The sequence below is a fragment of the Holdemania massiliensis AP2 genome, assembly GCF_000327285.1.
Taxonomy (GTDB): domain Bacteria; phylum Bacillota_I; class Bacilli_A; order Erysipelotrichales; family Erysipelotrichaceae; genus Holdemania; species Holdemania massiliensis.
Map to the genome: position 1 here is coordinate 289,821 of NZ_HE998567.1, position 45,635 is coordinate 335,455.

General features: G+C 48.4%; 43 protein-coding genes (1 of these 43 only partly in view). 27 read left to right on the plus strand and 16 right to left on the minus strand.

Going from position 1 to position 45,635, the window contains the following annotated elements:
* The 4 genes from BN162_RS01385 to nagA (BN162_RS01400) all read left to right on the plus strand — a co-directional run.
* A protein-coding gene (locus BN162_RS01385; protein WP_020223261.1) for a PTS mannose/fructose/sorbose/N-acetylgalactosamine transporter subunit IIC crosses the window boundary here: on the plus strand, positions 1-104 show its end. The gene continues 694 nt to the left of window position 1, outside the view; only the last 104 of its 798 coding nucleotides appear in the window; the start codon falls outside the window, past its left edge; it ends in the stop codon at positions 102-104.
* Positions 97-909, plus strand: coding sequence for a PTS system mannose/fructose/sorbose family transporter subunit IID (locus tag BN162_RS01390; RefSeq protein WP_020223262.1), 813 nt, complete (start codon positions 97-99; stop codon positions 907-909). Before BN162_RS01385 ends, BN162_RS01390 begins: the two co-directional genes overlap by 8 nt.
* A gap of 241 nt (positions 910-1,150) precedes the next feature.
* Complete coding sequence (nagA, locus tag BN162_RS01395; protein WP_020223263.1) at positions 1,151-2,371, plus strand: N-acetylglucosamine-6-phosphate deacetylase; 1,221 nt, start codon at positions 1,151-1,153, stop codon at positions 2,369-2,371.
* Positions 2,372-2,386: 15 nt separating this feature from the next.
* Positions 2,387-3,589, plus strand: coding sequence for an N-acetylglucosamine-6-phosphate deacetylase (gene nagA / locus BN162_RS01400; protein ID WP_020223264.1), 1,203 nt, complete (start codon positions 2,387-2,389; stop codon positions 3,587-3,589).
* Positions 3,590-3,632: 43 nt separating this feature from the next.
* On the opposite strand, the gene BN162_RS01405 is transcribed toward nagA (BN162_RS01400), so the two are convergent.
* Together BN162_RS01405 and BN162_RS01410 are read right to left on the minus strand one after the other, a co-directional pair.
* Complete coding sequence (locus tag BN162_RS01405; protein WP_020223265.1) at positions 3,633-4,109, minus strand: DUF3021 domain-containing protein; 477 nt, start codon at positions 4,107-4,109, stop codon at positions 3,633-3,635.
* A 9-nt stretch (positions 4,110-4,118) separates the two neighbouring features.
* On the minus strand, positions 4,119-4,559 hold the full coding sequence (locus BN162_RS01410; protein ID WP_020223266.1) for a LytTR family DNA-binding domain-containing protein: 441 nt from the start codon (positions 4,557-4,559) through the stop codon (positions 4,119-4,121).
* A 274-nt stretch (positions 4,560-4,833) separates the two neighbouring features.
* Here BN162_RS01410 and BN162_RS01415 point away from each other — a divergent pair, with 274 nt between their 5' ends.
* Positions 4,834-6,219, plus strand: a complete 1,386-nt coding sequence (locus BN162_RS01415) for a sodium-dependent transporter (protein ID WP_020223267.1) — start codon at positions 4,834-4,836, stop codon at positions 6,217-6,219.
* Between the two features lie 48 nt (positions 6,220-6,267).
* Here BN162_RS01415 and BN162_RS01420 read toward each other — a convergent pair whose 3' ends face one another.
* From BN162_RS01420 to BN162_RS01435, 4 genes are all read right to left on the minus strand, one after another.
* Positions 6,268-6,954, minus strand: coding sequence for a hypothetical protein (locus BN162_RS01420; protein WP_020223268.1), 687 nt, complete (start codon positions 6,952-6,954; stop codon positions 6,268-6,270).
* Between the two features lie 23 nt (positions 6,955-6,977).
* Positions 6,978-7,670 (minus strand): hypothetical protein, encoded by a 693-nt coding sequence (locus BN162_RS01425; protein ID WP_147612127.1) that lies wholly within the window; start codon positions 7,668-7,670, stop codon positions 6,978-6,980.
* A gap of 252 nt (positions 7,671-7,922) precedes the next feature.
* Entirely contained in the window at positions 7,923-9,269 is a 1,347-nt protein-coding gene (locus tag BN162_RS01430) for a S1C family serine protease (RefSeq protein ID WP_020223270.1), read from the minus strand.
* A gap of 217 nt (positions 9,270-9,486) precedes the next feature.
* Complete coding sequence (locus BN162_RS01435) at positions 9,487-9,702, minus strand: sporulation stage IV protein A (RefSeq protein ID WP_020223271.1); 216 nt, start codon at positions 9,700-9,702, stop codon at positions 9,487-9,489.
* A gap of 170 nt (positions 9,703-9,872) precedes the next feature.
* Between BN162_RS01435 and BN162_RS01440 the strand changes: the two genes are divergently transcribed.
* Complete coding sequence (locus BN162_RS01440) at positions 9,873-10,781, plus strand: Abi family protein (protein ID WP_020223272.1); 909 nt, start codon at positions 9,873-9,875, stop codon at positions 10,779-10,781.
* Positions 10,782-11,042: 261 nt separating this feature from the next.
* On the opposite strand, the gene spoIVA is transcribed toward BN162_RS01440, so the two are convergent.
* The 5 genes from spoIVA to BN162_RS01465 form a co-directional block, all read right to left on the minus strand.
* On the minus strand, positions 11,043-12,521 hold the full coding sequence (spoIVA, locus tag BN162_RS01445) for a stage IV sporulation protein A (RefSeq protein WP_020223273.1): 1,479 nt from the start codon (positions 12,519-12,521) through the stop codon (positions 11,043-11,045).
* A 262-nt stretch (positions 12,522-12,783) separates the two neighbouring features.
* Positions 12,784-13,077 carry a hypothetical protein gene (locus tag BN162_RS01450; RefSeq protein ID WP_020223274.1) on the minus strand — a complete coding sequence of 98 codons (294 nt, stop codon included), beginning with the start codon at positions 13,075-13,077 and terminating at the stop codon, positions 12,784-12,786.
* Between the two features lie 8 nt (positions 13,078-13,085).
* Entirely contained in the window at positions 13,086-13,493 is a 408-nt protein-coding gene (locus BN162_RS01455; protein WP_020223275.1) for a hypothetical protein, read from the minus strand.
* Positions 13,486-13,941 (minus strand): MarR family winged helix-turn-helix transcriptional regulator, encoded by a 456-nt coding sequence (locus BN162_RS01460; RefSeq protein WP_020223276.1) that lies wholly within the window; start codon positions 13,939-13,941, stop codon positions 13,486-13,488. The genes BN162_RS01455 and BN162_RS01460 overlap by 8 nt, the downstream gene beginning before the upstream one ends.
* Positions 13,942-14,078: 137 nt before the next feature.
* Entirely contained in the window at positions 14,079-14,930 is an 852-nt protein-coding gene (locus BN162_RS01465; RefSeq protein ID WP_020223277.1) for a DegV family protein, read from the minus strand.
* Between the two features lie 471 nt (positions 14,931-15,401).
* Here BN162_RS01465 and dnaE point away from each other — a divergent pair, with 471 nt between their 5' ends.
* The 6 genes from dnaE to BN162_RS18240 all read left to right on the plus strand — a co-directional run bounded on the left by dnaE (position 15,402) and on the right by BN162_RS18240 (position 24,603).
* Entirely contained in the window at positions 15,402-18,485 is a 3,084-nt protein-coding gene (dnaE, locus tag BN162_RS01470) for a DNA polymerase III subunit alpha (RefSeq protein ID WP_020223278.1), read from the plus strand.
* A 37-nt stretch (positions 18,486-18,522) separates the two neighbouring features.
* Positions 18,523-19,185: a response regulator transcription factor gene (locus BN162_RS01475; protein WP_020223279.1), complete on the plus strand. Its 663-nt coding sequence runs from the start codon at positions 18,523-18,525 to the stop codon at positions 19,183-19,185.
* Positions 19,175-20,644, plus strand: a complete 1,470-nt coding sequence (locus BN162_RS01480; RefSeq protein WP_020223280.1) for a sensor histidine kinase — start codon at positions 19,175-19,177, stop codon at positions 20,642-20,644. Before BN162_RS01475 ends, BN162_RS01480 begins: the two co-directional genes overlap by 11 nt.
* Before the next feature lie 26 nt (positions 20,645-20,670).
* Entirely contained in the window at positions 20,671-21,354 is a 684-nt protein-coding gene (locus BN162_RS01485) for a tRNA1(Val) (adenine(37)-N6)-methyltransferase (RefSeq protein ID WP_167539985.1), read from the plus strand.
* A 162-nt stretch (positions 21,355-21,516) separates the two neighbouring features.
* Positions 21,517-24,282 (plus strand): glucosaminidase domain-containing protein, encoded by a 2,766-nt coding sequence (locus BN162_RS17560; protein WP_020223282.1) that lies wholly within the window; start codon positions 21,517-21,519, stop codon positions 24,280-24,282.
* Between the two features lie 171 nt (positions 24,283-24,453).
* Entirely contained in the window at positions 24,454-24,603 is a 150-nt protein-coding gene (locus BN162_RS18240) for an alkyl sulfatase C-terminal domain-containing protein (protein WP_020223283.1), read from the plus strand.
* Between the two features lie 79 nt (positions 24,604-24,682).
* Here the strand turns inward: BN162_RS18240 and BN162_RS17565 are convergent, their stop codons facing one another.
* Positions 24,683-25,486: an amidohydrolase family protein gene (locus BN162_RS17565; RefSeq protein WP_020223284.1), complete on the minus strand. Its 804-nt coding sequence runs from the start codon at positions 25,484-25,486 to the stop codon at positions 24,683-24,685.
* A 154-nt stretch (positions 25,487-25,640) separates the two neighbouring features.
* Between BN162_RS17565 and BN162_RS01500 the strand changes: the two genes are divergently transcribed.
* Genes BN162_RS01500 through BN162_RS01510 form a run of 3 tightly spaced genes read left to right on the plus strand, consistent with a single transcriptional unit; the run spans position 25,641 to position 28,216 of the window.
* Positions 25,641-26,009, plus strand: coding sequence for a GntR family transcriptional regulator (locus BN162_RS01500; RefSeq protein ID WP_020223285.1), 369 nt, complete (start codon positions 25,641-25,643; stop codon positions 26,007-26,009).
* Positions 25,993-26,892: an ATP-binding cassette domain-containing protein gene (locus BN162_RS01505; RefSeq protein ID WP_020223286.1), complete on the plus strand. Its 900-nt coding sequence runs from the start codon at positions 25,993-25,995 to the stop codon at positions 26,890-26,892. Before BN162_RS01500 ends, BN162_RS01505 begins: the two co-directional genes overlap by 17 nt.
* Positions 26,873-28,216: a hypothetical protein gene (locus BN162_RS01510; RefSeq protein ID WP_020223287.1), complete on the plus strand. Its 1,344-nt coding sequence runs from the start codon at positions 26,873-26,875 to the stop codon at positions 28,214-28,216. Before BN162_RS01505 ends, BN162_RS01510 begins: the two co-directional genes overlap by 20 nt.
* Positions 28,217-28,431: 215 nt before the next feature.
* On the opposite strand, the gene BN162_RS01515 is transcribed toward BN162_RS01510, so the two are convergent.
* Positions 28,432-29,199: a sulfite exporter TauE/SafE family protein gene (locus BN162_RS01515; protein WP_020223288.1), complete on the minus strand. Its 768-nt coding sequence runs from the start codon at positions 29,197-29,199 to the stop codon at positions 28,432-28,434.
* A gap of 129 nt (positions 29,200-29,328) precedes the next feature.
* On the minus strand, positions 29,329-30,672 hold the full coding sequence (locus BN162_RS01520; protein ID WP_020223289.1) for a citrate synthase: 1,344 nt from the start codon (positions 30,670-30,672) through the stop codon (positions 29,329-29,331).
* A 137-nt stretch (positions 30,673-30,809) separates the two neighbouring features.
* Between BN162_RS01520 and BN162_RS01525 the strand changes: the two genes are divergently transcribed.
* The 12 genes from BN162_RS01525 (at position 30,810) to BN162_RS01580 (ending at position 43,255) form a co-directional block, all read left to right on the plus strand.
* A complete protein-coding gene (locus BN162_RS01525; RefSeq protein WP_020223290.1) occupies positions 30,810-32,732 on the plus strand; it encodes an aconitate hydratase in 1,923 nt (640 codons plus the stop codon).
* Between the two features lie 124 nt (positions 32,733-32,856).
* Entirely contained in the window at positions 32,857-34,188 is a 1,332-nt protein-coding gene (locus BN162_RS01530) for an MATE family efflux transporter (RefSeq protein WP_020223291.1), read from the plus strand.
* Positions 34,189-34,376: 188 nt separating this feature from the next.
* Positions 34,377-35,288: a DUF5131 family protein gene (locus BN162_RS01535; RefSeq protein ID WP_020223292.1), complete on the plus strand. Its 912-nt coding sequence runs from the start codon at positions 34,377-34,379 to the stop codon at positions 35,286-35,288.
* 16 nt (positions 35,289-35,304) lie between these two features.
* Positions 35,305-36,132 (plus strand): MerR family transcriptional regulator, encoded by an 828-nt coding sequence (locus tag BN162_RS01540; protein WP_020223293.1) that lies wholly within the window; start codon positions 35,305-35,307, stop codon positions 36,130-36,132.
* A gap of 87 nt (positions 36,133-36,219) precedes the next feature.
* The gene (locus tag BN162_RS01545) at positions 36,220-36,696 is read left to right on the plus strand and encodes an SAM-dependent methyltransferase (RefSeq protein ID WP_020223294.1); all 477 of its coding nucleotides are present in this window, start codon (positions 36,220-36,222) and stop codon (positions 36,694-36,696) included.
* 126 nt (positions 36,697-36,822) lie between these two features.
* A complete protein-coding gene (locus BN162_RS01550) occupies positions 36,823-37,830 on the plus strand; it encodes a D-alanyl-D-alanine carboxypeptidase family protein (RefSeq protein ID WP_020223295.1) in 1,008 nt (335 codons plus the stop codon).
* Positions 37,827-38,402, plus strand: a complete 576-nt coding sequence (locus BN162_RS01555; RefSeq protein WP_020223296.1) for a nucleoside recognition domain-containing protein — start codon at positions 37,827-37,829, stop codon at positions 38,400-38,402. The genes BN162_RS01550 and BN162_RS01555 overlap by 4 nt, the downstream gene beginning before the upstream one ends.
* Positions 38,392-38,904, plus strand: a complete 513-nt coding sequence (locus BN162_RS01560; RefSeq protein ID WP_020223297.1) for a spore maturation protein — start codon at positions 38,392-38,394, stop codon at positions 38,902-38,904. Before BN162_RS01555 ends, BN162_RS01560 begins: the two co-directional genes overlap by 11 nt.
* Positions 38,905-38,971: 67 nt before the next feature.
* Positions 38,972-39,706 carry a pseudouridine synthase gene (locus BN162_RS01565; RefSeq protein WP_020223298.1) on the plus strand — a complete coding sequence of 245 codons (735 nt, stop codon included), beginning with the start codon at positions 38,972-38,974 and terminating at the stop codon, positions 39,704-39,706.
* Positions 39,706-40,386: a YjjG family noncanonical pyrimidine nucleotidase gene (locus tag BN162_RS01570; RefSeq protein ID WP_020223299.1), complete on the plus strand. Its 681-nt coding sequence runs from the start codon at positions 39,706-39,708 to the stop codon at positions 40,384-40,386. The genes BN162_RS01565 and BN162_RS01570 overlap by 1 nt, the downstream gene beginning before the upstream one ends.
* Positions 40,387-40,598: 212 nt before the next feature.
* Positions 40,599-41,483 carry a LysR family transcriptional regulator gene (locus tag BN162_RS01575; RefSeq protein ID WP_020223300.1) on the plus strand — a complete coding sequence of 295 codons (885 nt, stop codon included), beginning with the start codon at positions 40,599-40,601 and terminating at the stop codon, positions 41,481-41,483.
* Between the two features lie 92 nt (positions 41,484-41,575).
* On the plus strand, positions 41,576-43,255 hold the full coding sequence (locus tag BN162_RS01580; protein ID WP_167539986.1) for an FAD-dependent oxidoreductase: 1,680 nt from the start codon (positions 41,576-41,578) through the stop codon (positions 43,253-43,255).
* Positions 43,256-43,792: 537 nt separating this feature from the next.
* On the opposite strand, the gene BN162_RS01590 is transcribed toward BN162_RS01580, so the two are convergent.
* A complete protein-coding gene (locus BN162_RS01590; protein ID WP_020223303.1) occupies positions 43,793-44,092 on the minus strand; it encodes a hypothetical protein in 300 nt (99 codons plus the stop codon).
* Positions 44,089-45,635 (minus strand): Rqc2 family fibronectin-binding protein (locus BN162_RS01595; protein WP_020223304.1); only part of this gene is annotated, 1,547 nt, incomplete at its 5' end. The genes BN162_RS01595 and BN162_RS01590, both read right to left, overlap by 4 nt.

The following is a 45,635-nucleotide window of genomic DNA, read 5'->3' on the forward strand; positions in this document are numbered from 1 at the left end:
TTGGAGTTATTATGATCGTCCAGGATATCAGCGCCAATCGCGGCCAGCGTACTGCCGTGCCAATGGATGCCAAGAGTGAAGAGGAGGCGTTCTTCAATGAGTAATGAAATGAAGCACGAAGAGAAAAAACTGATTCATCAGCTGTTCTGGCGTTCCTTTGCCCTGGAAGGCTCATTCAACTATGAAAAGATGCAGGCGCTTGGCTTTGCCTGGGCGATGTTCCCCGCGATCAAGCTGTACTGCAAGACGCCGCAGGAGCAGGTAGAGGCCTTAAAGCGGCACACCGCTTTCTTCAATATCACCCCGAATATCTGTACGTTCTCCCTAGGCATGGCGGCTTCCATGGAAAAGGAATATGCGCAGAAAAAGGACATGGATCCAGCCACGATCAATGCTGTCAAGGTTTCACTGATGGGACCGCTGTCAGGAATCGGCGATTCCTTCTTCTGGGGGACCTTCCGCGTGATCGCTGCCGGCGTTGGAATTTCGCTGGCTCAGCAGGGAAGCATTCTCGGTCCGATTTTATTCCTGCTTCTGTTCAATGTTCCGCATCTGATCATCCGGTATTACTGTACGGTATGGGGATATCAGCTGGGAAGCAAGTTTATCCAGACTTCGTATGAAAACGGTCTGGTTTCGCACATGAGCAAGCTGGCCACGGTCATCGGCCTGACGACAGTCGGCGCCATGATCGCAACGATGGTTACCTTCAATGTCGGCTTTAGTGCGCAAATTGGGGAAACGACGCTGGTGCTGCAGGACGTGTTCGACCAGATTATGCCGAAAATCCTGCCGCTGTTATTGACTCTGGGTGCCTTTGGCGCGATTCGCAAGGGCGTCAAAGTCAATACGGTAATTTTAGCGATCTTTGCGTTCGGTCTGATCGGAACCTTGATCGGTCTGCTATAATAATCTTAATCGACTGGCGGCTCGTTTTATCCGGGCCGCTTCTTCAATAAGAATCAGTGAGGATTCTTTCACCTCGATCGGTGGCAAGCGGAATTACGAAAAACAAAAGAACGGCAGCGGCGGGCAAAGAGAAATTGGCATCTCCCACTGCCATGAAGTCAATCCGCGCATCGATAGAGGGGTCGTCCTCGGTTCAAGGATCGAGCACGGATTGAAACAACTGAGAAAGGAGTTGGAAATCTTGCATCAAGAAACAAGTTCATTTTACAGCCGTCATATCGTCACGGAACAGGGTACAGTGGAAGGCGTACTGCAGATTAGCGGAGGGAAGATGACCGAGCTGATTCTCCATCCGACTTCACAACAGATCGCTCAAGCGAAAGATTTTGGGGATGAGCGGATCTTTGCGGGAATCATCGACCTGCACAGCCACGGTTATCACAGCTGGTCAGCCAAGACGATTGATTCTGAGGAGATTCAGGGATTATCTAAAATTCTGCCTTCTATCGGTGTTACCGCGACTCTGGCGACAACTACAGGCTGGAAGGAACATGAGATGGACATGTTAAGCGCGATTGCCGGGGCTTTGGAGCAGGGAGTATCCGGAACGAGGATTTTGGGAATTCATATGGAAGGCCCGTTTTTTAATCCGGATAAGCACAATGCGACGCCGCGCGGCGAGGTTATCCCGCCCAGTGTCCAAAAGTGCGAGGCTTATTGGCAGGCTGCGCGGGGAAAGATTCGCTATATGACGCTGGCGCCGGAAATTGAGGGTGTTGATGAAACGATCCGCTGGCTGCGTGATCATAACATTGTTGCGGGTGCAGGACATACCCTCGCCAGTGATCAGCAGATGCAGAAAGCCATTGCCGAGGGCATTCAGGTCTCAATTCACACCGGCAATGCGATGCGTCAGATTGACCGCCGGGATATCGGAGCGCTGGGAGCGGCCTTACTGGATCCGGATGTTATCTGCGAGATCATCTGTGATTTCTATCATATCGCACCGCGGATGCTTGAAATCATGTTCCGGGTTAAAAACAACTTTGACAAATTCATCATGATCTCCGATTCCGACACGCTTTCCGGTGTTGCGCCGGGCACGTATTTCGCCTATGGCAAGCGCGTGAATGTGCATGCGGACGGCCGGATCCTTTTGGATGACGGAACGATTTCCGGCAGTTCCAAATTTGTTTTGTACGGGATGGAAAATTTGATTGAAAAGCTGGGCATCCCAGCCCATATTGTCAGTCGGATGGCGTCGCTGAACCCAGCGAAGCTGTTGGGCATGGAGAATCAAAAAGGGTCGATCGCAGCCGGCAAAGACGCTGATTTCTTCATTGTCAACGATCGTTATGAGGTGCAGGAAACCTGGGTCGAGGGCCGCTTGGTCTATAAGAAAACCGATATTATCGAAACGAATAAGCATTTTTCCCAGTTCTGCCGGAAACTGGATTCATGAGAAGGAGGTCAGAGAATGAAAATACGCTGCAATGAAATCGTAACTCCTACCGGTGTAATCGACGGATTAGTCGTCATCGAAAATAAAAGGATCGTCCAAATCGTGCCTGCGGAACAAATCACGGATACGCAATGGGATCAAGATTGGCAGGGGTATAAGCTGCTTCCGGGACTGATTGATATCCATACCCATGGGTATTACGGCTATTCTGCACTCTCCGTCAAGCGTGAGGATTTCCATGCGCTTTCGCATTTGATGGCTGCGATCGGCGTGACGAGTTATCTGGTGACGGCTGGGGATCATAACGCTGCGGAAATGGAAAATCTGAAAGCCATTGCTCAGGCGATTGAGGATCAGCGTCACGGCTTGAACCAAGAAGCCCGAATGCTGGGCATTCATATGGAAGGGCCGTTTCTGAATCCCAACCGCCGCGGAGCCTTTCAGCCAGAGGAACTGTTAGCGCCCTCCATCGCTAAAATGCAGGCTTATATGGAAGCCAGCCATGGACAAATTCGTTATATGACCCTGGCGCCGGAGCTGGATCCTCAAGGGGAACTGATCCGTTTCTGCCGCACTCAGAATGTTTTGCTCAGCGGGGGCCACACCGTTGCAACCTATGATGAATACAATCAGGCGATAGCGCAGGGATTATCCTGTTCCACCCATACCGGCAATGCGATGCGGCAGATGGATCGGCGCGAGCCGGGAGCGTATGGCGCAGCTCTACTTTCTGATAAAATTTACAGCGAAGTGATCTGCGATCTGTTTCACATCAGTCTGCCGATGCTTGAAATCATGTTCCGGATTAAACCGATGTCGGGTTTTATCATGATTTCCGATTCCGGACCGATGAGCGGGATGCCGTCCGGCACATATACCATTCGTGGTCATCGCCGGACGATCAGCGAAGCGGGATTGGTGCTGCTAGAGGATAGAACGATTGCGGGCAGCTCTAAGAACATGCTTTACGGCGTAAAGAACCTGGCGGAAATCCTGAATAAGCCGATTACCGAGATTGTCAAAATGACCTCGGAAAACCCCGCCAGGCTATTCAAGCTTGAACACAAGGGTGCGATTGAAGTAGGCAAGGACGCCGATCTGATTGTCGTGGATCAGCAGTATCAGCTGATGAGCACATTTGTCGAAGGGGTTGAGGCCTATCGGCAGCATGATCCAATGACCGTGAATCCGGATTTTTTAAACCCGGATGCGGCGTAACGAAACAAAGGAAAAGGAGAAAAAGAACTGCGGTCATTGCTGATCACAGTTCTTTTTGATTGGTGTTTCCGCGAACATTTAGTTGTTGATTGAGCTGACTGATTTTGCGCTTCATCGTGGTGAACTGCCAAAACCAAATCAGGGCATAAATAAGAAAGAACAGGCTGAAATAAAAGCCGATGCCAGGCAGGCTGTGCGGCATCCACCATAGGCAGTAAGCAATCGGCAGCGTCCCGAATGAACAGACCGCCAGATGCACCAGCGTCTGTTTTAGCAAACTCCAATTTTCGATTGTCCAGATCAGACTGGCTAACGCCCAGATCGCGCCGTAAAGCAAGGAACAGATTGTCTGCACAAGCATCGCGCTGACTTCGGTTTTGCAAAGTAAGATTAATTCTGGAACGACTGGATAATACTGTCCGTTGTTGTGCATTAACGAGATGCCAAGGGTGATCAGCGTAGAAAGGGCAACACCCGCTAACGCTCCCATTAGCGCAGTCATCATGATTTTCTTTTTCATCATTTCACCTCATATTCCGCATGTCTGCTTAATTTTTGAAACGTAACGCCGTGAAACAAAAGTTCTCTCACCATTGACCATTGTCACGCCGATGGTGCCGGAATAGCTTAAATCAAAATGTTTTACTTTGTCCAGATTGATCATTTCGGAATGGGATATCCGGACGAAACTGCCGGAAATCAGCCGTGTTTGAACTTCCTGCAGAGTGAGCCGGATAATACATCGGCCTTTTTCAGTTTCGGCTATAGTTTTCTTCTCCTCAGCATAAATCCGCAGGATATCGCGCGGATGAAGCAGAATAAGCTCCTCGTTCTGAAATCCGGGAAGATAGACGGCCGGTCCTTCCGATAACGACTGAATCAACATCTGAATCTCGTCGGTGAGCTGCCGGGCAACGAGGATGATTTTGCATTCGGTACAGGTTTCGTCAATCTGAATTTCAACTTTCATGTTCATCACTCCCTTAGGTTTGAGGTCTGGCTGTTCTCAGTATATCGGATTTTACCCGTTTATTCATTGGATTTTGGATAAACGGTTGATTTCGCGGGACAGTCGGCTTGCTTACCGGATGAAGTAAACAAGTTCAGGTTAATCTGCGGAAAGTAAAACTGCAGGAAAAGCGCAGGGAAAGGAAAGCGGCCTAATCAAAAAAGCCAGTTTTTCATTCAAATTTAACGCTGCTTTTGATATAATGAAAAATAAGGTTTAAAAAGGGGAGCAGGAAATGAATTCTAAACGAGGACAATGGGCCAGTAATCTGGGCTTTATTCTGGCCGCGGCAGGCAGTGCTGTCGGCTTAGGCAATATCTGGAAGTTTCCAGGCAAAATCGCAGCTTACGGCGGCGGAGCGTTTTTGCTTTTGTATGTACTGATCGTCGCCTTGATCGGCTTGCCGGTCATGCTGGCGGAATTATCCATCGGGCGGGCAACGCAGAAAAATGTCGTCGGCGCATTTCACAGCTTGAACCGGCGCTGGACTTTCTGCGGCGCACTGGGTGTGATCACGTTGTTTGTTATTTTATCCTATTACTGTATTGTCGGCGGCTGGGTAATGAAATATGTTTTTGTATATTTAACCGGTGCGCACTTTCCGGCAACGGCAGCACCGTTCCAGGATTTCTTCGTACAGTTTATTTCAGCACCGGTACAGCCTCTGCTGTGGGGAGCTTTGTTTTTAGGCGTATGCATTTTTGTTGTTGTGCGCGGAGTTTCCAGCGGAATTGAAAAGTTCAGTAAGTTTTTGATGCCGTGTTTGTTTCTGCTGCTGATTGCAATCATGCTTCGTGCAGTCACTTTGCCGAACGCTTGGGAAGGCGTTAAGTATCTGTTTGAAATCCGGCCGGAGGCGATCAATGGTGATACACTGGTCGCGGCTTTGGGACAGGCCTTTTTCTCTTTGTCAGTCGGAATGGGGATCATGGTAACCTATGGTTCGTATGTTCCCAAAAAAGAAAATCTTTTGCGCAGTGCGGTGATGATCTGTTTTTTGGATACGCTGGTTGCGATTTTAGCCGGCTTGGCAATTGTCCCTGTGGTTTTTGCTACAATGGGGGCTGAAGGCCTGGGAATGGGCGGCGGCTTTGCTTTCATGGCGCTGCCGGAGGTTTTTGCGATGATGCCCGGCGGTGTGTTGTTTGGCTTAGCATTCTTTCTGTTATTGTTTCTGGCAGCCCTGACCAGCGCGATCAGCATTTTGGAAAGCTGTACAGCATTCTTAAATGAAGAGCTGCACTGGAGCCGGCTGAAATCGACCTTGCTTTTGGCTGTGCCGATGAGTTTGTTCAGTATCGGCTATTCACTTTCTCAAAACGCGGATCGCGGGCTGAATCTGCCGTGGCTGGATTGGAAGCATGGACTGCAGTGGCTGCCGATGAACGCGGTCATGGAGAAATTTACAGATAATCTGATGATTCCCTTAGGTGCACTGTTATTCTGTGTGTTTGTCGGCTGGATCTGGGGGGCCTCCAAGGCCGCGAAGGAAATCCGCGGCGAGGCGCAGAAACCATTCAAACTGGAAAAATTCTGGAGTTTTATCGTCCGATATGTGGCGCCGGTTGTGATTTTAATTATTTTGTATTTTACCTTAATTCAAGGACAAGGTCTTTCTTAACCGAAAAAATGGAAATGAAGCCTTTGTTATGGATGGGTCGGGATGAGATCAAGCTCTCATCGCGGCCTTTTCTTCTTCCTGGATGATTTCCTGCATGCGCAGATACCGCTTTTTAGCCAGTTCACGGATCAGCGGCTGATCACTGAGATAATCGAGAAAAATCTGCAGCTGAGCGAGCATCGGGTTTTGCCGCGTCAGCTGTCTGACAATCACGGACTGACTGTGCGGCCGGGCTTCTTTGATAAACCAGCGGTATTGTTCTTCGGCGGAAAGCGGCAGCTGAAAAGGATCATTGACAGTCGGCAAAGGGATTGTTTTCAACTGAATTTTATCAGCGAGAGCAGAGCTTAATCCAAGCTCATTGGGCTGAATTGAACATAGCCTTTGAAGACCGGTTCGGGAAAGCGGAGCCTGAACATAAGTAATGACCATCAACGTATCGACAGCATTGCGCTTATCCGCATTCTGAAGCCGGATCAGTTCAAGCACAGCATCTTTGATTCGTTGAGAAAGAGAACGATAGGCGGTAATAATTTGAAGACTAGCTCCAATAGAATTGTTGAGGATTATGGGCAGCATAATCGATTTGGCGGATTTAAGCGTTTGGGAACTGACAGAAATCTGACATACTTCACCGGTTAACGGATCCTGCTGGGCCGTATAGCCGCTTAAAATCATTTTCAGAAGAAGGTCGTTGGTCAGGGTGAAATACTCATTCAGGGAAGGCTGAGACATAAATTAATTCCTCACTTTCTATTTCAGGCTCTCATCGCGGCCTTTTCTTCAACCTGCACGATTTCCTGCATGCGCCGATACCGCCGTTCTGCTAAGTCACGGATTGCTTCCTGATCGCTGAGAAAATCCAGAGTCTGCTGAAGCACTTTGAAAATCGGATCCTGGCTGAATAAAGCTTTTATGATGGAAGAGAGGGTGTGCGGCCGGGCTTCTTTGATGAACCATCGCCATTGATCTTCTTGAGAAAGCGGAAGTTCAAAGTGTTCTTCTTCCGTGGGAAGCGGAATGATGACCATGGATATTTTATCTTCAAAGGGCGTGATGAAGCCGAAATCTGATAAATGCAGCGTGCGGGAAGTCATTTTTTTCGAATAGCTCGTTTTGCTTTGAACAAAGGAAACAGCGACAATCGGAGAGAGGTCTTCGATATTTTTAACGGCAGGAGACTGGGCAGCCATTAATTCACAGGCAAGATCTTTTGTCCGCAATGTGGCAGTCCGCCAGGCAGTGACGGGCTGAGCTCCAAGAAATAGGGAATCGTTAACCCGAAGACCGATTCCGATCGAATCTTTGGATTCGAGAGTTTCCGAATCGATAGAAAAAACCAGGGCTGGACTTTCCGCTTTGCCCAGGGCATGGGGCAGGCTGGTCATAACCAGCTTAAAAACTAGATCATTTGTGAATGTAAAGTACTCGTTGAGCAGCAGTTGTTGCATCATTGTTCCTCGCTTTCTACTTTAATATTGCAAATTTTTCCAAAAAGCCCCGCGAAAAAACAAAAAAAGTTGAATTTCTTCCCCGAAAAAAGTGTTTGCCTCTGAAATATTTTACATTTTAGTGAGAAATTCAATGGATAATGAATTATAAATATCGAACATAGATTGGTAAATCAGGGGTGAAAGAAGAGTTTCCATATAAAAAAACCTTCCGCTATTAACGGAAGGCTGATTCAGCTGCAGAAATTAATTTTAGTTTAACGGAACTTCCGGATTGGATTGTGTTGCGCCGTTTTGATTCTGCGGTACAGTCGTATTTTTCTTTTCCTGCAGTGTCAAAGAGACAGTAACGGTGGAGCCATTGCGGCTGACCATAATGTCTACGGTATCTCCGACTGAGTAATTGTCCAGGGCCACGCTGAGGTCCGCAAAAGTCTCTACGACCTGATTGTTGAGGGAGATGATTCGATCACCGGCCTGCAAACCAGCTTTTTCTGCAGAGCTACCGCTCTCGACATCCGTGATGTAAACCCCCAGGCTGTTGACTCCGTACTGCATTGCGGTCTGCGCATTTTCAATACTCAAGACCGTCACGCCCATCGCCGGCCGGCCTGTTACGTAACCGTTAGCAATCAGTTCCTGGGCGATCTTGCTGACAAGATTGGAAGGAATCGCAAAGCCTAAACCTTCGACGTCGCTGCCGCTGGATTTGGCTACAACCATGCCGATCAGTTCACCGCGGGAATTGAACAGTCCGCCTCCGGAGTTGCCCGGATTGATCGCAGCATTGGTCTGCAATAACGTCATCTGCTGGTTATCTAAGGTAATCGAGCGGTCTTTGGCACTGATGATGCCGTTGGTCACAGTGCCGCCCAATTCACCTAACGGATTGCCGATAGCGACAGCGGTTTCTCCGACATTCAGATTGTCGGAATCACCGAAGGTAACCGGCGTCAGGCCGCTGGCATTGATCTTCAGCACGGCAACATCGGTCTTGCTGTCCGTGCCGACTAAAACGGCATCATACGTTGTTCCATCACTGGTGCGAACCTGAATCGTTGAAGCACCGTCGATGACATGGTTGTTGGTGATCAGATAGCCGTCTTCGGAGATGATGACGCCGCTGCCGGCTCCGGTTTGAACATACTGCTGCAGAAAGCTGCTGTTGGTCACTTTTTCAGTTTTAATCTCAACAACGCTTTGCTGATTTAAAGCAGCTACCTGTTCCACGCTCATTTCACTGCCGGCGGCAACGGGCTGAACTTCAACTTTACTGCCGGTCGAACGGTACAACGTTGTGGAGGAATTGTTCATTTGATTGGCTAACAGTCCGCCGCCAAAACCAATGCTGCCTGCCAACAGGCCGCAGCAGAGAAATCCGGTGACCATCGTTCGCTTCATGGATTTACGCTGTTTAGCCAGCTCTTTGAGCACAGGATCCGGTTCCGGCTGAACATGGACATGGGCGTAGCTTTCGTGTTCTTTGGTTTCAGCATGGGCATTGGCGCTTCTATTTTCCTGTGAGGCAGCGGTCATGCCGGCTTCATGTTCACAGTGGTTTTCTTCTGGGATTGGATTTTCATGATTTTCATTCATCATTAACACACCTCTTTCTTTTTACGAGTCTTATTCTAAACTGGCGATGTGACTTCATATTGACTGAAACATGAAGGTTATGTGAAGGCTTGGGAAAACTGATGTTCACGCTGGCAGAAACTGGAGAATTCTGCTGCTCTGTGCATGGATTCGAATTTAAAATTAGGCGATAAAGAAAAAGAAGTCCGGACTTTGAGCTTCCTTTTTAACGAAGGGAAAATCAGAGAACAATGGCGATGACGTTGCCTTTGCCGCGGTTGATCAGCTTTGTCAGAATTCCCTGCAGCCGCACCCGTGCTGTTTCCGGAATCATGGACAGTTTAGAGTTTATGTCGTCCTTGATGATATTCGCCAGTTTGCGGCCGAAAATATCGGATTCCCAGATCTCCTGCGGAGCGCTTTCCTGAGCACGAAGCGGATAGTTTGAAGTAGTCAAAGATAGAATGCTTTTATTTCACACAGAGGGGCAGAACAGAAAAGAAAAAACTTTTCAGGAAGAATTCTTGATAACTGATTTTAAATCTGTATAATAAAAGTAACAGATCCCACTACGCCTCTGGTCTTCATGCGCAACCCGGTGGGACTTTTTCATTTATGGGAGGTTTTATGTATCAATATCCGAAACAAATATTAACGATAACGCAGCAGGTACAATCATATATTAATGCTGGGATGACGATTACTTCTTATAAAGATGTTGAAGAAGCATTAAAGTCTATTGGGTTTTATCGTTTACGAGGGTATTCGTTTCACTTGTATGATAATTCTACGAAAAAGTATGTTCCTGGAACTAAGTTTGATGACATTCTAAAGTTGTATCAGTATGATCAAGAAATATCGATTTTGATTTTTTCGATGATTTCGAAGATTGAAGTTGCTTTGAGGGTACGGTTGGTTGAAGCCTTACTTGTGCATGGAGACGCATTGATTTTGCAGGATTCGTCGATCTTTAAAGAAAAAAAGATGTATTGGCAAAACATGTCTGCAATAGCGTCAGAGATTGCCCGGTCTAATGATGTATTCATTAGACATAATTTTGATAAACATGAAGGTGAGGTGCCTGTATGGGCAAGGGTAGAAGTTCTTTCATTTGGAACTTTATCGAAGATAATTAAGAACTTAAAAACAGGCCCAGGAAGTGTATATTCAATATTAGCAGCTAATTACCAGTACATCTCAAAAAAAGGAAATGTGGTAACTCCCTCACAAAAAATGTTTGCTTCATGGGTACAGGGAGTCTCTGTATTACGTAATATGTGTGCTCATAATTCCAGAATATATAATAGAACAATACATACTACGCCTGAAATTTTAGATGCAGATAAGATTACGCCACCGCCTTTGCATAATGGATTGTATCAAATTTTATTGGCAATGAAATATCTGAGATCATCAAATAAAGAATGGACAGAATTTGCAGAAGAAGTTGATAAGCTGATTCAAAACAATAACAGCGTAATTAATCTTGCAGCTATGAATCTGCCGATAGATTGGAAAGCCCATATGAGTGTTTAGAATTCGTTATGATGCATAGACTATTTAAGTAGACCTAATCAAGCATATTTGCTCAAATCGATTAGGCTTTTGGCGAAGTGTTACGATATGCACTTCGTCATTTTTATTATATCAGATAGCAGAAAGAGAATTATTCTACGTTTGCTTTTCTTTCTCATTAGAAAAGATCCCTCCTTTCCATACAACGTTTTATTGATTCCCGTTGTCTATGAAAGAGGGATCATATTCTTAGATTAAACTTCCTTTTTAACGAAGGGAAGATCAGAGAACGATGGCGATGACGTTGCCTTTACCGCGATTGATCAGCTTTGTCAGAATTCCCTGCAGCCGCACCCGTGCTGTTTCCGGAATCATGGACAGTTTAGAGTTCATGCCGTCCTTAATGATATCCGCCAGTTTGCGGCCGAAAATATCGGATTCCCAGATTGCCTGCGGATCGCTTTCCTGATCACGAAGCAGGTAGCTGACCAATTCCTCACTCTGTTCCTTTGAGCCGATAATCGGTTCAAACGTGCTTTCCACATCGACTTTAATCATGTGAATGGAAGGGGCAACCGCTTTGATTCTTACGCCGTAGCGTCCGCCTTGCTTGACAATTTCCGGAGTGGAAAGCTGAATATCGTGAAGCGAAGCGGAGGCAAAACCATAGCCGGTCTGCTTGACCATCTTCAAGGCGCTGCTGATGGCGTCATATTCGCGCTTGGCCTCCGCAAATTCCTGCATCAGCTGCATCAGCTGAGCTTTATCTGTAATATCCTGTCCGATAATTTCCTTTAAGACCTGATTGTACAGACCGCTTTTGACTTCCAGATCAACGACAGCAACGCCTTTTCCGGTATCCACCGTCGCCAGATTGGCCTTTTCAACATATTCATTCTCATTGAGAATATCGACAATGCCTTCGACTTCACGCAGTTTGGTGATCGCCTTCATGCTTTCTTCGATCGAACTGTTGACGCTTTGTTTCAGCCAGTGTTCGTCGGTTAAGACGGAAACCCATTTCGGCATCTGAACGTTGATTTCAGAAACTGGGAATTCATATAGCGCTTCCCGCAGCAGGACGTGAATATCGTTTTCATCCAGCCGGTTGACCGCCATCGCTAAAACGGGAACTGCGGTTTTTTCCTTTAATTTGTCGACGACGCTTCGGCATTGAATGGATGCCGGATCTTTTGAGTTGACAATAATGATAAACGGTTTGCCGATCTGTGTTAATTCCTCGATGACTTCCGTTTCTGCTTCGATATACGATTCGCGCGGCAGATCAGCGATTGAACCGTCGGTCGTGATGACAATACCGATCGTGGAATGATCCTGGATGACTTTCTGTGTACCGGTTTTGGCTGCTTCATTAAAGGGGATCGCCTCATCATACCAAGGTGTCCGCACCATCCGCATGCCGTTTTCATCTTTATAGCCTTTGGCTTCCGGAATGACAAAACCAACGCAGTCGACAAGCCGGACCTTGACCGTAAAGCCGTCGTCAAAAGCGATTGTCGCGGCGTTGTTCGGAACAAATTTTGGCTCGGTTGTCATGATCGTCTTGCCTTCTCCAGACTGCGGGAGTTCATCAATCATCCGTCCTTTTTCGTATTCATCTTCGACATACGGAATGACGGCCTGTTCCATGAACTTTTTGATGAAAGTGGATTTGCCTACCCGTACTGGTCCGACAATGCCTAAATATATATCGCCGCCAGTTCTTTCACCGATGTTTTTCAAAATTTCTGTCGTTTCCATAACTTCCTCCCTTAGCTATTTGAAGTGTATGAATTTGCCTGAGCCTCTATGCCAGCCCAAGGTGAAAAATAAGCAGAAATGCGTCTGTTGAGGGGGACAGAGATAAAAACTGAATGCTTGGAATCTGCCGCAAAGACAAAAGAAGTCCAAAAATAAAGGAAAGGTCAGCAGGAAAAAGACAAAAAAAACAATCCGAAGAACTGCGGACTGTCTTTTTGTTTAAGCTTTGCTTTTTGTTTTATGCAGAAATGAAGCAGCGCTGTTATTTAATTTCGCGTTCCGTGTATTCCGCGTCGATCACATCTTTTTCATCAACATGCGGACGGCTTTGCGAGGTTTGCGAGTAGGCGGAATCCTGCTGCTGTTGCTGCTGATAGTAATCTTGTTGCTGCTGCTGGGCTTTGTAGAAAGCTTCACGCTGCTTTTTATTGCGGTAAATAAACCAAGCGATGATGCCGACCCATAACAGAAGTCCGACTAGGGGATAGGCATAAAGCAGCGGCGAAAGAAACTGCAGAATCATTAATAGAATGAAAAAGTATACAATTGATCCCATACTTTGCCCTACGACTTTCTCTCAAAGGTGCTCTTGCAGCGCGGACAGGTAATTTCAATCTTGCCGTGTCCCCGCGGCACGCGGACGGTCTGATGGCAATGCGGACAGCTGAAATATTTGTGCTCCTTATCACTGGCGTTTTTCTTGATCAGCGAGAAGCGGGAACGAACTGGCCGGGTCAGTTCCATGTATTTGATGTTTTCCTTCTGGCGTTTCCAGATGTTGCGGGAAAGGGTGCGGAACAGGGAGAGGAAAATCAAAGCATCGGCCAGCAAATTCACAAAGGGACTGCGCAGCGTCAGCATGTTGATCAGCATGACGGCGATCGCCGCGAACAACAGAAAATTGTTCAGCGAATCTGTTCCATAACGTCCGGCCATAAACCGGTAAAGCGAGTTTTTGATCTTATCAAGCATGGTTAGTATTCTCCTTATAATGAAGCTTGCGCATGATCTGCGTGATATCCTGAAAGCTGTGGTGCAGCGTAGCCAGCTCATCTTCGCTCAGCTGCGCGAAATACGGGGTCAAATGGCGAATCTGCTTCTCTTTATATTCCTGCAGAATCACGCTGCCTTGGGAACTGATTGAAATCAGAATGCTGCGGCGGTTGCTGGGATTGGGCTTGCGGGCTACGATCCCCCGTGTGACTAAACCGTCAATCAGCTTGGACAGCTGCTGTTTGGAAATCAGCGTCTGCCGGCAGCAGTCGGCGAGCGTCATTTCACCGCGGCACTGCAGGGTAAACAATACATATAATTGAACAGGGCTGAAATTCTCATTCTGCGCGATTCCCATGGAACGGTTGAGCATCAGCGGCTGCAGATCAAACAAATCTTCCAATACGATGCGAATAGCTTCTTCCATCTTTATCACCTCATGCAAACTATTATACAGAATTTCGCAATCTTGTAAACACGTGTTTACAGACTTCACATGATTTCACATGAAATCTTCACAGGATCTTCACGTTAAGCCAACAGAAAAGCCGTCAAAGCTGGCGGCTAATCGAGCTTTCTGAAATACTGAATCGCCTGGGTATTCAGCCCGGTGTGAACGGCGACGACATTGACAAGCTTAATGATCTGAACCTCTGACTTCGGGAAGGTTCGCCGCAGGATCGCAGCCAGCTGTTCGGCGGTCTGCGGAGCGTCGACATGCGCGACTGTAATGGAATAGTGCTCGTCGATGCTGTCTTCCTTCATGATCTGCACAGCCCGTTCAAGCGCGCGGGTATAGGTTCTGACTTTCTCTTTGACGTCAATCCGCCCCATCGTGCGCTGATTAATCTCCAGAATCGGCTTGATCTTTAATAATCCGGCCAAAGTTGCGGCCAGCGGCGTCAAGCGTCCGCCGCGTTTCAAATGCTGCATGTCGCTTGGCAGAATCAGCGTATTGGTCGTGTCGATCACTTGCTGGCAGGCTGCCTGAATGTCCTCCATCGAAGCTCCCGCCTCCGCCATCTGCTTCGCTGTGCGGATCAGATATTCCTGAACTACGGCGGTGACATGCGTATCAATCGTGATGATCGGCAGGTCTAACTGCGCTGCTGTAGTCTGCATTGCGCTGATTGTGCCGGACAGACCGCTACAGATCGGAACGGCAAAGATGAGCTCATAACCTTCCGCCTTTAGTTTTTCAAAACATTCCTGAATCCGCCCCAAAGCCGGCAGGGACGTTGCCATGGCTTTCTGCTGCTGAAGCAGGGTGATCAGCTGATCCTTGTCAATGTCTTCCATATCCTGAAGACTGCGGCCGTCCACACTGATCTGAAGCGGCAGGCTGATGATATCGTCAGCCGCCATTTCGGCTGCGGTTTTTCCGATGCCGCTGTCGGTAACAAAGGCTATTTTCATAGTTCTTCACTCCTTATATCCTTAATTTTAACGCGATCTGATTTAGAAGTAAACTAATATCCACAGACAGAAAAGGCGGTTTGTCGTACATTCAAAGAAGATCAAAGGTTAATAACAAAGAAGAAAAGGTAGAAATAGGGGAAGTCTGTCAGAAAAAGTAAATTTAAGAGAGCGTTTTTTTGATTACAAGCTTTGTTATGGTAAAAAATTTAATTTCAGAAATGAGGGAACTAGAAAAAAATTCAATTCGAAATTGACGTCAAACTCATTCTCTTTTATAATTATTTAAGCAGAAAACCCATAAGTCTTTAGCTTATGGGAGGTTCACAATTAACTCAAGAGAAAGAGCGACCAATAAAAAACGAAGTGGAATGATCCGGTGAAGATACAGGCGGTCTGTCAGGCAAAAAGGGTAAGAGTGGCTGAGGCGGCCGCTTTATGGTAAAATAAACACAGAAGGGAGTGCTGAATATGAGCGTTCATCTGCATGCACGAAGTTGTTATACGTTATTAAACAGCACTCTGACCATACCGCAGTTGGTTTCTCAGGCTAAACAGGCAGGTTATGGTGCGATTGCCTGTACGGATGAGAAAGTCATGCACGGCGCGATGGAGTTTTGGAAGTGCTGTCAGAAAGAACAGATTAAACCACTTTTTGGCTTGGAAATCCAGGTGAAAATTGAAGAAGAAATTGTGGCGATGACGGTGCTGGCACGGGACAACGAAGGCTATGTCGGGCTGATGGAAGTATCGAGCCGCCTGTGCGAGGATAATGCGCAGCTGACACTGGATCAGATTCAGCCGCATCTGGATCACTGGGTGCTGATTGTTTATGGCGAGGGCGGCTTTGCTGAAAGCGAGCTGATTCAGGAAGATCGCCGTGGATTGGGTGATAAGCTGGGATGGCTGAAAACGCAGCTTCCGCTGTTTTATATGGCGATTTCGTTCAATGATGCGTCATTCTGGAAATTAAAGAATATTTTATTGAAGCAGGTGTGCGGCGCTCAGGATATCCCGACAGTGGCGCTGTCAAAAATTTATTATGGCAAGGCTGAGGATGCGCAGCTGTTTAAGATTGTCAATGGCATTCGGCTGTCCAAGACGATCAATGACAAAACGCTGCCGTCAGTCAATGGCCGTTATCTGCGCACGCCGGCGGAAATGGAACAGCTGTATGACGCTGAGGATCTGCAGGCGAGCGATCACATCGCCTCGATCTGCAACGTGACGATGGAACTGGCGAAGACGACGCTGCCGGCTTTTCCTTGTCCGCAAGGTGTATCTTCAAAGCAGTATTTAACCCAACTGTGCTTGGCAGGATTAAAAAAACGGCGGCAGGGACTGCCGGAGGATCCGGCTTACCGGCGGCGGTTAAAATATGAGCTAGACGTTATTTTGACGATGCACTTTGAAGACTATTTTTTAATCGTCTGGGATTTTATCCGGTTTGCCCGCAAAGCTGGAATTTATGTTGGCCCTGGACGGGGCAGTGCGGCGGGATCCTTGGTTGCCTATGTATTGGGGATTACGCATGTGGATCCGCTGCAGTATGGCTTGCTTTTTGAACGCTTTTTGAATCCGGAGCGCATTTCGATGCCGGATATTGATACGGATTTTCCGGATAATCGGCGCGATGAAGTGATTCGGTATGTCGCTGAAAAGTATGGCGAGAAGCATGTCGCACATATCGCTACCTTTGGTACCTTGGGGGCAAAGCAGGTGCTGCGGGATGTCGGACGGGTGATGGAAATCCCGTTGAGGGAAGTGGATATGTTATGCAAAGCGGTGCCGTTTGGCATTAAGATGACGCTGCAGACCGCGATCCAGCAGAATCCGCGCTTTCATCAGATGGTCTATGCCGATCGGCGGTATCAGGAATTATTTGAAACCGCGCTGCGGATTGAGGGATTGCCCCGGCATGTATCGACTCACGCCGCTGGAATCGTGTTCTCACGCGCTGAACTGGATCAGATCTGCCCGACGATCCGAATTGAAAATGATTTGCTTTCCACGCAGTACACGATGGAGCATCTGGAAGAACTGGGCTTAATTAAAATGGATTTTTTAGGACTAAGAAATCTGACGATTATTGATGATATTGTCCAGCGTGTCAATCAGCGGCAGCCTTTGGATATCATGAAAATTCCGCTAGATGACGCTCGGACCTATGCGCTGCTGAAAAAAGTCGATACGGTTGGAATTTTCCAGCTGGAATCGGAGGGCATGAAGAATCTGATCCGCAAAATGCAGCCGGAATGCTTCGATGATATCGTCGCGACGATTGCGCTGTTCCGTCCCGGCCCGATGGAAAATATTCCGGAATATCTGCGCTGCCGGACCAGTCCGTCGGCGGTGCATTATCTGCATCCGGATCTTAAGCCAATTCTGGAAAGCACCTACGGCGTGATGATCTATCAGGAACAGATCATGCAGACAGCACAGAAGATGGCCGGGTTCTCATTGGGCCGGGCTGATGTGCTGCGGCGGGCGATGTCCAAGAAAAAGCTGAAGGAACTGCAGTCGCTGCAGAAGGAATTCATCGGCGGCTGTATTCAGCAGGGCTATGATGAAAAGCTGGCCAACGAGGTCTATGAATTAATCTTGAAATTTGCCAATTACGGCTTCAATAAATCACATTCCGTCGCGTATGGACTGCTGGCGTATCAGCTGAGCTATCTAAAAGCTAATTTCCCATTGGAATTCTATACTTCGCTGCTCAACAGTGTGATTGGGGCAGAAGGGAAAACGGCTGAGTATATCGACGAATGCCGGCGGCATCAGGTTCAGATCTTAGGGCCTTCGGTCAACGCCAGCGACGTACGCTATCTCATTGAAGGTAACGCGATCCGTTATCCGTTATTGGGAATTAAAAATATCGGCTCGGCCGCCTGTCTGCAGCTGTTGGCGGAACGGCAGGAAAAGGGGCCGTTTGCGGATTACTATGATTTCGTCACACGGATGCTGACGCGCCGGCTGAACCGCAAGATGATCGAAGCGCTGATTGATGCCGGGGCGCTGGATGAGTTCCACGCCAACCGGCAGAGTCTGCGGCTGTCGCTGGAAGAAGCGATCAGTTACGGCGATTTGGTGCGGATTGAGGTCGGCGGGCAGGTACGGATCGATTTGGGATTGGTATCCAAACCGGTGATGGTCATGGCCAAGGAAGATCCGATTGAACGCAGCGAACGGGAGCGGGAAGCGTTAGGCTTTTATCTCTGCTCGCATCCGATTCTGCAGATCAAAAAGAAATATCAGATTCAGACCGAACCGCTGATCCGGCTGCTGGCCAAAGGCGGTTATATTGAAGGTTTCGTTTATCTGCAGCGCGTCCGCCAGCACCGCACGAAAAAAGGCGATCTGATGGCGTTTGCCGTCGGTGTTGATGAAACGGCCCAGATCGATCTGGTCATCATGCCGAATATCTATGCCCGCAGCACGGCCTTTCTCAACAAAGGACAATACGTGTATTTCCAAGGCAAAATGGATAAAGAAGACTCCTGTCTTGTCAATCGGCTGCAGCCGCTGAATCCGGATTTCACGCAGAATTCACAATAAAACGGTACACTGTTGACCATAAGGAAGGATGAGGAACATGGCCAAAATACTTATAGTTGATGACGAACAGATGATCCGCGAGGTCGTTCGGGAATATGCCCTGATCAATGGTTATGAAGTTGCCGAAGCCAGCGACGGTTTGGAGGCGCTGGAATTAGTGGAAAAGGAAGATTTCGACTGCGTGATTCTGGATATCATGATGCCGAAGCTGGATGGTTTTTCCGCATGCAAGCAAATTAAGAAGATCAAGCCGATTCCGATCATCATGCTTTCCGCCCGGCAGGAAGAATACGACAAGCTGTTCGGTTTTGAGTTAGGCGTCGATGACTATGTCGTCAAGCCGTTTTCACCGAAGGAACTGATGGCGCGCGTGAAAGTGATTCTGGAACGTTTCAAGACCAAGGACAGCGAAGTTCTGCGCTTTGAAGGCCTGCAGATCAACGTCGAAGGCCGTTCCGTAACGGTCGACGGTGAGAAAGCAAACCTGACGCCGAAGGAAATTGATCTTTTGTTATATATGGTCAAGAATAAAAATATCGCGCTGTCGCGGATGAAGCTGCTTGAGGAAGTCTGGGATTACGATTATTTCGGAGATGACCGGACGGTCGATACGCACATCAAAATGCTGCGGCACAATTTAAAAGACTACCGCAAGTTTATCGTGACTGTTCGCGGAATGGGGTATAAGTTTGAAGCTTGATTTTCATGGCATAAAGTTTAATATCTGGCTGTATTTCATGTTATTTGCAGCCGGACTTTTAGCTTTGGTCGGCGGCGCTCAGCTGCTTTTGATCAAACCGTATTACCGCAGCAACAAGATCTCGGCGATCAAGGAGGTTGCGGCGACGATTCAGGAATACGTGATTGATAATCAATGGCTGGATGAGGCGACGATCAAGAAGGCTTCGCAGTTTGCGATCAACAATAACGTCTGTGCTGTCGTCTATAATGACAGCGGCAGCGTCGTCTATAATTCCGATTCGCTGGGCGATTCCTGCATCTTCAATCAGACGATGACCGTCGGCTCAACGCAGCTGCAGCCGCTTAAAAACGGCCAGGCGATGCGTGAGCTTCTGATATTAAGCGACGGGGAGCTGTCGGAGGTTTTAGCCAATCAGCGCAGCGATCAGGAAATGATTCTCTATGGCAAGATGGTGCAGGCCAACTTGGCCAATTTCTATCTGTTTGTCAACAGTCCTTTGGAACCTCTGGATTCGACGCTGACGATCTTTCAGGATCAGTTTTTTGCGTTGGCTTTGATCACGTTGTTTTTATCGATTGTCATCTCGCTGTTTATTTCAACAAAGCTGTCGCGGCCGATCGTGCAGATGAAGCACTCCGCCAATGAGCTGGCCAAAGGCCATTATGATATTCACTTTGAAGGCAGCTATTTCAGTGAGATCGATCAGCTGGCTGATACGCTGAATGATGCGACGCACAAGCTGAGCAAGGTGGACGAGCTGCGCCGCGACTTGATTGCCAATGTCTCGCATGATATCAAAACGCCGTTAACGATGATCAAGGCTTACGCGGAGATGATCCATGATATCTCCGGCGATATCCCAGCCAAGCGCGATGAGCATCTGGACGTCATCGTCAGAGAGGTGGATTATCTGGATCATCTGGTCACGGATATGGCGGAATTGTCCAAGATGCAGTCAGGCAGTTATCAGCTGAAACTGGGAACGTTTAATTTGAATCAGAAGATTCAGAATATCGTTTCGCTCTGTCAGGTCATGATCGACGATCATCATTACCAGCTGGTAATCGAATGTCCGCGCTCACTGACGATGACCGCGGATGAGGTCAAGATCAGTCAGGTGATTTATAATTTCCTGTCCAATGCCTTTAAGCATACCCCGGACGGTAAAAAAATAACGATCCGGGCGTTTGAGAAAAACGATTGGATTCAGGTTGAAGTGGAAGATGAAGGTGAAGGGATCAAGAAGGAAGATCTGCCTTATATCTGGGACCGATATTACAAAATTGACAAGAAATATCAGCGCGCGGCCGGCGGCAGTACAGGACTGGGATTGGCGATCGTCAAAGCGATTCTGGACAGCCACCATGCGGAATACGCTGTTGAAAGTGAGGAGGGGAAGGGCTCCCGGTTCTGGTTTAGAATCCGGCGCTCAGCAGAATGGAAAATCAAACTATAATGGAAAGGCCGCAGGAGAATCGGCGTTTGGATTATTTGCCGAAGCTGAAATTACCATTGTGGCAGCGTAAGGATATGTTTTGCATGAATACGGATACGGTGCTGCTGGGCGAGCAGATGGTTGTTAAAAGCGGCGAAAGTGTGTTGGATCTGGGGTGCAACAACGGAGCGCTGCTGCTGTACGCATCCCGTTTTTCACCCGCTTCTTTGACCGGCGTTGATCTGTTTCCTGAAGCGTTGGCGCTGGCGGAGGAAAACATGCAGATCAACGGACTGGAAGCCGAGCTGATTTGTGCAGATCTGGCTGAATTCAGGCATTTGCCGTTTGATGTTATCGTCTGCAACCCACCCTATTTTAAAACTCCGGATACCGATTCTATCAATAAAAATTCATTTCTGGCAGCGGCTCGTCATGAAGCGAGCTGTACGCTGGAAACATTATTTGCTGCCGGCGGGCGCCTGCTGAAAGACAAGGGTCGGTTCTATATGGTGCACCGGGCCGACCGGCTGGCTGAAATCATCGCCGCGCTGTCAGAATCACCGCTGACTTTACGGGAAGCAACACTGGTCTTCGATCACCGCACCCATCAAGCCACTGCGGTTATTTTAGAACTGCGCAAAGGAAAACTAGGCCCGGTTCGATTTCGTGAACCGTTATGGCGGCCTGAAAACGTCGAGAGCTCTGCTGAGAACGCTGGCTTACAACAATAAGCGGCGTTTTTATTTTTACTTTGGACAAGGGTAAAAACGCTGAAATAAATTCATTTTGTTTTAAAATTGAAAGAAATGGCAGAATGCGGGGTGTTGCTTTCAGCGCTTAAAACTTTTACAATAAAACTAAGCAAGTTCCCCCAAGCTTTCAGGAGGTCGAAAATGTTAAAACTAGGAAGAAAACGGGCGGCGTTTCTTTTGTGCTGCCTGCTGCTGCCGATAACCCCGCTTAAGGCGGAAACGACAGTGGTCGAGATCGTGGATTACCGCGATGGACAGGAAGCTGTGCTGCAGACGTTCAGCACGCTGAAAAGCGCCGCGGATTATTATGCAAAGCACCGTCATGACGAAAGCGTCGTCAACCTGGGCGTGCGGCAGGACGGCAAGCTGATCGCGGTGGATCAGGGAATCGTCTTCTTCGCATCCGAGGGATGCAAGGTTAATACGGAATACAAAGATGCCGATACTGGCAACGATGGATACCTCAACGGCTGTTATGGGGCAGATGGTGCGGCTTTGGATACGGATTTTACCAAAATGCAGGTGGAATTCAAACTTTCCGGAGTGCGCGGAAAAGCAAAGCTGGCGGAGGTGACGCTGGTACCGCTGTCTGAAGCGGGAAATTTAAGCAGTTATACTGTTCGCGAGGGTCGGCTGTATCATCAGATCCGTCAAAGTCAGAGTTCCTCACGGTATGCGACGATGATTGATTTAGGTCCGGTACCGGCCAATCTCAGCAGTTACGGGCAGCTGTACAGCTACGATGGTCATTATTTTTATGAGGATCCGGCGGTGATGCTCCAGGATTATCAGAAGGGCAGTACCGCGGCTTCAATCAATTCACAGGAACCTTTTTATTTCTATTATCAATATTTATCCCATCGTTCGCTTTCCTACTATACGGAAGCCGAATTAACAGCCTATTTTCAGCAAACATTGGGAATCGATCAGTCGATTGTATCCTATCAGGACCGCGACCGCAATTCCGTTCATGATACGCTCAATCAGTCGCTGTATTATGGTGAAGAAGGGGCCTTCTTACAGGCGCAGTCGCTGTATGGCTCCAATGCGCTGATGATGCTGGCGCTGTCGATGAACGAATCCGCCAGCGGACGCAGCTCGTTAAGCTTTACGCGCAACAATCTGTTTGGACATGCGGCGTATGACAGCGATGTGGAAGCCAATGCGAAGCGCTACTTCAAATTAAGCAGCTCAATATTGTCGCATGCGAAAACATATGTATCCGCCAGCTATCTCAACCCAAAGAAGTTTCAGTATCACGGCGGCTTCTTTGGCGATAAAGCCAGCGGGATGAATGTCAGCTATGCTTCCGATCCATATTGGGGAGAAAAAGCCGCGTCTTATTACATGCAGCTGGATGAAACGATGGGTTCGAAGGATCTCAATCAGCTGACCTTGGGTATTCATACTCAGAATGTCAGTCTTTCAATATATAGCGAACCTTCATCTGCTTCCGCCGTTTTGTATTCCACAGGCAAAACGGCGCCGCTGGCCTTTGTGCTGCTGGAAAAGATCGAAAACGGCGAAGGCAGCTGGTACAAGGTCCAGAGTGAAGCGGCAGTGGCCGAGGATTATACCTATCGTTTTGAAGAATGCATCGGCTATCTTCCCGCTTCCAGCTTCGATGTCATTCTCAATGCTGACCGGCTGAATACGCTGCAGCTGAAAACGGCTGTTTTTGATGCCGGCGAGGGAACATTCCCGCAGGGCGGCAGCCGCATTGAAATCGATTTGCTGGAAAACAGTGAGCCTTATGCCCCTGAACCTACAAAAGAAAACAGTGTGTTTGTCGGCTGGCAGGAAAACAACGGAGTCTATCTTGCCGAGTATAAAGCAATTCAGGAAATTTCCATGGTTTCCCTGCCGCAGCAGCAGTATGCCGCCGGTTCACGAATTGATCTGAAAAAGGGGAAGGTTCAGGTCAAGTATATGGATGGGACTGAGGAAGAGCTGCCGTTAACAAGTTCGATGGTCAGTGGTTTTGATCTGAACAGCGAGGGAGTCCAGACCGTGACGGTGAGCGTCGGTACCGTATCAACCAGCTATGAAATTGAAGTGTCTGAGGAATTGAATCAGCTGCAGGATGCGCTGAAGGAAGATCTGGACGCCCTGATCGAGGCGATTGATCCAGCCGCAGTGACAGAGCAGCAGAAAACCGATTTGCTTAAGCTGAAACAGCGGTTGGATACGACAGAAGTGACTTCTTGGACAATTGCGCAGATCCGCGCTCTGGACACCTTGCTGAAACCCTTGCTGGACAACCAGCGCTCTTTGATTTTAAAATCCAAGGACAGCCAGTTTTCCGTTTCGGGATTAAGTCTGGCGCTGCCGCAAACCGATCCAGGAAAGAAAAAATGGATTAAGGACACCTATAAGCTGACCCTCACGCAGGCGAAGCCGCAGGATGAAGTGCAGCGGCAGGCCGAAACGATTGCCAGCGGCAACGGCGCGGCGATTGAACAGTGGTTTACTGTTTCGGGACAGAAAAATTATGATTCATCGCTGACGCTGCGTACGCCGCTGTGCATCACAATGAGTCTGCCGGAAGGCTGGGACAGCTCCAAAAAAGTCACGGTGTGGCGCTTGGAGGACGGCGATGTAATTCAGATGCCGACGACCCAGAGTGCTTTAACGCTGACCTTTACGAGTGAAGCGCTGGGGCAGTTTGTGCTGACCAGCCGTCAGACTGTCAACCAGTATGAAGATACACCGCCAGTGGAAGTCATGACAATAGCTCAGAACGGCCTGGATTGGCCGCAGCTGATGATTAAGGCATTAATCGCCGTGATTGCCTTGCTGATCTTATTGGCCACCGTCTTCATATTACAACGTCGGGCTGATAAAAAACACCGTCGTGCGCTTGCGAAAAGAGCGAAGCGTCAGCGTCAGATCCACCGCCGAAAATAAAAAAAGGATCCGCCGCGTTGAAAATTAAGAATTCATCGCGGCGGATTTTTATTTTGATCAGGGAGCGCGAAAGATATTCTCATGGACTGCCTGAGCGATGACGTCAATCGCTTCACCGACATCCTGCTTATTCCCTGACTGAGCCAGTCTTGAACTAATCCTACGCTGACGATGCCGCGGTGGGGGCTGGCGGCGATTCTTTCCCGCAGCGAAGAACTGCAGGCAAAGCGGATCCAGATTGACGGCGATCCGCAATGTTTGAGCGAGTTGACGGAAGCAATGGCAGATTTTGATAAGAAGTTTGCGATCATCGAACCGTAACGTTTCAGGCAAAAGAAAACTTGGCAGGATGTCTTTCATAAGAAGGACCGTTTACAAGCCAAGTTTTTTTGTCTAGAACTTAAAAATCAACGCCCAGAACCCGCGCCAGATTGCCGCCTAAGATCCGCTGCTTGGCGTCCTCATCGATCGGCAGGCGCATGATTTCTTCAATGGCTGCTGTGATTTTTCCGGCATCATTGTAAGGAAAATCAAGTCCGAATAAACACAATTCATCGCTGGTCATATGCAGCAGTGTCCTGACTTTTTCCTGGCCTAAATACCAGAAGCGGTTGCGGTCATTGTCAAAGACGCTCGTCAGCCCAGCGTAGATGTTACACTTGCCTGATTCTTCCGCGCGGTTGTTCAGGATAACCGCCAGCGCTTCGTTAAAGAAGCAATACCCGCCGACGTGTTCCATAGAAAATTTCAGATCTGGAAAATTCCAGGCGACTTCATCGAACAACAAAGGCTGATAATCCTGAATTCGATGCCAATGGACACCGGTATGGAAGGACAAGAACAACCCGCTTTCTTGAGCTGCGGCATAAACCTGGAAAGCTTCAGGTCCGTCAATTGCAAATTTCTGGAAGGCGGGATGCAACTTGATGCCTTTGAATCCCAGCTCACGAATCTGCTTGATTTGACCTGTCAGATCCTGACCATGAATGTCGACGACACCGAAACCTGTCAGTTCCGGGTGAGCTTTCAGCTCTTCCGCCATCCACAGGTTCGGGTTATAATCCAGACCCCATTCGTAAAACGGCGCAAAGCAGACACATTTCTCAATCCCTGTTTTGTCCATGACTTCAAGCAAAGCGCTGACCGTTCCATCCGGCCGTTGATCCTGGCGGAACACATGCGCATGATTGGCAAATATTTTCATGATTAAACCTCTCCTTCTGTTTAGATTATACAAGGCTGTTGGAAAAAGAAAAGCGTTTCAACATTGAAAAGTTTAAATCAAACATTGACATTTCTTAGTGCTTATAATACAGTTAATACAGATAGTACAGATCATACAGACTGGAGGCGGAAGCTTGTTTCTGATCAATACGCAAAGCAATGAGCCGATCTATGAACAGATCAAACGTCAGATCGTGCGGTTCATTGAAGCCGGAGTACTGCAGCCGGATGAAAAGCTGATCTCGGTGCGCTCGCTGGCCCAGCAGTTGAATATCAATCCCAACACTGTGCAAAAGGCCTATCAGGAGCTGGAAGCGGAAGGCATTCTTTATACGCTGCCAAAAAAAGGGGTGTTTGTCCGCGGGCTGCCCGCAAGCGCAAAAGTCAGCGGTGTGGAAACGGAAGTCCGGCAGCTGCTTCAGCTATGCCGCAAGCTGAAGATCAGCACTGAAGAGCTGATTGAAATCATTAGGAAGGAAGGGAAAAATGATGTTGATCGTTGACAAGGTAACCAAGTCGATTGGGACGAAAAAGATTTTGCAGGAGTGCAGCCTGAATGTGCAGGCGGGTCAGATCTGCGGCCTGGCAGGGCCTAACGGTGCGGGAAAAACGACGCTGCTCAACTGCATCGCCGGCGTTTTAACTCCAGAAGCAGGTCAGATCGAATTGGATGGGAAGGATCTGATTCACCAGCCCCTGAATCGGAAAGCGTTGTTTCTGATCAGTGATGATTTTGATTTTCATCCGTTTGGGACAATTCGTCAAATGAAAGAATTCTTTGATATTTTTTATTCCCTGGACGAAGGAGAGCTGGCGCGTCATTTCAATCACTTCAAATTAGAAGAGAAAAATGGAATTTATTCTTTGTCTAAGGGACAGAAACGACAAGTCTTATTTTCAATTGCTTTAAGTCTGGACTTGCGGTTATTGATGGTTGACGAAGTCTATGACGGGCTGGACTGGAATGTCCGGCGTTATCTTGTGCGAGAGCTGACAAATCGGATCAGCGACAAGTCGATGGCTTTATTGTTGGTATCACACAGTTTGAAGGAGATCAAAGGCATCTGCGACCACTGTTTCTTAATGAAGGATCAGTCCATTGTGGCTCAGGAAGACTTGTTGGAAAATCATTTATTCCGGATCCAGCTGGTGTTCCGGGAAGAATGCAAACCTGATTTTAAAGCTTTGGAAATCATCCGGACCCAACAGATCGGGAAATGCTGGAATGCGATTGTCCGTGCAAACGAACAGACCCTACGCCGCGTAATGGCGCAATTATCGCCGGTTTTGGCTGACGTCCAGCCGCTTAGCTTGGAAGATTACTTCAGCTTAATGACAGATTCATCGTGGAAAGGGGAGGAAGAAGATGACGGAGAAATATTTTAAATATCTGATAAAACAATCCTTGCCGCTTTTTGGGATCATTTTAATCGGCGGAAGCTTTTTTGTAACCGGGTTGATCAACCTGGATAATTTGCCGGCCTATGTATTTCTTTTATCTGCCGGCGTACCCTTTTTATTTGAACTCAGCCGGTATCATAAGAAGTCGGCGTACTTTTACAGCAGCCTGCCGATTGAACAGAAAAACCTATGGATCGCAAGGATTGGCTGCGTCCAGTTCCTGGTTCTGATTCCCTCTCTGCTTTTCCTGTTTGCGCTGATCTGCCGCCACAGCCTCTCCTTTTCCAGCATGCTTCAGCTTGTTCTGGCATGGACGGCAAGTCTGTTTTTAGTGACCTCATTGAATTTGCTGATCTTCAGCTTTTGTCATACCTTGCTTGACGCGGTGATTATTTTTGCTAACGGCTTAGCTTTGCCGACATTTTTGATCAACACGATTCACTATTTAACAAAAATGAATATGCAGTTTGGCTATACAGCGCCGGTCTGGCTGAGAAACCTCTCACCCTGGCAGCGGATGTTTGAGATGATGCGTGAGTCGGTATGGCAGATGGATTATGGATGGAGCGGCAACACGCTGGGCAATGGGCTGGAATACGGGATTGCCGTACTGATGGGAAGTCTTGCACTGCTCTGTCTTCTTTTTAAAGTAAGCCGGTTCCGCAGTGAAGAGGCGGGAAGACTGTCAAGCTCACGGAGGATGCTTGTGTTTTTGATCCGGTTGGATACGTTTCTGCTTTTGTTAGTAATGACATGGAAACCGATTTTGGAATGGGCGACCGGGTTATTCTATGCCGTTTTCTTAATTTGCCTGCTTTATTTTGGCGGCTTGATGCTGGCGAAGCAGCGATTCAAAGTTACCGTGAAGGAAGTGCTTTGCCTGTTAATCCTGATCTTGACAGCTAGGGGAGTCAACCTTGCTTACCGCAGCCTTTGTTATAGGTATGAACGGCTGAGCGTTCAGCGGATGAATGAAGTTGCGTTGGAATTCTATGTTTATCCGAATAAAGGAGGGATGATTCCGGAAAATTTATCCTGTTACATCGAATTAGCGGGAGTCAAAGATCCGTTAGTCCTCAATGAGCTGCGCGGATGGATGAAAGTCACATTGGATGGGCATTTTAAGGATTCTAATTACTATGAATATGAGGATTGGAATGACGATGAGTCACGGACGATGCAAGTGCGTTTTCATGATAATCAAAGTTTGAGCTATGATAAGAATATCCCAGTCGATTTATTATCAAACAGCCAAGTCGTCCAGCTGTTTTACAAACAAAATCTGCCAGAAGGCTGCTATTTACACTGATCTTAAAAACAAACATGTTCATAAACGAAACATTGGATTTTGAATATTGTTGAAAAGCGTGGACGCTTCAGTTTTACACGGGTAAGAAAAAGATTGCTGGAAAACTAACTGAAGGGATAAAAAGCAGGGGATAAACAAAAGCAGCGGATGGATTGTTCATTATAAAACAATCCGTTCGCTGCTTTACTCTTTGTTTTAAGTTTTTACACGCAATCTCAGCCAAGATATTTAACAGCCAGCATAAAGAGTCCGAGAACAAACAGCACGACGCCGGTAACCTGATTCAGCTTCTTCGGTTCTGCTTTGTTGGCGAAGCGGGCGGCGATCATGGCGCCTAAATAAGTGAAGAAAACGCTGCTGATGAGCGGGAACCATTGGATGACGCCGCTGATTGCAAAGTGGCTGAGCGCCCCGGTCAGCGCTGTAAAGGTCATGATGAACACGCTGGTGCCGACCGCTGTTTTTAAATCATAGCCCAAGACGCTGACAAGCACCAGCAGCATCATCATGCCGCCGCCGGCCCCGATAAAGCCGCAGATCAAACCGATAAAGATACCGCAGATTAACGACAAAACTGCTTTTTGTTTTGCGGTGCGGGTCTGATTCTTGGAGCTGGCGCTCATGACAGGCTTAATGATGAAGCGGACACCCAGAAGCATGGTCATCCACACCGAGAAGCTGCCCAGGGTTGTCTGCGGGATTAGAGACCCCAACCAGCTGCCCACCATAGTGAACAGCACAGTGGAGATCATCATGATAAGACCGTTGCGGATGTCAAGATTCTTATGTTTGTAGTAAGTATACGCAGAGACGGCTGAGGCCAAGACGTCGGAGGCCAGTGAAATGCCGACCGCTTCATAAGCGTTAAAGCCCAATAAGGTGACAAGCATCGGGGTGATGACTGCCGCTGCCGATAGTCCTGCCAAACCGGTAGCAATCCCAGCACCAAGTCCGGCAATCATCGTGACGATTAGAATATTCATAGATTCAGCTCCTTCAGTTGGTTTAATTGTAAACTATTTATAAATTATAAAGAGCCGGAAGAGAAAGTCAAGCGAAACTGTCTGTGATTGTTGACAAAGTCGGAAAGTTGTCAAAAAAACCGCTGGAATTCAGCGGCTTTTCCGTTGGTCGATGGGGATATAATCGGCTAAGGTACCGACATATTTGCCGGCTGGACGAACAATCCGATCGCAGTACAGCTTGTTTTCGATATTGTGAGCGAGCCATCCAACCATGCGGCTGGCCGCAAACAGCGGGGAGTAGCAATCTTCTGGGATATCGAGCATCGAGTAGACTAAGCCGCTGTAGAAATCGATGTTGCTGCTGACATGAATACCTTTGCGTCGATAGATAACCTGTTTCGCCAGTTCCTCTGTTCTTTGATAAAATACAAACCGTTCTTTACAGTTTTTCTCTTCCGCCAGAATTTCAATCTGTTTCTTTAAGATTTCACTGCGCGGATCAGAAAGCGTGTAGACCGCATGGCCCATTCCATAGATCAGACCTTTGCCGTCAAAGAATTGTTTGTCCATGATTTTTTCCAAAAGGGCGGTCAACTGCTCATCACTGGCCTCTAAGCCGATTTCAGCAAGGATCGCATCCATCATCCTTCTGGCAGAAATATTGGCGCCGCCATGGCGCGGACCTTTCAGTGATCCTACTGAGGCCGCCATTGCTGAGTAAATGTCCGTGCCGGTAGAAGCGACAACGATGTTGGCAAACGTAGAGTTGTTGCCGGAACCATGATCTGCATGCAGCACCATCATCAAATCCAAAATCTTGGCTTCCTGGTGAGTGAACTGCTGATCGGGTCGCAGCAAGGATAAGATATTCTCAGCGATGGAGTACTCCGTGCGAACCGGATGAACGATTAAACTCTTATTTTCAAAGAAATGCGCCTTGGCTGCCATGGAATAACAAAGAATGGCCGGCATTTTTGCCAAGATGGAAAGTCCCTGATCCAAGGTGTTGAGCACAGAGATGTCATCGGCCTGGGGATCTTCGCCATACAGCATCAACAACGCTTTCTGGATCTGATTCATAATATTCATACTGGGATAACGCAGAATATTGGTCGCCAGAAAACCTTCCGGCAGCGTATAGCGGCTGCGCAGCTGACTGGTGAATAAGGAAAGTTCCTGCTGAGTTGGCAGATGGCCGAATAAAATCAAAAAGCAGGTTTCCTCGTAGCCGCAAATCTCATCCTGATCCAAATTGCGGCACAGCTGTGTGATCGGGATTCCCCGATAATACAGCTCACCCTGATCGTCCACTTTTTTGCCGTTGACCAGTTTGTAGCCGACGACATCCGCAATCCGGGTCAGGCCGATCAAAACGCCGGTGCCGTCTTCATTGCGCAGGCCTTTTTTGACATCATATTTAGTATATAATTCGTTGTCGATTTTGTTTTCCGGGATTGAATCCTGGAAGATTTTCTGCAGCTCACTGTTCATGTTTTCACCTCAATGGTTCTAGTTTACTACAAAAATGAAAGAAATGACACCAAAAAGAAAACATTTTACTTTTTGTGTAAAGACTTTCAAAAGCGTGGCCAAGCTGATATAATAAAGTCTATGAAAGAAGGGGTTGGATGAAAACTTTGGCAGAAAAAATTCTGGCGGCACACCGCGTCAGCGGCGAACTGAAAGCCGGAATGCCGATTGAAATCAAAATCGATCAGACACTGACACAGGACGCGACGGGGACAATGGCTTATTTACAGTTTGAGGCGATGGGCTGTGAACAGGTGAAGACCGAGTGTTCCCTCAGCTATGTCGATCACAATACGCTGCAAAATGGTTTTGAAAATGCGGATGATCACGAATATCTCCGCACGGTGGCCGACCGGTACGGCATTATTTTCTCGCGGCCGGGCAATGGCATCTGTCATCAGGTGCATCTGGAACGTTTTGATAAACCAGGCAAAACCTTGCTGGGATCGGATTCCCACACGCCGACGGCCGGAGCGATGGGGATGATTGCGATCGGGGCGGGCGGACTGGATGTTGCCTGTGCCATGGCCGGGATGCCGTTTGCCTTAACAATGCCGAAAATCGTCAATATCCGGCTGAAAAACCGATTGCCGCATGGGGTTGGGGCTAAGGATATTATATTAAAAGTGCTGTCGCTATTGAGCGTGAAGGGCGGCGTCGGCAAAATCTTTGAATACACGGGAGACGGTATTCTTGATTTAAGCGTTCCGGAGCGCAGCACCATCTGCAACATGGGAGCTGAGCTGGGGGCGACGACTTCACTGTTTCCCAGCGATGAAAATACCCATGAATTTTTAATCAAACAGGGACGCGGTGAAGACTTCATCGAGCTGAAGGCGGATCCGGATGCAGTATATGACGAAATCCTTGAAATTGACTGTGCCGCGCTGAAACCCTTGGTAGCCTGTCCGCATTCCCCAGATTTGGTGAAGCCGGTTGAAGAGCTTGCAGGATTGAAGGTCAACCAGGTTGCCATCGGCTCCTGTACGAATTCCTCCTTGACCGATCTGTTGGAGGTGGCGCGGATACTCAAAGGTAAGACCGTGCATCCGGATGTTTCGTTGGTGATCTCCTTCGGCTCCAAACAAGTGCTGCAGATGCTCAGCCGCTGCGGAGCCTTGGATGATCTGATCGCCGCAGGTGCGCGTCTGTTGGAAGCAACATGCGGGCCGTGCATTGGGATGGGTCAAAGTCCTAAGACGGAGGGTGTATCGCTGCGCACTTTCAATCGAAACTTCTATGGCCGCAGCGGAACGATGAGCGCGGGGATTTATCTGGTTTCGCCGGCAACGGCCGCCGCCAGTGCCATCGCCGGGGTTGTCTGCAGCGCTGAAACGATCGATTATGTCAAGCCCGAGATGCCTGAGGCGTATCTAATTGATGATTCAATGCTTTTAAAACCGAGCTGTGATCCGCAGCGGGAAATTCTGCGCGGTCCCAATATCAAGCCGTATCCAGCGAAGGAGCCGTTGGCCGAAAGGATCGATAAATTGGTGATGATCAAAGTCGGCGACAACATCACAACTGACCACATCATGCCAGCGGGAGCCAAAATTCTCCCTTATCGAAGCAACATTGAGAAGATCAGTGAGTTCTGTTACAGTCAGATCGAACCTGAGTTTCATGACCGGTGTCTGAAGCATGGCGGAGGCTGGATCCTTGCCGGGGAGAATTACGGCCAGGGCAGTTCGCGCGAACATGCTGCGTTAGCGCCGATGTACTTGAAAATTCAAGCGGTCATCGCCAAAAGCTATGCCCGGATTCACCGGCAGAATCTGATTAATGCCGGCATTCTGCCGCTGGTTTTTGAAGACCCGCAGGATTATGAGCGGATTGAAGCGATGGACAGGCTGGAAGTCAATTGTGAAGCACTGGCGGAAGGTCAGCCGTTAACGATTACGGATGCTTCCCAAGGCTTTACCTTCAGCGCAGAGCATCATTGTACGGCGCGCGAAATCGAGATTCTTCAAGCCGGCGGACTGCTGAATCGAATCCGAAGACAAAATCAAACGCAAGGTTAAACAGAAAGCTGACCGCCGTCAGCTTTTCTTCTGCTTCATTTCTTGCTTATTAACAGAAAAACAAAATTGAACTTTCTGCAAAGAAAGCGTATAATCAGACGAGTTCAGAGAATGGGGGAAGGCAATGTTTACCAATCAAAAATTAAAACAACTGATCATTCCGTTAGTGATTGAACAAATCCTGGCGGTATTGGTCGGCATGGCGGACATCATGATGGTCAGCAGTGTTTCAGAAGCTGCCGTATCCGGTGTTTCGCTGGTCGATTCAATCAGTATTCTGATCATCAATATTTTTGCGGCGCTGGCGACCGGCGGCGCGGTGGTCGCGGCGCAGTATCTTGGCCGTCAACAGGAGGAGCAGGCATGCTTTTCAGCCAAGCAGTTAATCTTATGCACCACGGTGATTTCGGCGGTGATTATGGTGGCCTTTCTGCTTTTTGGTCAGCCGCTGATTTCTTTGATCTTCGGCAAGGTGGAGCCGGAGGTGCTCTCCAGTGCCCAGACCTATCTGTTTATCACGTCGATGTCCTATCCGTTTATCGCCTTGTATAATTCCTGTGCGGCGCTGTATCGGGCGATGGGCAATTCGCGGATTTCGATGGTGACTTCCTTGATTATGAACTCGCTGAATATCGCCGGCAATGCTCTGTTGATTTATGGCTTTGGCATGGGCGTGGAAGGCGCGGCGATTCCAACCTTGATCTCACGGATCGTGTGTGCTGTACTGATTGTGGTGATGCTTCGGCATCGTCAGGATCAGATCCGGCTGGATTCGTATTTCCATCTCGGTTTTGATTGGCCGATGATCAAACGCATCCTGCAGATCGGCGTGCCTAACGGATTGGAAAACGGGATGTTTCAGATTGGCAAGATTCTTGTGCAGAGCTTAGTTGCCGTTTTTGGAACAGCCTCGATTGCGGCCAATGCGGTCGCCAATAACTTTGCTTCGATGGAAGTCATTCCGGCAGCCGCCATCGGCTTAGGTCTGGTGACCGTTGTCGGTCAGTGCGTTGGCGCGGGGAAGATCGAGGAAGCCCGTTATTATACCAAAAAACTGATGAAATGGGCCTATATGGCTTCGATTGCATTAAATATCTGTATTCTGCTCGGGGCCAATGTTCTGTTAAAGCTGTACCATTTGTCGCCGGAAACGCTGGATATTGCTTTTAAGCTGTTGTTTATCCATGGGTTCTTTGTCATGGTCATCTGGCCGGTTTCCTTTACGCTGCCCAATGCCTTGCGGGCAGCCAATGATGCTCGTTTCACGATGAGCGTTTCGATCGCTTCGATGTGGATCTGCCGAATTGGGTTAAGCTATGTTTTCGGCTTAGGTCTGGGACTGGGTGTTGTGGGCGTCTGGCTGGCCATGATCTGCGATTGGTTTGTCCGTTCAGCCTTTTTTGCGGTGCGCTTTCGCGGCGACCGCTGGACGCGCCGTCAGCTGATCGAGAGCTGAGCAGCGTTTGAAGCAGAATAACAGGACAGTCTGAGGCTGGCTTGGATACCAGCGGTGACTGATTCTTGGGATAAGCGGAATTCTGATTTCAGGTCAGGATTCTTTTTTCTTTACAGGATTAAAGCTTGAAAATAATTCAACTTTTCGCTACAATGAAGAAAACAAACAGGAACAAAGGGGAGATACGGATGCATGATATCTGGAATCCATGGCATGGCTGTATTAAAATCAGCGAAGGCTGCGAGCATTGTTATATGTTTTATTTGGATCGTCAGCGCGGCCAGGATGGGGCGCAGATTCGCCGGGTTCAAAATGGTTTCGACATGCCGCTGAAAAAGGATCGCCGCGGTCATTTCAAGATTCAAAGCGGCGAACGGGTGCGCGTATGCATGAATTCCGACTTTTTTCTGGCAGAAGCGGATCCCTGGCGTGAAGAAGCCTGGAAGATCATGAAAAAGCGTTCCGATGTCATTTTTTATCTGCTGACAAAGCGGCCGGAACGCGTCGAAGCTTGTCTGCCGAAGGATTGGGGAGACGGGTGGGAAAATGTTTTTTTCAATGTGACGGCTGAGAACCAGAAACGTGCTGATCAGCGGCTGCCGTGGTTAATCAAGCTGCCGTTTCGGCATAAAGGCGTCATGTGCGCGCCGTTTATCGGGCCGGTTGATTTATCGCCATGGCTGAGCTGCGGTCAGATTGAACAGGTGATTTGCGGCGGGGAAAACTATGAAGGTGCCCGACCTTGCGACTTTGATTGGGTTAAAGCGCTTGCCGCCCAATGCCGTCAAGCGGAAGTGGCGTTTAATTTTATTGAAACGGGTTCGCGGTTGTTCAAGGACGGACGAATGTATTCTTTGCCGTCCAAAAGGCTGCAAAGTGAAATGGCCTGGAAATCGGGCGTCAGCTTCCCGGGAAAGCCGCAGGTTTTCAAACTGGAAGATGAATATGGGCCAATTCCGCCGGAGCGTCTTTATCAGCCTTATTTTGGTCCGCATTGTCAACATTGCGGCGGTCAGCCGACATGCAATGGCTGTACCCGCTGCGGACGCTGCGAAAAAAATGAGCGTGCAAAAAAAACGCTGGAAAAAAATAAATTCTGAAAAGAGGGAATAGGAAATGCTGAAAATAGGTGAATTTTCCAAACTGACGCAAATTTCCATCCGCATGCTTCGCTATTATGATGAGATGGGGCTATTGAAACCAGCGACCATTGATCCGACAAACGGGTATCGGATGTATACGTCTGCGCAGATTCCGCAGCTGAATCAAATACTGGCTTTACGGGACTGCGGTTTTACAATTTCTGAAATTGCGGCGTGGATGGATCGGACAGATTCTCTGCCGTTGACCAGGATCGCTGAAAAACAGACTGAAATTGAGCAGGGAATCCGCATCGAACAGGCAAAGCTCAAACGCTTGGAAAGATTGAAAGAACAGCTTGAAAAAGGGGACCGTCCGGAGCTGCTCAACGTTGCGGTCAAATCCATTCCGGCCTGTCTTGCGCTGTCCCTGCGCCGGGTGCTTCCTGATTATTATGGCGAGGGCGAACTGTGGAAGGAAATTGCCGCCTTCATTAAGACAGAACAAATTGAAATCGCCGGTCAGCCGTTTTCGCTGTATCATGATGAAAATTACAAGGAGAAAAACGTAGATGTTGAATTGTGCCTGCCTGTAAAACGAGCTGGAAGCGATCAGGGAAATTTTCACTTCCGCGAAGTGGCAGGGACAGCGGCAATGGCCTGTGCTTGGGTCTGCGGTCCCTTTTCCCTGATTGCTGAAACCTATTTAAGCTTAGCCCAATGGCTGGAAAATAACGATTATCATATCGAAGGACCCGATCGTCAAATTGTTCATCGAGGTCCGTGGAATGAAACGGATCCCCAGCAATATTTAACGGAGATTCAGATTCCGATCAGAAAAACAGACGAAGGACTCCCGCTGTGATTTTTCATCGGGAGTTTGTTTTTTCAGCTTGACTCTCACACCTTGTCAGGGTTTATCGTAGAGCTATCCTGAAAGGAAGGAATAAAAATGAAAACTTATCAAGTTAATTCGATCGGCACAATCCGCTGCGGTGCTCAGGGCACCTTTCTCTGTTTAGACAAACCTTTCATTCCCGCTTTGCTTGGGTTGGAAGGCTTCAGTCATCTGCAGGTATTATGGTGGTTCAGTGATTTTGACAGTGATCCGTACAGAACTGTGCTCCAGACTCCGCAGCCGTATAAGAACGGACCTGAACAAATGGGGATTTTCGCAACCCGTTCGCCGGTCCGACCCAATCCGATTGGTTTGACAACCGTTGAAATTCTGCATGTGGATGCGGCGCGGGGACTGATTGAAATCGCCTATATTGATGCCCATGACAGCTCGCCGATTCTGGATCTCAAACCGTATACGCCTAGCTTTGACCGACTGGACACGCCGCGGGTACCGGCTTGGTGCGCTCATTGGCCGATGAGTCTGGAAGCGTCAGAAACGTTCGATTGGGAAGCTGAATTCAACTTTTAAGCGGGTTATCGGCCGCTTTGATCTAACGCTGATCCGAAATCCGTAAGCCGTTTTTTTAATCAAGGAGAAAAGTGCTGATTCTTGATCATCGGGTTAAAACATACACTGTCAAACAGGAGGCGCTGTATGAAAAAGATTGCGGTATTTTTTCTGACGCTGAGCTTGTTCTGGACCTCGGTGGCTGCCGAGGGTTCCTATATTGTGATCAGCGGCAATGACGGCAATGTTCTGGAAGCTGAAAATGAACACGAAGTTCGCTCGATCGCCTCGATCTCGAAAATCATGACGGCGGTGGTCGCATTGGAAAATGGAGATTACATCGATCAGTGGATCATCGGCGATGAAGTGACGAACGTGACCGGCAGTATGATCTGGATTGCAAAGGGGCAGCAGGTTTCAATGCGGTCTTTGCTTTACGGTATGATGCTCAAAAGCGGCAATGACGCAGCGGTGGCGATTGCGCATCGGGTCGGCGGGGGATCGGTCGAACGCTTCGTTAAAATGATGAATGAAAAAGCGGCGGAATTGGGCATGAAGGACACCGAATTTCACAATCCGAATGGAATGGATGTCGAAGAAGAAGGAAATTATTCGACAGCCTACGATATGGCATTGTTAATGCAGTATGCGATGACGATTCCGCAGTTCCGTGAAATTGTTGCGACCCAGTATTATACGAGTGAATGGGGATCCCGCTGGAAAAATTCCAACAAACTGCTGAACAATTTTGAGTTCTGTACCGGCGGCAAGACCGGTTTTACCAACAGAGCCGGAGAAACGTTGGTCACAGCGGCGCAGAACGGACAGCTGGAGTATATCGTCGTGACCTTAGCGGTACCCGATCGCTGGACATTTCACGAACAGAAATACCGCAGGGCGATGGAAACGTGTGAACTGATCACGCTGCAGCCTGCGGGAAAAATCGAACAGGAAGGCTATTATGCCCAGTTGGATGAACCGTTTGAGGTTGTTGTAAAAAAGGAAGACGCGGGACAGGGACAATATACGATGACCCTGGACAAAACTAAAAATGAACTGACGCTATGCTGGACGGATCCCTCGCATACGGTGGTCAAGACCCTTGCGGCAGTCAAGCCGCCCCGCCGTTTCTGTTTCTGGAGGTGGTGTGTATGAATCTGATCTGGATCTTACTGATCATGGCTTCCCTGGCCTATGGCTTAATGACCGGTTCGGTCAGTTCTGTCAATCAGGTGATTGTCAACGTCGGCAGGGAAACCCTGGAATTGGCACTGCCGTTAGTGGCAGCTACCTGTTTCTGGAGCGGAATCCTCAATATCGCGCGCGAAGTGGGGCTGTTGAATATGCTTCAGAAACTGCTTTCGCCGCTGCTGCGTTTTCTGTTTCCGGATCTGCGCGATGATCCGGAAGCGTTGGGGTATATTGCCGCCAACATCACGATCAACGTGTTTGGGTTAGGCTCAGCAGCGACGCCGAGCGGCTTAAAAGCGATGGAATGCATGCAGCGCCACAATCCGGATAAGAAAACAGCCAGCCGGGCGATGGTGACCTTTTTAGTCCTGAACACAGCGGGAGTGACGATTTTATCGACAACAATCGTTTCGCTGCGGGCGCAGTTCGGCGCGCTGAATCCAACTGACTTTATGCCGCTGGCCATTCTGGCAACCTGCTGTGCCTCAATCGGAGGACTGGCTCTGGATCGGTGGGTGAATTACCGTGGAAAGTAGTCTGTATATTCTGCCTGTTTTAATCCTGCTGATCTTTGTGTTTGCCCTGCTTCGCCAATTTAACGCCTATGACGCGTTTGTCGGCGGAGCGAAGGAGGGCCTGTCCTTGTTTGTCACGCTGTTTCCCAGCCTGTTAGCGATGATGTTTGCCGTTTCTTTGTTACGAGAAAGCGGATTGTTTACGGTCATGGCTCAGCAGTTAGGAAAGATTTTTCCGGCAATTCCTTCTGATATCTTTGCTTTGGCGTTCTTCCGTCCGATCTCCGGCAGCGCTTCGCTGGCGATTCTCGTCGATATCTTAAAAACGCTGGGACCGGATTCTTTGGCAGGAAAAATGGCGAGTGTGATTCAGGGATCGACGGATACGACGCTGTATGTTATCACACTTTACTTTTCATCCGTAGGCGTCAAGAAAATTAAAAACGCTTTGCCGATTGGATTGTTTGCGGATGTCATCGGCATCGGCGTGGGGATCTGGCTGACGCTGCAATTCCTGGTTTAACGCCGATTTCTCTGTTCTTTCCCAGGGTTGTCTGGTAAAATAAGAAAGCAAAGGATGGAGATAAATTATGGATCGACTGCAAAAAATTATTGCGGCCAGCGGTCTGACTTCCCGACGCAAAGCAGAGGAATTGATTCTGCAGGGGCGTGTGAAGGTCGACGGTCAGGTTGTAACGGAATTAGGTGTAAAACCACGCAAGGGAGCTTTGATCGAAGTTGACGGCAAAGCAATTGCGCGCGAAGATAAAGTGTATTATGTCATGAATAAGCCGAAAAAGGTGCTGTGTACGCTCAATGATGAGCATGCCCGGCGAACGGTTGTCGATTTGATGAGTGATGTGCCGCAGCGGGTGTTTCCGGTAGGCCGGCTGGACTATGATACGACCGGAGTGCTGATCATGACCAATGACGGTGAATTTGCCAATGAAATCATTCATCCTCGTTATCATATCGCCAAGGTTTATGAGGTAACGATCAACGGGATTTTGAAGACAGAGGAGATCAAACAGCTGGAACAGGGCGTTGTTCTGGACGATGGAATCAAGACACTACCGGCGAAGCTGTGGGTCACGAATAAGGATTTTGCCCATGAACAGACATCGTTTGAATTAACGATTCAGGAGGGGCGCAACCGTCAGATCAAGCGGATGCTGGAAGTCTTCGGATATGAGGTTCGCCGCCTGCACCGCCGTTCTTTGGGGCCGATTACGGTGCGTGGCTTAAACGTCGGCGAATACCGGCTGATGAAACCGTTTGAGGTTAAGCAGCTGCGCCGGTTAGCCAATGAGGGCCGGTTAAAATAATGCGGTACAGTACGTTATTGTGGGATTTAGACGGCACGCTGTATGATTTTGAAAAAAATGAGGATCGCTCTCTGCGCCGGATTTTGGATGATTTCGGTGTCGGGGCAACCGCGGAGCATCTTGCCTGTTACCGGCGGATCAATCATCAGCTGTGGTCGGATTACGAACAGGGACTGATTGGCAAGCAGGTTATTGAGGACACGCGGTTTCAGCGAACCTTTGATGAATTGGGGGTCGGCGCCGATGGGTTAGTCGCTTCCCGGGCATATCGAAAGCTTTTGATGCAGGGCTATGATCTGATTGAGGGTGCCTGTGAAATCATGACAGCGCTGCAGGGAAAAGTAGAAATGGACGTGATTACCAACGGTGACGGACCTACGCAGCGTCAGCGTTTAGCCGGGGCGGATATGGCGAAGTATTTTACGCATCTGTTCATTTCGGATGAGCTGGGCGTGCAGAAGCCGCAGGCTGAATTCTTTGAGCCGGTGCTGCGGACGATTGCGGAAAAAGATCCGCGCCGGATTTTGGTGATCGGGGATTCCCTGAGCTCGGATATCGCCGGCGGTCAGGCGGCAGGCCTGGATACATGCTGGGTTAATCGGAAACATCAGTCAATGACGCTAAAGGAAAAGCCAACGTGGCAGATTGACGACCTTTGGCAGCTGCTGGAAATTTTATAAGTATTATGTAAGCAAGAATGAACCTTGGAAATGATCCTGTTCGGGAAAAGGTTCATTTTTTGTGTTTGTCAGGCTTTTTCAGTTCGAGCTTGACCTGTATTGGAAATTTAGGTAAAGTTTTTTTATGGAATAAACGCTCTGGCTAAATTTGCGATCTGGCAATTTATTTTCCGTCTAATGGCAAAAAAACGAACAGAAAAGAGGACAGAAGAATGGAAATCCAGCAGTTAAAATACTTTGTCTGTGCTGTTCATTACGGCAGCATCATTAAGGCTTCTCAGGAACTCTACATCACCCGACAGACGATCAGCTCGGCTTTGACTCAGCTGGAGACTGAGCTTGGATTCAGTCTTTTGCAAAGAGGGAAGAACGGCGTTGAGCTGACGAAAGAAGGCCAGCTCTTCTACAGTCGGATTGCTCATCAGTTTGAAGAATTCGAAAAAATCAAAAAGGAAATGCGGGAATTTTCCAGTCAGTATCGACTCCCAATTAAAATTGGGATTGTTAGCTGGGCAGATCAGCGGGAAGTCATCCTTTTGGAAAGCTGGATTCAGGCTCATTCCGAAATTCAAGGGGAGATTTTATTTCTCAGCGGCCGGCAAAGCAATGAAATGCTGGAGCAGGGACAGCTGCATTTTTGCCTGACGACCATGCCCAGTGAAGCCAATCTCAACTTTACCAGCGAGCAGATTGCGGAATATCCGCTGATGTTGGCGGTGCATCGGGATAACCCGCTGGCAGGGAAAATGCAGATCACAGCCCAGGATTTTCACAGTCAGACAATTCTGACAACCACCCTGGGTTATGGTAAATTAGAATATACAGGTCAGAAATGGATGCCATTTGAATTAGAACAACATCAGATTTGTACGGAAGATCCGATTTATCTGTATTCTCTATTGGCAGCAAACCGGGGTGTCATGGCTTGTCATGATAAAAATACAGTGCTCAATCAAATGCGGGATATCCGTCTGATTCCGTTCACCCAGGGATTTACCTTTCCTTATTTTCTGCGCACTTCCTCATTCACGATGCGTAAAAGACAATATGACGAGGTGGCGCGGGAACTGACGAGCTATTTGAAACAAAATTTGTAAGTTGATCAATTCTCATGACGGAAGCTGTTTATTTTTGCTTCTGTTTTGCTTTCGCCGAACTTGATAAAATGAGAACAAAAGGAGCGAAAGAAATGAAAGAATATTCACGCAGAGATTTTCTTAAAGGCACCGCTGTCGGAGTGATCGGATTATCCGGTCTGTCCCTGATCACCGGCTGCAATTCTACTACCGCGCCTGCTGAAAAAGGCAGCGAACTGACCTGGGATCAGGAAACCGAGATCATCGTCGTCGGGACGGGGACTGTTATTACCGCTGCGATTGCGGCTTGTGAGATGGGGATTTCATCCATCACGGTTTTAGAAAAGGATGAAAACATTTTTGGCGGCACGTCAACGACTTCCGGAGGCGGTTATGCGCTGCCTGGTTTTCTGAATGATTTTAAAGAAGAGAATAACGGGGACAGCCGGGAAAAGTGCTTGGCCTATATGCAGGCTGTAGGCGAGGATCGTATGAGCTTAAGCGTGATGGAGTCGTTTGTCGATCATGCTCAAGAATACTGCGATTGGACAAGACAAGCGTTAGGCTGGTCCAGGTTCATCCACTCGGGTGCTCATAATGATTATTATGACCGGTATCCGGAAAGCATTGTCGTTGGCCGCGGCTCCGCCTTTCCGTTAGATCAGGACAATCAGATGCTGATGGCAGGCGCTCAGTGGAAACAATATCGGGAATACATCGATACCCACGATCAGATTGAGCTGATGATGGGGACGGCAGCCGAGGAGCTGATCGTCGATGAAAACCGTCAGGTAATCGGAGTGATCGCTCGGCAGGGTGAGAAAACTTTACGGATCAAAGCGGCCAAAGGTGTAATTCTTGGAACTGGAGGTTTTGATTACAATGAAGCCATGCGTCGGAATCATCTGTCCTTTCCGCTGTATCGTTCCTGTTCCAGCCGTAATAATACCGGGGATGGACAGAAGATGGGAGCCCGATTGGGAGCTCAGCTGGCTTTGATGGACCGGGTTATGGGTGTTCCGTTTATCTACGACAATCCGGTTTGGAATCCCGGGGATGACCGCAACTATGGAATTATGGCAACATCCGCGCTGGCGGATTGGGCCTGTTATTTGAAATTTCCGCATGCGATCTGCGTGAATGCCAAAGGGGAACGATTTGCCGATGAAAGTCGCGAATATGATGTTTTCAGCCGGGCATTCAGCGCTTATGATACCGGGACATTAAACTACGAGAACATTCCGGGTTATTTTATCTGTGACGCGGACTATACTTCTCAATTTAAACTGCCGGGCGGTGCGACGGTGGAGGCTCTGCCGGATTACATCCAGCGTTATGACAGCCTGGAAGCACTGGCAGCAGGGATGGGAATTGATCCGGCCGGCTTGCTTAAGCAGGTTGAAGCGTTTAACAGTTATGTGGATGCCGGAGCAGATCTTCAATGGCATCGCGGAGAAAGCGAAAATGCTTTGCGTACTTTGCAGTCTAATTCGTATATGGCCCTGCCGGGAACCGATTTTTCTCAGTTTACCACGCTGACGGCAACTCTGGGCAAGGTCGAAAAGGCGCCGTTTTATTGCTGCCGGTATGTACCAGGAACCTGTGGAACCCGCGGCGGTCTGCTTACGGATGGACAGGCTCAGGTTTTGGATCAGGATAACAAACCCATCGCCGGCTTATACGCTGTCGGAACCTGTTCTGCCGGTGTAGCAGGCTATTGGGCTGGCGGAGCCTGCATCTCACAGGGCTGCGTTATGGCCTATGTAGCTGCAAAACAGCTGGCAGCTCAATAATTTCAAAAAAAGAATAAACAAAAAGAAGACTTAACAGAACATCAGTTTCTGAGAATGTCTTCTTTTTTTATGCCAGTGATCAGGAAGTGATCCTGGGTTTCCGGAATTTGTACAGGAAGGATCAGCCCTGTCAGCGAAAAGTTTTAACAAATTTAAGATATTTTATGATTCAAACGGATTACCACCCATTTTTACTGATACTCCATGCCTTTGGATAATCAGACCAGCCCAGATCATCGCCCCTGAACCCTCCGTTTCCTGTTTCCTTTCGATAAACAACCATTCAAGCTCACAGATTTTCCGATTTTCGATGCAGAAATCACTTGACTTAGAGCTGATAAAAAATGAGGGCTTGCAAGCATAGTCAGCTAGCCGTATATCAACGCCGTAAATCAGGATCGATGGATCTGCCGCTCTAGCAGGTCCATCCATTCTGTCAAATCAATCTGAGGATTCACCGTCCTTTCTTTTAAGTCATCATCCATCGCAAGTCATCATCGACAGGAATGCCAATGTCATTGTGGAGCTGTTTTTGTTTTATGAATTGACTTTTTTGGGCGGCAGGCGAAAGGTGAGAAACAGTTTGCCTAAGATCTGATCCCAGCCCTGATCTTCCGGCTCAACGATCCGCAGTTCTGTTTCTGCATGCAGATGATCGATGATCAGCACGGTGTTCTCGGTCTGATCCGGTACTTTTAAAAGGAGCATGATGACCTGGGGACTGACTTCCACTTGACTTAACAGCTGGGCGCGGATACAGCCCCAGCGCAGTTCATATTTTAATTTTTTGACGACCTCCAGATACGGCAGTGTCAGACAGTAGCGTGTAGTTTTCATTGATTTTCTTTCAGCAGGGAATCCATCACTGCTTCTTCCGGATCAATATAGATGGTTTTGTAACTGGTCAGTGAAACAAAGCCGGGCTTGGCGCCGGGAACCCGTTTGAGATTGCGGATTGGGCAATAATTGACCGGGACACTGCTGGAATAGCGGCCTTTGGAATAATAAGCCGCAACCATGGCGGCACAGCGCAGCGTTTCCTCACTCGGCTGTTCGCAATCCAGGACGACATGCGAACCATGGAAATCCTTGGCATGAAACCACAGATCATTCTTGCGCGCCAGCTTGAATGTCAGCGCTTCATTCTGCAGGTTGTTCTTGCCGAAATACAAGGTCACACCGTCAGCCAGATGAATTGTGGTAATTGCTGGCAGAGCTTTGGCTTTTTTGCGGTTGCGGCGGATTTTGGATTGAATCGGTTTCATATAGCCCAACGCTGCCAGTTCCTCACGGATCTCGCGGGCATCTTCGAAGTTGGCCAGCTCGAGCTGCTGCTCCAAACCTTCAAAATACTCAATTTCCTGCTCGCACAGGGCAATCTGTTCCAACAGGTGCTCCTGGCCTTTTTTGCCTTTGTTGTACTTCTGGAAGCATTTCTTGGCGTTGCCGCGGCCGTCAAAGCGCACGTCCAGATCAATTTTAACCTGCTGGCTTTGATCGAAAGTGGTCAAGGTGGCGGATGGGGTACCCTTGGCAATGTTTTGTCCATAGGCGTATAACAAATCCCCGTACTCCCGCCATTTCTCACAGTCCAGTGCTTCCTGCAGCGCATCGTTGAGCTTTGGCAGCTTTTGCCGGTAATGCTTGAGCTGCTTGCGTACAAATTTAAACAAGTCACCGGTCATCTGACGAATGCGGTCTTTTTCTTCCTTATGATAATAAAGGACATCCATGCCTTCCATCAGCGGATAGGCTTTCGCCGGCTGTTCAAACTGGGTTAAAGGGATCAGGTGAAACTGGGTTTCCTTCGGCGTGTTAGTGATGAAAAGCGAATCGCTGCTTTCAAGCTGTTTCATGATCTCGGCAAACGTTTCACCGCGGTGCATCCGCACTTCGACTTCCCGACCTAACAGCGGTGAAAAACCGTCAAACTGCTGATGCAGCGGCTGTTGGAAATCCACGGTCAGCGCGGTAAACGGATTTTGCTTGGGTGCTTGTTCAGGCAGGGTAAACTGCGCGCCCGGCTGGATCGTTCGCTTGGTGTTTTCAAAGGGCGGAATCCGTTTTAAGGCGTCAAGAATGCGGTTGTTTTCATCAACCAGGATGACGTTGGCATATTTTCCCATTAATTCGACGTACAGCTTGCGGAACACTTTATCGCCGATCTCATTGCGTAGGGAAACCTCCATCACTAACCAACGGTCTAAGCCGCCCTGTTCGATAGAAAGAATTAAACCGCCTTCTAGATGCTTGCGCAGAAGCATGACAAAATGCGACGGCTCCTCCGGTGTCGGATAGGCGCGGTCGGTGAGATTGATGCGGTTGTATTGCGAATGGCAGGAGATCAGCAAATTCTTTTTCTCCCGCTGAGTCCGCAGAT

Excerpts from the sequence above, each read along its gene's own strand:
- BN162_RS01430 (WP_020223270.1), bottom strand. The coding sequence starts at position 9,269 with ATGATGAATGAAAATCATGAAAATCCAATCCCAGAAGAAAACCACTGT.
- BN162_RS01525 (WP_020223290.1), top strand. The coding sequence starts at position 30,810 with ATGAAAACTTTGGCAGAAAAAATTCTGGCGGCACACCGCGTCAGCGGC.
- BN162_RS01570 (WP_020223299.1), top strand. The coding sequence starts at position 39,706 with ATGCGGTACAGTACGTTATTGTGGGATTTAGACGGCACGCTGTATGAT.
- BN162_RS01390 (WP_020223262.1), top strand. The coding sequence starts at position 97 with ATGAGTAATGAAATGAAGCACGAAGAGAAAAAACTGATTCATCAGCTG.
- BN162_RS01515 (WP_020223288.1), bottom strand. The coding sequence starts at position 29,199 with ATGAATATTCTAATCGTCACGATGATTGCCGGACTTGGTGCTGGGATT.
- spoIVA (WP_020223273.1), bottom strand. The coding sequence starts at position 12,521 with ATGGAAACGACAGAAATTTTGAAAAACATCGGTGAAAGAACTGGCGGC.
- BN162_RS01420 (WP_020223268.1), bottom strand. The coding sequence starts at position 6,954 with ATGTCTCAGCCTTCCCTGAATGAGTATTTCACCCTGACCAACGACCTT.
- BN162_RS01405 (WP_020223265.1), bottom strand. The coding sequence starts at position 4,109 with ATGAAAAAGAAAATCATGATGACTGCGCTAATGGGAGCGTTAGCGGGT.
- BN162_RS01460 (WP_020223276.1), bottom strand. The coding sequence starts at position 13,941 with ATGGAAGAAGCTATTCGCATCGTATTGGAAGATTTGTTTGATCTGCAG.
- BN162_RS17565 (WP_020223284.1), bottom strand. The coding sequence starts at position 25,486 with ATGAAAATATTTGCCAATCATGCGCATGTGTTCCGCCAGGATCAACGG.
- BN162_RS01410 (WP_020223266.1), bottom strand. The coding sequence starts at position 4,559 with ATGAAAGTTGAAATTCAGATTGACGAAACCTGTACCGAATGCAAAATC.
- BN162_RS01455 (WP_020223275.1), bottom strand. The coding sequence starts at position 13,493 with ATGCTTGATAAGATCAAAAACTCGCTTTACCGGTTTATGGCCGGACGT.
- BN162_RS01550 (WP_020223295.1), top strand. The coding sequence starts at position 36,823 with ATGAAAAAGATTGCGGTATTTTTTCTGACGCTGAGCTTGTTCTGGACC.
- BN162_RS01440 (WP_020223272.1), top strand. The coding sequence starts at position 9,873 with ATGTATCAATATCCGAAACAAATATTAACGATAACGCAGCAGGTACAA.
- BN162_RS01465 (WP_020223277.1), bottom strand. The coding sequence starts at position 14,930 with ATGAAAATAGCCTTTGTTACCGACAGCGGCATCGGAAAAACCGCAGCC.
- BN162_RS01425 (WP_147612127.1), bottom strand. The coding sequence starts at position 7,670 with ATGCAACAACTGCTGCTCAACGAGTACTTTACATTCACAAATGATCTA.
- BN162_RS01475 (WP_020223279.1), top strand. The coding sequence starts at position 18,523 with ATGGCCAAAATACTTATAGTTGATGACGAACAGATGATCCGCGAGGTC.
- BN162_RS18240 (WP_020223283.1), top strand. The coding sequence starts at position 24,454 with ATGCCGCGGTGGGGGCTGGCGGCGATTCTTTCCCGCAGCGAAGAACTG.
- BN162_RS01575 (WP_020223300.1), top strand. The coding sequence starts at position 40,599 with ATGGAAATCCAGCAGTTAAAATACTTTGTCTGTGCTGTTCATTACGGC.
- BN162_RS01510 (WP_020223287.1), top strand. The coding sequence starts at position 26,873 with ATGACGGAGAAATATTTTAAATATCTGATAAAACAATCCTTGCCGCTT.
- BN162_RS01545 (WP_020223294.1), top strand. The coding sequence starts at position 36,220 with ATGAAAACTTATCAAGTTAATTCGATCGGCACAATCCGCTGCGGTGCT.
- dnaE (WP_020223278.1), top strand. The coding sequence starts at position 15,402 with ATGAGCGTTCATCTGCATGCACGAAGTTGTTATACGTTATTAAACAGC.
- BN162_RS01565 (WP_020223298.1), top strand. The coding sequence starts at position 38,972 with ATGGATCGACTGCAAAAAATTATTGCGGCCAGCGGTCTGACTTCCCGA.
- BN162_RS17560 (WP_020223282.1), top strand. The coding sequence starts at position 21,517 with ATGTTAAAACTAGGAAGAAAACGGGCGGCGTTTCTTTTGTGCTGCCTG.
- BN162_RS01580 (WP_167539986.1), top strand. The coding sequence starts at position 41,576 with ATGAAAGAATATTCACGCAGAGATTTTCTTAAAGGCACCGCTGTCGGA.
- BN162_RS01590 (WP_020223303.1), bottom strand. The coding sequence starts at position 44,092 with ATGAAAACTACACGCTACTGTCTGACACTGCCGTATCTGGAGGTCGTC.
- BN162_RS01450 (WP_020223274.1), bottom strand. The coding sequence starts at position 13,077 with ATGGGATCAATTGTATACTTTTTCATTCTATTAATGATTCTGCAGTTT.
- BN162_RS01555 (WP_020223296.1), top strand. The coding sequence starts at position 37,827 with ATGAATCTGATCTGGATCTTACTGATCATGGCTTCCCTGGCCTATGGC.
- BN162_RS01415 (WP_020223267.1), top strand. The coding sequence starts at position 4,834 with ATGAATTCTAAACGAGGACAATGGGCCAGTAATCTGGGCTTTATTCTG.
- BN162_RS01535 (WP_020223292.1), top strand. The coding sequence starts at position 34,377 with ATGCATGATATCTGGAATCCATGGCATGGCTGTATTAAAATCAGCGAA.
- nagA (WP_020223264.1), top strand. The coding sequence starts at position 2,387 with ATGAAAATACGCTGCAATGAAATCGTAACTCCTACCGGTGTAATCGAC.
- BN162_RS01530 (WP_020223291.1), top strand. The coding sequence starts at position 32,857 with ATGTTTACCAATCAAAAATTAAAACAACTGATCATTCCGTTAGTGATT.
- BN162_RS01520 (WP_020223289.1), bottom strand. The coding sequence starts at position 30,672 with ATGAACAGTGAGCTGCAGAAAATCTTCCAGGATTCAATCCCGGAAAAC.
- BN162_RS01505 (WP_020223286.1), top strand. The coding sequence starts at position 25,993 with ATGATGTTGATCGTTGACAAGGTAACCAAGTCGATTGGGACGAAAAAG.
- BN162_RS01540 (WP_020223293.1), top strand. The coding sequence starts at position 35,305 with ATGCTGAAAATAGGTGAATTTTCCAAACTGACGCAAATTTCCATCCGC.